Genomic DNA, 56130 nt, shown 5'->3' with positions numbered 1-56130 from the left:
GTCCGAACCCCGACGCGACAAGGAGACCCGGCATGGCGGGCATCACCACACACGTCCTCGACACCGATCGCGGCCGCCCCGTCGCGGGCGTCCGCATCGACTTCTCGGTCCTGGAGAACGGCCAGTGGCGCCTCGTGAAGAGCGTCGTCACCAACGCCGACGGCCGCACCGACGCGCCGATCCTCCCGGCCGACAAGGCCGAGACCGGCCAGTATCAGCTGGAATTCTTCGTCGACGCGTATTTCCAGACCCGCGCCGGCACGGCGGAGGCCGACATCTTCATCGACAACCCGGTCGTGCGGTTCGCCGTCTTCGACGCCAAGCAGCATTACCACGTGCCGATGCTGTGCGCCCCGTCGAGCTTCACCACCTACCGCGGAAGCTGAGCGGCATGATCGACCTCGACCGCCTCAACGCCCTCGATCGCGACGCCTTCGTCGAGCATCTCGGCGGCGTCTTCGAGCACGCGCCCTGGGTCGCTCGGGCCGCCCACGACGCGGCGCCCTTCGCCAGCCTCGCCGCACTCCACGGGGCGATGATGGCGGCCGTGCGCGCGGCGCCGCCGGAGGTGCGCCTGGCCTTCCTCAACGGCCATCCCGAACTCGCCGGCCCGGAGGCCCGGGCGCGGGCGATGACCGCCGAGTCCGCGCAGGAGCAGGGCAGCGCCGGCCTCGACCGGCTGACGGAGGCGGACGCGGCGGCCTTCGACCGGCTGAACGCCGCCTACCGGCACCGGTTCGGCTTCCCGTTCATCGTCGCCGTGCGCGGCCGCGACCTGCGCGAGATCCGCGTGCTGTTCGAGGAACGCCTCGCGCGCCCGGTCGCGGTCGAGGAAGCGACGGCTCTGGAGGAGATCGGCGCGATCACCCGGATGCGGCTCGACCGGCTGGTGCGGCCGGCCTAGGGCGACGCCCCGCGGCGATTTCGGTCTTGGCCGGCCGGTCGGCAGCGTCCATGCTGGGCGCGGTCTTGACCGCGATCCCGGTTCGGGGGCTGCATGAAGCGACTGGACGTGGCCGTCATCGGCGGTTCGATTGCCGGACTGACCGCGGCGTGCCTGCTCGCGCGGAGCGGTCACGCCGTCGCGGTGTTCGAGCGGTCGGCGGGCGCGCTCACGGGCCGCGGCGCGGGGATCGTCACGCATCCGGACCTCCGGGCGGTGCTGGCGCGCTGCGGTGCGCCGGCCGGCGCGCGCGATCTCGGCGTCATGGTCGAGGGCCGCCGGGTCCTCGACCGCGACGGGACCGTGATCGCCGAACGGAGCCTGCCGCAGGTGCTCGCGAGCTGGGGGCGGCTCTACGGCCTGCTCCTGGACGCCGTGCCCGCCGACGGCGTCCGCTTCGGCGCGGCGCTCGCCGCGGTCGAACACGACGGCGAGCGCGTCGTCGCGCTGTTCGAGGACGGCCGCCGCATCACGGCGGATCTCCTCGTCGGCGCCGACGGGCAGTTCTCCACCGTGCGGGCCCGGTACCTGAGCGCCGTCGCGCCGCGTTACGCGGGCTACGTGGCGTGGCGCGCGGTCGTCGACGCGGCGGCCCTCTCGCCGGCAACCCGCGAGGCGATCGCCGGCCATTTCGCGTTCTGCCTGCCGCCGGGCGAGCAGATCCTCGGCTATCCCGTCCCCGGGCGCGCGGACGGGACCGCGCGCTCCTTCAACGCGGTCTGGTACAGGCCGACCGAGGAGGCCGCGCTCGCCGCGCTGCTGACCGATGCCGGCGGCGTCCGCCACGCCCTCTCCATCCCGCCGGGCCGGATCAAGGCCGCGGTGCTGGCGGCGATGCGCGCCGACGCCGAGCGGATCCTCGCGCCGCCGTTCGCCGAGGTCATGCTGCGCGCCGATCAGCCGTTCCTGCAGGCGATCCTGGACATCGAGGTGCCGACCATGATCCCGGCGCGCGGTATCGCCCTGATCGGCGACGCCGCCTTCGTGGCCCGGCCCCATGTCGGGATGGGCGTGACCAAGGCCATGGAGGACGCCGCCGCCCTGGCGGAGGCGCTGGACGCGGCCGGCGGCGCCGTGGACGCCGCGCTGACGGCCTTCGACGCGCGCCGGCGGTCCTACGGCGCGGCGGTCGTGGCGCGGGGACGGGATCTCGGCGCGTACCTGCAGGCGCAGCAGCGCGGCGCGGCCGAGCGGGCGGCGGCGGAGCGGTTCCGCAGCCCCGAGGCGGTCATGGCCGGGACGGCGGTCCCGCCGGAGGTCCGCCTCCGTTAAGCCGCGCGGCAGGTCGCCTCGGCGCGCACGGCGGCCGGGAGGGCGAGGGGCGGATTCGCGCTGTCCAGAAACTCGACGGTGGTGAAGATCAGCTCCGTGTCGCCGATATTGGCGAGGTCGTGGGTCATCGACTCGCCCGGCCCGAACGACAGGTGCTGGATGTCGCCCGCGCGGTAATCGACCTCCGCGACCCGCCCGTCGCCGTAGTGCGAGCGGGCGCGCCCTGCCGTCACAGCGGTCCAGAAATAGTCGAGCACGTGCGTGTGGAAGCCGATCCGCGCGCCGGGCGCCAGGACGATGGTCCAGACCCGGCAGCGCGCGTCCTCCGAGAGCAGCCGGGTGCCGACGCAGCCGTTGTCCCGCGCCGCCGCGAAGTCCTGAGCCAAGTCGGGCGGCAGCGCCGCCGAGGCCGGTTCCGTTCCCTGGGTCATGGCGCTCCTCCGGCCCGTGAGGCTAACGCAGTTCCCGCGAAAGTCATCGCCGCGGCGGCACCTCTCGGTGACACGTCCGCGGCCGAGGTGGCGCGTCCCGCGATCTGGCCATCCCGGCACGGCCTCTAGATCGCGTCGGCCGGTCGCGCGGCCGTCACCACCCGGCGGTGGGTGGCGAGAAGCCCCGGCAGGGCCGCGTCGAGCATCGCGGCCCGGACCGCGTCGCGGTCCGCCGTGCCGTCGATGCCGTAGACCCGCGAGCGCAGGCCGACATAGACCAGTGCGCCGTGGATGCCGAACAGGAGCTCGAACTCGTCGTCGGCGAGCGGCTGCGCCTGCGGGTCCGGCAGGTTCGATTCCGCGCGCATCCCGGCGAGCAGCGGCGCGAAGATGCGCGCGCGGACCATGCCGAGGTAGCGGCTCGGCAGATCGAACCCCTTGAGGCCCGCCGAGACGAAGATCCGCAGCCACGCGTAGTCGTCGATCCGGCGCTGGTAGTCGATCTCGAAGCGCCGGAAGCGCTCGAGGACGGGGAGCGCGGGGTCGCGCACCGTCGCCTCCCAGGCGGGATCCCAGCGCTTGAGGTAGACCTCCGCGTAGATGCGCTCGATCAGCGCGGCCTTGGTCGGGAAGTAGCGGAACAGCAGCGGCTGCGTGATGCCCAGCCGGCGCGCGAGCTCCCGGGTGTGCCCGTCGAGGCCGACCTCGGCGAAGTAGGCGACCGCCCCCTCGACGATCTGGCGCTCGCGGGCCTCGGGCGCCAGCCGTCGGCCGGTCGGCACGCGACCGTCACTGCCCGCCGGCCTGCTTGACGCCATCTCGGTTTCGCCTTCTATTGAGCGAACGATAAATAGAGGCTTCCAGCCTGTCCCATCGGGGCGGTCATGGGCAAGCCCGTCGGGAGGAGACCAGGGCTTGAAGGCGCCCGACTTCGCCTACGCGCGTCCAGCCTCGCTCGAGGCGGCGCTCGCCCTGCTCGCCGAGCACGGGGACGATGCCGTTCCCCTCGCGGGCGGCCAGAGCCTCGTCACGGCCCTCAACATGCGCCTCTCGGCGCCCGGGCTGCTGGTCGACCTCAACGCGATCCCCGAACTCACCGGCGTCTCGGAGGCCGACGGCGTTGTGCGGATCGGTGCCATGACGCGCCACCGCGACGTCGGGACCACGGCGATCGTGCGCGATCGCCTGCCGCTGCTCGCCGCCGCCCTGCCGCACATCGCCCATCCGGCGATCCGCAATCGCGGCACGATCGGCGGCTCAGTGGCGCTGGCCGACCCGGCCACCGAGTGGCCCGCCTGCTGCCTCGCCGCCGGCGCCACGATCGTGGTGCGCGGCCCCGCGGCCGAGCGGCGCGTCCCGGCCGACGCGTTCTTCCGCGGCCTCTACACGACGGCCCTGGAGCCCGGCGAGATCGTCACGGCGATCGAGTTTCCCGTGCCGGGAGCCGACGCGGTCTGGGGGTTCGAGGAGTTGTCGCGCCGCCACGGCGACTACGCCCTCGTCGGCCTCGCGGCGACCGGGCGCCGGGCCGCGGGCGGCCTGTCGGACCTGCGCCTCGCCTTCTTCGGCGTGGCCGATCGGCCGGTCCTGGCGCGGACCGCCGCGGCGGCCCTGGAGGCCGGCGACCTCGCGGGTGCCCAGGCGGCGCTCGCCGGTGAGCTCGACCCGCCGGACGACCCGACGACCAAGGCCGCGACGCGGCTTCACCTCGCCCGCGTGATCCTCGGCCGCGTTGCGGCAGGGATGCGCGGCGGCGGAGCGCAGGAGGGAGACCCCGATGGCGTCTGAGAGCCCGGACCGCGCGCGCGCGGTCGCCTTCACGCTGAACGGCGAGGCCGTGCGGGCCCATGTCCCGGCCCGGATGCATCTCGGCGATCTGCTGCGCCAGTCCTTCGGCCTCACCGGCGTGCATCTCGGCTGCGAGCACGGCGTCTGCGGCGCCTGCACGATCCTGGTGGACGGCCGGGCGGTGCGCGCCTGCCTGATGCTCGGCGTGCAGGCCGACGGCGCCGCCGTCGAGACCGTCGAGGGCCTGACCGAGAGCGGGCGCATCCGCGACCTGCAGGACGCCTTCCACGCCCGCAACGCCCTGCAGTGCGGCTACTGTACCCCCGGCATGCTGGTGACGGCCGCCGAGCTCCTGGACGACGCCGACGCGGCGGCGTCGCGCGCGGCGATCCGCGCGGCGATCGCGGGCAATTACTGCCGCTGCACCGGCTACCACGCCATCGTCGACGCGATCGCGGCGACCGCCGAGGCGCGCCGGCAGGGTCGCCAGAATGCAGGCCGGGAGGCCGCCGAATGAGCGCGGATCCGGGCGGCCTCACCTTCCTCGACCGGCCGAACAGCTATATCGGCCGCTCGGTCCCGCGGCCGAACGCCCGGCGCCTCCTCGAGGGCCGAGGCGTCTACGTGGACGACGTGGCCGTCGCCCGCCTCGGCCACGTGGCCTTCCTGCGCAGCCCCCACGCCCACGCCCGCATCGTCGCGCTGGAGACCGCGGACGCCGCGGCAATGCCCGGCGTGATCGCGGTGGTGACCGGCGCCGAGCTGGCGGAGGTGTGCGCGCCCTGGGTCGGCGTGCTCGGCCACTTCAAGGGGCTGCGCTCGGCGCCTCAGCACGCGCTGGCGATCGACCGGGTGACCTGGGTCGGCGAGCCGTTCTGCGCCGTGGTCGCGCGCGGCCGGGCCGAGGCCGAGGACGCGCTGGCCGCCATCATGGTCGAGTTCGACCCGCTCCCCGCCGTCGTCGACATGGAGGCGGCGCTCGATCCCGCGACGCCGGCGATCCACGCCGAACTCGGCGACAACCTCGCCTTCGAGCGCGTCCTCGACGTCGGCGACGTCGACGCCGCCTTCCGCGACGCCGCCGTCGTGGTCGAGGAGACCTTCCAGTTCGGCCGGCACACGGGCGTGTGCCTGGAGCCGCGGGCGATCCTCGCGGACTGGGCGGCGGCGGACGGGATGCTCACCGTCCACCATTCCTTCCAGGCGCCGCACATGATGCAGGACATCCTGTGCAAGCACCTCGCTCTGCCCGAAGGGGCGGTGCGGGTGATCTGCAAGGATGTCGGCGGCTCCTTCGGGATCAAGGTCCACATCTACCCCGACGAGATGGCGACCTGCGCGCTGGCGCTGATGCTGAAGCGCCCGGTCAAGTTCGTCGCCGACCGGCTGGAGAGCTTCCAGAGCGACATCCACGCCCGCGACCACCGGGTCACCGCCCGGATGGCCTTCTCGGCCGAGGGCGACATCCTCGCCCTCGACATGGACGACCTCACGGGCATCGGGCCCTACTCGGTCTACCCGCGCACCAGCGCGGTCGAGGCCAACCAGGTCGTCAACCTGACCGGCGGTCCCTACCGGCACCGGCATTACCGGGCCCGGGCCCGGGTCGTGCTGCAGAACAAGGCGCCGACCTGCCAGTACCGGGCGGTGGGCCACCCGATCGCCACGATGGTCGCCGAGGGGCTCGTCGACCTGGGCGCCGCCCGGCTCGGGCTCGATCCCCTGGCCGTGCGCGAGCGGAACGTCATCCCCGACGACGCCTATCCCTGCGCGGGCGTCTCGGGGATCAAGCTGGAGAAGCTGTCCCACCAGGCGGCGCTCGCCAAGCTCAAGGCGATGATGGACTACGATGCCCTGCGGGCCGAGCAGGCGCGCCTGCGCGCGCGGGGGATCCACCGGGGCATCGGGCTCGCGGCCTTCATCGAGATCACCAACCCGTCGGCGGCCTTCTACGGGGTCGGCGGCGCGCGCATCTCCTCCCAGGACGGCTGCACGATCCGGCTCGATCCCCAGGGCGGTGTCGTCGCGGCGGTCAGCGTCACCGAGCAGGGCCAGGGCACCGAGGGCATCATCGCGCAGATCGTGGCGACCGCCACCGGCGTGCCGATGGACAAGGTCCGGGTGATCTCGGGCGACACGCAGGCGACCCCCTACGGCGGCGGGACCTGGGCCTCGCGCGGGGCCGGCATCGGCGGCGAGGCGGCGTGGCAGGCCGGCAAGGCGCTGCGCGGCAACGTCCTGGCGGTGGCGGGCGCGATCCTGCAGGCCGATCCCGGGAGCCTCGACGTGCGCGACGGCGCCGTGGTGGACGCCGCCACCGGGACCGAGCGCATGCCGCTCGCGGAGCTCGGCCGCATCGTCTACTTCCGCCCCGACACGCTGCCGCCGGGCGTGCAGCCGGAATTCGTGGCGACCCGCCACTACGTGCCGAAGGACTACCCCTTCGCCTTCACCAACGGCGTGCAGGCCTCCTACGTCGAGGTCGACACCGAGACGGGCTTCGTGCGGCTGCTGAAGCACTGGTGCGTCGAGGATTGCGGCACCGTGCTGAATCCGCTCCTCGTCGACGAGCAGATCCGCGGCGGCATCGTCCAGGGGATCGGCGGCGCCCTGTTCGAGCACTGCCTGTACGACAGCGAGGGCCAGCTCCTGAACGGGTCCATGGCCGACTACCTCGTGCCGATGGCCGGCGAGATGCCCGACATCGCGGTCGCTCACGTGGTCTCGGCCACCGCGTCGTCCGAGATCGGCGCCAAGGGCGCGGGCGAGGCCGGCACCGCCGGCGCGCCGGCCGCGGTCGTCAACGCCATCAACGACGCGCTCGCGCCGCTGAACGCCCGGGTCGCGCGCCAGCCGGTGACGCCCGAGGTCGTGCTGGAGGCGCTGGGACTGATCTGAACGGATATCGGGAACCGGTCCGCACGAACGAGACCGGTCCCGACGGGGAAACGCCGACGGAGGGACGAAGGGATGGGAACGGGCTTCGACAGGCGCCGGATGCTCCAGGGCGGCGCCGCCGCATCCGCGCTGGCGCTCGCCGCCCCGGCGCTCCTGCGCGCCGCGGCCGCGCAGGACGGTCCGATCCGCATCGGCTTCCCGGTACCGCTCACCGGCGCCTTCGGGGCCGAGGCGAACGATCAGGTCCGCGCCGCCCAGCTCGCCGTCAAGGAGTTCAACGAGTCCGGCGGCTTCCAGGGCCGCAACGCCGAGCTCCTGGTGCGCGACGACAAGCTCAATCCCGGCGAGGCCGCGACCCGGACCCTCGAGCTGATCGAGAAGGACAAGGTCAATGTCCTGGTCGGTGGCCTGTCGGCGGCGGTGACGCTCTCGATCAACAACGTCGCCCGCGAGCGGGGCGTGATCTACAACTCGATCAGCCAGTCCGACGCGATCAACGAGGCCAAGGATTTCGGCCGCACCACCTTCCACGAGGCCCTGAACCCGCACATGACCGCGGGTGCGGTCGGCCGCTACGTCTTCCCGAAATCGGGCAAGCGGGTCGCCTTCCTCAGCGCCGACTACGCCTACGGCCACGAGATGATGCGCGGGTTCAAGCGCGCCGGCGAGGCCTTCGGCATCGAGGTCGTCGCCGACATCCGCCACCCGATCGGCGCCTCCGACTACTCGGCCTTCCTGCCCCGCATCGCGGCGCTCAAGCCCGACGTGCTCTGCCTGTGCAATTTCGGCCGGGACCAGGTGGTCTCGATCCAGCAGGCCACCGAGTTCGGCCTGAAGCGCAGGACCAAGCTCGTCGCGCCGGTGCTCCTGTTCACCGCGCGCAAGGCCGGCGGCGACGCCTTCGACGGCGTGATCGGCGGCACCTCCTACTACTGGCGCCTGGAGGACAGCGTGCCCTCCGCCAAGGCGTTCAACGACCGGTTCCGGGCCGCCTACAACGGCGCCGTGCCCTCCGATTACGGGGCGCTGGGCTATGCCGGCGTCCGCTCGGTGCTGGAGGGGGTGAAGGCCGCCGGGTCGGTCGAGACCGACAAGGTCGTGGCCGCCATGGAGGCCCTGAAGGCCGATTTCTACAAGGGGCCCCAGAGCTTCCGGAAATGCGACCACCAGTCGGTGCAGTCGGTCCTGATCGTCGAGGCGAAGTCGAAGGACATGAAGACCCCGGACGACGTCTTCACGATCCTCGGCACGGAGGGGCCGGACGAGCGCTTCCTGCGCGGCTGCGACGAACTCGGCCACAAGGCGTGAGGCGCTCCGTGCGAACCCGCGGGAGGGCGCGGCCTTGAGCGACATCGCGATCGGCGGCTTCCCCCTCGATCTCCTCGCGCTCCAGCTCGTGACCGGCATCGCGCTCGGGGCGATCTACGTGCTCGTCGGCATCGGCCTGTCGCTGATCTTCGGGCTGATGAACGTGGTCAACTTCGCCCACGGCGCCTTCTTCATGGTCGGCGCCTATGTCGGGGTCTTCCTCTACGGCTACACCGGCAGCTTCTGGCTCAGCCTCGTCGCGGCGCCGCTGGCGATGGGGCTCCTCGGGCTCGCCGTGGAGCGCGTGCTCGTGCGCCCCCTCTACGGGCGCGGCATCGACGACCCGCTGCTCCTCACCTTCGGCCTGTCCTACGTCATGGTCGAGAGCGTGCGCATCGCCTTCGGGCTGACCGGGCTGCCCTTCGCGGCGCCGCCCGAGCTGCGCGGCGCCGTCGATCTCGGCATCGGCTACTTCCCGCTCTACCGCCTGTTCCTGATCGGCTTCGCGCTGGCGGTGGTGGGCGCCCTGTGGCTGTTCATCGAGCGCACGCCCTTCGGCCTCGTGATCCGCGCGGGCGCCCGCGACCCGCAGATCGTGCAGGTGCTCGGCATCGAGATCGCCAAGGTCTGGCTCGCGGTCTTCGCCCTGGGCTGCGCGCTTGCCGGGCTCGCCGGCATCCTCGCCGCGCCTCTCCAGGGCGTCACGCCCGAGATGGGGATCCCGGTTCTGGCCGAAGCCTTCGTGGTGACGGTGGTCGGCGGCATGGGCTCGCTGGCCGGCGCCGTGCTCGCCGGGCTGATCGTCGGCGTGGTGGTGGCGATGACGTCGCTCGTCGCCCCCGACATGACCAAGATGGCGATCTTCGCCCTCATGGCCCTGGTGCTGCTCGTGCGCCCCCGCGGCCTCCTCGGGCGGGCCGGAGCCCTCGGATGAGCGCCCGCGCCCCTGCCCCCGCCGTCACGAAGGCCGGAGCCCGGCCGACGGCCCGGCCGGGCTCCGGCCGGACCGGCCGACGGCTCGCGTGGTGCGGCCGGCACCGCGTCGCCCTGACGCTCGCCTTCCTCGTCGTGTTCCCCTGGATCGCGCCCTATCAGGCGCTCGCCGTGAACATCCTGGTGCTCGGCCTCTACGCCCTCGGGTTCAACCTGCTGTTCGGCTATACCGGGCTCCTGTCCTTCGGCCACGCCGCCTTCCTGGGCGGCGGCGCCTACGGCTGCGGCATCGCCATCGTGCGGTACGGGCTGCACCCGGTCCTGGGCCTCGCCGCCGGCACGCTGCTCGCCACCGGGATCGCCGCCGCCATGGGCGTGCTCGCGATCCGCACCCGCGGCATCTACTTCGCGATGACGACGCTGGCGCTGTCGATGTGCGTCTACTACGCCTTCTACCAGGCGGAAGCCTTCACCGGCGGCGAGAACGGCCTGCGCGGCATCAACGTGCCGGCGCTGGCCCTCCCGGGCTTCAGCCTCAATCTCCTCGACCCGGTGGTGAAGTACTACGCCGCGCTGGCGGTGGTCGGGGTCGCGGTCTGGCTGTTCTCGCGCCTCCTGTCCTCGCCGTTCGGGGCCGCCCTCGAGGCGATCCGCGAGAACGAGGGCCGGGCGCAGGCCTGCGGCTACGACGTGCGCCGCATGAAGCTCGTGGCCTTCGTGATCTCCGGGGCCCTGTGCGGTCTCGCGGGCGGTCTCCAGGCGATCCACCTCTCGATCGTACCGATCGAGACGATGCACTATTCGACCTCCGGGCAGGCGGTGATGATGGCGCTGCTCGGCGGCATGGGGACCTTCTTCGGTCCGTTCGTGGGGGCCGCGACCTACGCGCTCCTGCAGGACGGGCTCGCCACGGTCACGAGCCACTGGCAGCTCTTCGTCGGCGCCATCTTCATCGCCTTCGTGCTGTTCCTGCCGCTCGGTATCTGGGGCGAGGTGCTGGCGCGCCTGAGGAGGGCCGGATGGTGAGCGCCGCCCCGGCCGTCGCCGCGCCCGGTGCGGCGACGGGTGCGGCGCCCAGTGCGGCGCCGCCGATCCTCGCCGCGGAGAGGCTCGGCAAACGGTTCGGGCATTTCCGTGCCCTGTCCGACGTGACCGTCGCGTTCCCGGAGGGTGGCATCACGGCGATCATCGGGCCGAACGGTGCGGGCAAGTCGACCTTCTTCAACCTGATCTCCGGCGCCGTCCCGCCGAGCGAGGGCCGCGTGCTGTTCCGCGGGCGCGACATCACCGGCGCGGCCCCGCACGCCTTCGCCCGGATGGGCATCGCCAAGTCGTTCCAGATCACCAACGTCTTCCCGCACCTCACGGTGCGCGAGAACGTGCGGGTGGCCGCCCAGGCGCGGCGCGTCCGCTTCGCGTTCTTCCGCGACCGCGCGGCCTACCCCGAGCTGACGGAGCGGGCCGAGGCGCTGCTGGGCGAGGTCGGGCTCGGCGCCCGGATGGACCGCCTCGCCCGGGAACTCGCCCACGGCGAGCAGCGGGCCCTGGAGATCGCGGTGGCGCTCGCCGCCGAGCCGCGCCTCCTCCTGCTCGACGAGCCGACCGCCGGGATGAGCCCCGAGGAGACGCGGGAGATGATGGACCTCGTGCAGCGCCTCGCCGAGACCCGGACCCTGATCCTCGTCGAGCACAAGATGAAGCTCGTCATGGGCCTGTGCCGCCGCCTCGTCGTCCTGCATCAGGGCCAACTCCTGGCCGAGGGCAGCCCCGACGACATCCGCGCGCATCCCGAGGTGCGCCGCGTCTACCTGGGCAACACGGCGGGCAAGACCGCATGAGCGCCGCCCCGCAGCGCGACGCCGCCCAGCCGCTCCTGGCGGTCGAGAACCTGCGGGCGTGGTACGGCCATTCCCACATTCTCCAGGGCCTCTCGCTGGAGGTGCGTCCCGGCGAGATCGTCACGCTGGTCGGCCGCAACGGCGCCGGTAAGACCACCACGCTGAAGGCGATCATGGGTCTCGTGGCGAAGCGCGCGGGCCGCGTCACCTTCGCGGGGGCCGAGATCCTCGACCGGCCGCCCCACGAGCGCTTCCACCGGGGCCTCGCCTACGTGCCGGAGGAGCGGCGCATCGTGCCGGGGCTGACCGTGGAGGAGAACCTGCGCCTCGGCATCCTGGCCGCCAGAGGCGCGCGCGCGACGCGCCGCGACGAGGCGCGGCGGATCGAGGTCATCGCCGAGACCTTCCCGCGGCTCAAGCAGCGCCTGAAGCAGGAGGCGGTCACGATGTCGGGCGGCGAGCAGCAGATGCTCGCCATCGCCCGGGCGCTCATGGCCGAGCCCGTGATGGTGCTCCTCGACGAGCCCTCCGAGGGGATCATGCCGATCCTCGTCGAGGAGATGTTCGCGCAGTTCGTCGCGATGAAGCGGGCCGGCACCACGATCCTGCTCGTGGAGCAGAACGTCGAGCTCGCCCTCGACGTCTCCGACCGCGTCTACATCGTCGACGGCGGCGCCGTCGTCTACCACGCCCCCGCGGCCGCTCTGCGGGACGATCCCGAGATCCAGGCGCGCTACTGCGCGGTCTGAGCGCCCGCGCCGGCCGAGCGGGCACTGCATCAGGAGGAGACCAGGATGGACATCGCTGGCGCGTATCGGATCCCGGTCGCGCGGGAGGCCGTCTGGGCGGCGCTGAACGATCCGGACGTGCTCGCCCGCTGCATCCCGGGCTGCAAGGAGCTGGTGCAGGTCTCCCCGGAGGAGATGACCGCCAGGGTCGCCCTGAAGATCGGGCCGGTCTCGGCGACCTTCACGGGCACGGTCCGCCTGGAGGACTTGCGTCCCCCCGAGGGCTACAGCCTCGTCGGCCAGGGCAACGGCGGCATGGCGGGCTTCGCCAAGGGCCGCGCCGCGGTCAGCCTCGCGGCCGAGGGCGGCGAGACGCTCCTGAGCTACACCGCCAAGGCCGAGGTCGGCGGCAAGATCGCGACGCTGGGCGGCCGGCTCATGCAGGCGACCGCGCGCAAGCTCGCCGACGAGTTCTTCGGCAAGTTCGCCGCCGAACTCGGGGCGGCCGGCGACCCGGCCGCATCGAGGGCGGCCGAGGCCTAGGCCCGCCGTCGCGCCTCAACCGCGGCGGCTGGGGCGGTCGCGCGCGGGGCCGGCTCGCCGAATTCCGGTCATCGCTGCGTTCCGATCTGCAGCACATTGAACCCGCGCTGCCTGTACGTCTCGATGAACGCTGCGAACGGGGGCTTCGCGCCCTGTGCCTGAGCGACGCGAAGGACGGCGGCACAGCCGCGCCGCGGGCTCTCGACCGTGCGGCCGTCGAGCGAGGCCGCGGGCGCCATGCCGGCTTGCCACCGCGCCTTCAGCGCCGTGACGGCCCTGCCGGCCGTCCGGCAATCGGGATAGGCAAGGGACACGAGGAGCGCCGGGCCCGCCTTGCCCTGGTAGTCGGCCACGAGACCGCCGGCATAGGCCGGGACGCCGTCCGGATCTTGTTCGCGCCGGTCGTCGATCGCCTTCGCCTTGGCGGCCATCTCGGTCGGGGCCGACAGGACGGCGGCAGGATCGCCGGGGGGCGTGCCCATCAGCGGCGTGACGACGGCCGCTTGGACGATCGCGCCCGGGTCGCGGTCATCCGCGGTGGCCATGCCCGCCAGCGCCGTGGCGACCGCCCCGTGATCCGCCGCGCTCCGTCCGACCCCGGTGAGGTTCTCCAGATCCGCGGCCGCGGACGCCTGGGCGACGACCCGATCGATCGCCAGCACCGCGCTGGTCTCGCCCATGGGTCCGGACCAGGGATTGGTCGGCTGCCGATTCCTCAGACTCACGGCGCGCGGCTCACCGTTGGCGAGAATGCGCGGTGCGGTCGTGACCGGTCGGAAGGTCCTGTCCTGCAGCTTGCCGATCAGGTTGTCTGCCGCCGCCTTCGTCGCCAGTCCCCAGTAGCTCACGCGCGCCGGAGGCTGGCCGAAGGCTGCGAAATAGGAAATGTCGTCGAACGGGATGCCGGCGGTCTCGGTCCATGTCCGCGCGCCGCCATAGCTGAGCACGTTCAGCGGGCGAATGCTCTCGTGGAAGGCCATGCGCCGCAGGGCGGCATCGCTCAACGCGCCGCCGGCCGCCTCGGACAGCGCTCGGACGTCCAGGAAGACGATCGGCATCGGATCGGACGTCGCGAGGGCGGAATCCGGTACCGTGCGGAGAGCCGCCTCCAGATTGCCGGCCGCCCGCGCCGCCGGCACGATCATCAGGGCCGAGACCGAGACGGCGACGAGGCGCGATGAAACTGTGTGCCGGAGCGTTCGGGTCAAGATGAATCCCATGCCTTCGGGTCCCTCGGATGCGCCGCGCGTTTATCGGCCAAGTCGACGATCGCGACGGGCAAGAAGAGGTGTCTGCCGTGTTCGCCTGATCGTCCCTGTACAGGGTCTCTGCCGTGTCGATCTCTCGAGTCTAGCAGGGCGGCTCTCGGCCTCCACTAGGGAGGGTGACCTATTGACCGTGCCGCCCGGATCGCGCCCATCGGATGCCCGGCTCCCTCGCGGCGAGCGACGATCGACGAAGGCGGTTCGGGGAGAGCCGTGACGGGCGTGCCCGCCGGATGGGCTCCGGGCACGCAGCCGCAACGTCGGGCTCGTCGACCGGGCGCGGCTGCACGAGGCCGGAGATCTGTCGGAGGACCGCGGTCGGATCGTCTCGGTCAGATGCGATCCGCCACCTCCGGGTGCCGGGGATCGACCGTCGTCGGGCGCGGGCGGACACGCACGACCGGACCGTGACGTGGGCCGCAGCGCCTCGTCCCGAGTCCGTGCCGGACATCATCTCACGCGAGCGATTCTCCGGTCCGATCGCGCATCGTCAGGATCGCTGCGAGCGAGATGGCCGACAGCACGGCCACGTAGAGACCCGGCCCCGTAGGCCATGCCAGGTGGTGGACGATCCAGGTCGCGGCCATCGGGGCGGTGCCCCCGACCAGCGCCATCGAGGCGTTGAAGCTGATCGCCAGCGCCGTGCAGCGCGAGCGGTGCTGGAACATCTCGACGAACGCGGTCGGCACCACGGCGGCGTTGCCGGCGATCAGGATCGCGAACGCGACCTGGCTCAGGACGATCAGGAGCGTGTCGCCGGTGGTCAGCAGCATGAACAGCGGCCACGACAGGATCGTCAGGCCCGCCCCGGTCAGGACCAGAACGCGCTTGCGTCCGAAGCGGTCGGACAGGGCTCCGGCGATCGGGATGCACGCGGCTTGAACCACCATGGCGAGGGTGTTGATGAGAAACGCCGTGTGTTGCGGGAGACCCGACACGGTATGCAGGAAGGTCACGAGGTAGACGAACACCACGTAGAAGCCGCAGGCCAGGCCGAGATTCATCGCGAAGGCGCGCAGCATGGCGGCGCCGTCGATCTCGACGGCCAAGCGCAGCGGTGAGCGCCGGTCCGCCGGCGCCTGATCTTCGCGCAACACGGTCTCGGCGTGCGCGTCGTCGATGTGCCGGCGCAGGGCGAAGATGAAGACGCCGAGCACGATCCCGAACAGGAACGGCAGGCGCCAGCCCCACAGATGCACGTCCTCGGGGGTGAGCAGCCCGGTGACGAGCGTCCCGGAAATGGAGCCGAGCAGGATCCCGCCGGCGGCCCCGATGCAGGCGAGGCTGCCGGTCAGCCCGCGGCGCGCGGGGGCCGCGGTCTCGGACAGGAAGATGGCCGAGGAGGTGTACTCGCCGCCCACCGAGAGGCCCTGGCCGAGGCGCAGCAGCACGAGCAGGACCGGCGCGAGGAGCCCGGCGGACGCGTAGGTCGGCAGGCAGCCCATCAGGAAGGTCGAGACCGCCATGAGGCCCGCCGACAGCAGGAGTGCCCTCTTCCGCCCGTAGCGGTCGCCGATGTGACCGAACACGATGCCGCCGATCGGACGCATGAAGAAGGCCGCGGCGAAGACCGCGAAGGCCGAGAGCAGCGACGTCGTGGGACTAGCGGACGGGAAGAAGTTCCGGCCGATGACGGCGCTGAAGTACCCGTAGGTGGCGAAATCGTACCATTCGAGCGCGTTGCCGATGGCGCCGGCGACCACGGAGCGACGCCGCGCCGTGCTGGGGGTTTTCGGGCCGTCGCCGATCGCCCCGGAACTGATCGGCACAGGCGGCTCACCGTACGGAGGGGTGAAATGCATGATCCGCCCGCCCTTCCGCCGAAATCAGTCTTGAAGCTAGACTGAAACGCCGATCTTGGCGAGACAATAGATAAAGAGGGATAACGCCCCGCGGACCGACAGGGAAAATGCTGGCGGCGAACAGGCGATCGGCGCCCGCGCCGCGGAAGGCCCGTTCGCCGAACCGGGCTCTGATGCGCCTATCCCGGCCAGACCGCGATCGGGACAGCCTCGGCCGTCACGATGGCCCGGGGCCGGCGGGCAGGTCCGCAGCGTCGGCCGCCGCCGCGAACGCGCGACGGGACCGCTCGATCTCGGCGTGGTGCGTCTCGGCCCAGATCCACACGCCGCAGAACGCGGCTCCCAAGCTCCGGCCGAGCGGGGTCAGCGCGTAGTCCACGCGCGGCGGGATCACCGGGTGGACCGTCCGCCGGACGAGACCGTCCCGCTCCATCTGCCGGACGGTCTGCGTCAGCATCTTCTGGCTGATCCGACCGACGGCCTTGCCGAGCTGCGTGAACCGGAGGGTGCCGTGCTCCTCCAGGGCTTCGAGGATCAGCATGGTCCACTTGTCGGCCACCTGACCGATGATGTCGTTCACCAGGGCCTCAATCGCCGGATCGGCGTCCTGCGGGACCGGGCCGCGCCGCTTCGCCTCGATCGCGGGGTCAGGATTGGACCGGCGCATCCGACACTCTCCTTTCGGTAAGTACAAATCTTTTCGGTGCCTACTTCAGGCTGGAGAGTGTGGGCCATACCCTCTGCGGCGGCAACAACGAGGGTCGCCACCATGAAGACTTCAGGCAACACGGTTCTCATCACCGGCGGCGGATCCGGGATCGGAGCGGCGCTGGCGCAGCGCTTCCACGACCTGGGCAACACTGTCATCGTCGCCGGTCGTCGGGTCGAGGCCCTGGACCGGGTCACGGCCGGCCGGCCGGGCATGCACGCGATGCCGCTCGACATCGCGGAGGCCGGCGACATCGCGGCGTTCGCCGAGCGGATCATCGCCGAGCACCCGACCCTGAACGTGGTGATCAACAACGCCGGGATCATGCGCCTCGAGGCGCTGGATCGGGCCCGCGACCTCTCCGATGCGGAGGCGACGATCACCACCAACCTGCTCGGCCCGATCCGCCTGACGGACGCGCTCGTCGCGCATCTGGTCACGCGCCCGGACGCGGCGCTGATCAACGTGTCGTCCGGGCTGGCCTTCGTGCCCCTGACGACGACGCCGACCTACTCGGCGACGAAGGCGGCGATCCACAGCTACACGGTCTCGCTGCGCGAGGTTCTGAAGGGCAAGGTCGAGGTGATCGAGCTCGTGCCCCCGGCGGTGCAGACGGATCTGACGCCCGGCCAGGCCACGCGCGCGGGCTACCTGCCGCTGGCCGACTTCATCGACGAGGTCATGGTCCTGTTCCAGCAGCAGCCCACGCCGCGCGAGATCCTGGTGCAGCGCGTCGCCTTCCAGCGCAACGCCGAGGCCGAACACCGCTTCGACGCGGCCGTCGCGACCTTGAACGAGGCCGCCCGCGCGGCCCGCGCAGCGCAGCGGTGAGGCCCGCGCCGTCGCGCGGGCGCGGTCAGTGTTCCGTCGATTCAACCTGGAGAAGATCGATGCCGTTCGCCAATTTCAAGATCCCGCAGGGCATGATGACCGGTGCGCAGAAGGCGGATCTGGTTCACCGCGCGACGGATCTGCTGGTCTCCTACTTCGGAGAGGCCGCGCGACCGCACACCATGGTCCTGGTCGATGAGGTCGTCGACGGCGGCTACGGTCGCGCGGACGCGGTGTTCGACCTCGCGGCCCTGCGACGCCTGCAGGCGCAGCAGGAGCCGGGTTCACGCTGACGGATCCGAGCCTCGGCGCGAGTGAGATCTTCGCGCGTCAAGACGGCCCGGGTCCGGTCGGCGGCGCCCCGGGTCAGGCGGAGAGCGAGGCGTCTCCAGCAGCGTCGCGGCTCGGCGGCCGCGCGAGCCCGAGATGGTCGCGCAGGGTCGCGCCCGCGTAGTCGCGCCGGAACAGGCCGCGGCGCTGGAGGATCGGAACGACCGCGTCCACGAAGGTCTCCAGCCCGTCGGGCAGGACGTCCGGCATCAGGTTGAAGCCGTCGGCGGCGCCCGCCCGGAACCACGCCTCGATGTCGTCGGCGATCGCCTCCGGCGTCCCAGCGACGATGCGGTGGCCGACGCCGCCGCCCAGCGCCCGCAGCAGCTGGCGCACGGTCAGCCCGTCCCGCCGGGCGAGCGCCACGGTGCCCAGGAACATCGTGTGGTTGGCGTCGGGCGGGAGCGGCAGCGGGTCCGGCAGCGGCCGGTCGAGGTCGAGCCGCGCGGGATCGATCCGCAGCGTCCCGGCGAGCCGCGCGAGGCTGTACTCGACCGGCACGAGGTTCCAGAGCGCGTCCTGGCGTCGCCGCGCCTCGGCCTCCGTGGAGCCGATCACCGTGGCGAGGCCGGGCAGGATGACCAGCGCGTCCGGGGCGCGGCCGTAGCGCGCCGCGCGGGCGCGCAGGTCCCGCGCATAGGCCGCCCCGTCCGCGACGGTCTGGGCCAGGGAGAACACCGCGTCGGCGGTGGCGGCGGCGAGCTCGCGCCCGTCCTCCGAGCCGCCCGCCTGGAAGGTCACCGGGCGCCCCTGCGGGCTGCGCGGCACCGTGAGCGGTCCCTCGACCGCGTAGTGGGCGCCCCGGTGGCGGATTGCGTGGACCTTCCCGGTGTCGACGAACCGCCCGCCCGCCTTGTCGCCGACGAACGCGTCGTCCTCCCAGCTGTCCCACAGGGCGTGGACCAGCTCGGTGAACTCCCGCGCCCGGGCGTAGCGCGCCCCGTGCTCGGACGCGCCCGCGAAGCCGAAATTGCGGCCCGCGGCGGCATCGGCGGTGGTCACCACGTTCCAGCCGGCGCGGCCGCGGCTGACCATGTCCAGGCTCGCGAAGCGGCGGGCGAGATTGTACGGCTCGTTGTAGGTCGTCGAGGCGGTGGCGACGAGGCCGACATGGCTGGTCGCCGCCGCGACGCTCGCCAGCACCACGGTGGGTTCGAGGGCGTTGAACGGCCGGTAGTCGATCCGGTCGTTGATCGCCGGCGTGTCGGCCAGGAAGATCGCGTCGAGCTTGCCCCGCTCCGCGACGCGGGCGACGCGCACGAAGTGGTCGATGTCGACGAAGGCGTCCGGCCGGCTGTCCGGCAGCCGCCACGCGGACGGGTAGACGCCCGAGTGCAGCAGGTTGACGTTGAGATGCAGCGTGCGTCCGCTCATCGAACTCTCCGGATCAACGAACGCGCGGCAGAACCTGCTCGGCGAAGCGGCGCATCTCCGCCTCGAACGGCTGGAACTGCAGCATGAACAGGTCGATGCCGGCCGCGTGGAACGCCCGGATCCGCTCCGCCACGGTGGCGTAGCTGCCCACCAGCCCGGCGGCCGTGCCGCCGTTGGTGCCGACGTGGCGGGCGGCGGCCGCGTCGGTCTTGGCGAACATCACGCTGGCCGTGTCGGTCCGGGCGCGGGTGTCGGCGCGCAGGTCGGCGTCGCGCTGCGCCAGGGCGAGGAGCCGCGCGTGCTCGGCCTCCGCCGCCGCGTCGGTGTCCCGCGCGATCACGAAGGCCGAGAGGCCGTAGCGCAGCGGGCCGTTGGCGGCGGGCCGGCGGGCGACGTCGGCGATCAGGGCGGCGACGTCCTCCAGCGGCTGGCCGTTGATGAACCAGACATCCGCGTGGTCGGCCGCCAGCGCCCGGGCGGGCTCCGACTCGCCGCCGAGATAGATGGTCGGCCGCTTCCGGAACGTGCCGGCGGGGCGGAGCTGGTAATCCTCCACGCGGAAATGCGCCCCCGCGAACGTGACCCGCTCGCCGCGCATCAGCCGGTCCACGAGGCCGATCCACTCGCGGCCGTAGGCGTAGCGGTCGTCGTGCGCGGGGAACGGCAGGCCGGCCCGCTCGAACTCGGCCCGGTTCCAGGCATTCACGAGGTTCAGCGCGAAGCGGCCGCCGCTGATGTGCTCGATCTGGAGTGCCATCTTGGCGAGCACGACCGGGTGGTAGAGCCCGGGCTTGATCGCCGCGATGATCTCGATGTGCCGGGTGAGCGCCGCGAGGGCCGCCGCCCCCGTCCAGGCCTCGAGCTGGTCGCGGTCCCCGTCGTAGGGGTTCATCGTGTGCTGGGCGACCAGCACGGAATCGTAGCCCAGGGTCTCCGCCTCCAGGACCAGGGCGCGGTTGCGCTCCCAGCTGGCGTCGTCCGGCTCGTCGGGGTCGTGGTGGGAGGCCCGGGAGCCGTGAACGGCCGCCCAGATGCCGAAGCGGGGTGCGTCGGTCGGTCCGGCCACGGCCTCAGCCCCGACCCACGGGCGCCTGCCAGATCGGCACGTCGGTGGCGTCGATCCGGCGCGGGATGAGCTTGGCCTCGTAGAACACGTCGGCGATGGCCTGCTGCTCGCCGAGCTGGGCGCGGTCCACCGGCTCGACCGCGTAGGTGCGGCGGCTGTTGGCGGCGGCCACCACCGCGGGCGGCAGGTCGCCCCAGATCGGCGCGAGGAGCGCCACCGCCTCCTGCGGGTTCGCCCGCATCCAGGCGCCGGCCTCGACCAGCGCCCGGTAAACCGTGGCGACGACCTCCGGCTGCGCGGCGACGAAGCTGTCGTTGACGAGGTAGTAGCGGTGATAGCTCGTCAGACCGGTGGCGTCGGCGACGACCCGCACCGGGCGCTTGGCCTGCGCGAAGGCGAGGAACGGGTCCCAGATCGACCACGCGTCGAGGCTGCCCTGCTCGAAGGCGGCCGCGCCCTCCGGTGCCTGGAGGTAGGCCGGCTTGATGTCGGAAAAACTCAGGCCGGCGCGCTTCAGGGCGGCGGCGAGCACGTAGTGGCTGCCCGAGCCCCGGGAGACGCCGACCGTGCGGCCCTTGAGATCCGCGACCGTGCGGATCGGCGAGTCCGCCGGGACGATGATCGCCTCGGCGGCCGGCGCGCCGCGCTCGCGGGCGTAGAAGGTCAGCGGCGCCCTGGCCGACTGCGTGAAGATCGGCACCGCGTCGGCGACGTCGGCGTGGATGTCCACCGCGCCGGCCGACATGGGCTCGATCACGCTGGTGAACAGGTGCCAGCTCGGGGTGAAGCCCAGCGGCGCGAGGCGCTCGGCGAGCGTCCCCTTCACCTTCAGCACGGTGAACAGCACCGAGGAGCGCTGCATGCTGATCTTCACCTCGCGGGGACCGGCCAGCACCGCGGGCGTGCCGAGCGCCAGGGTGGCGGCCGCGCCGAGGCCAGTGCGCAGCACCGATCGGCGGGACGGGGCGATCCGGCTCAACGTGTCGTCGGTCATCGAGATCTCGCGGATCGGACGGTGTGGTCGAAGGCAAGGCCGGATAGGCGCGGCGGTCCGGATAGTCCGCGACGGTCCGCGCCACATCCGGCTGCATACTATTGAAGACCGGCGCCGATGACCGGATCAATGGAATAGGATTTCTATTTACTCGCGGAGTAGGAAAGCGCGTCCTCCCGATGGCGGTGCGCGCAGCAAGGCCGTCTTCCGAACGCATCGGAGGGCCCGTCTCATGGTGCGGGCGGCCTCGGCCGGCCCGATGGCCGGGCCGGATCCGGCGCCGCAGAGGATCTCCGAGACGCGCGCGCCGGGCGAAGAAAGGTATTTCCTCGGAGGTTCGACTTGTAAATCAAACCTATTTCTGAAGAGGATCTGCCGAGATGTTGGTTCCAAATGCCTGGCCGGCGTCCGGATTCGGCTTGAGTGCGGAGATCATCTCACCGATTCCATGGCCGTGCGCCCGGAGGCGCGGGTCGGAATCGGGAACAGGAAGCCATGTCGCAGACGGGAGCGGGGTGGGGTGCGGGTCCGAGCGCGCGCTACGAGGCGCTGGCGGATCGGTTTCGCCCGGTCTTCGCCGAGATCCGCGCCACCGCGGTCGAGCGGGACCGCACGCGTCGCCTGCCCCATGCCGAGATCGGCTGGCTGCGGGAGGCGAACTTCACCACCCTGCGTCTCGCCCTCGAGGAGGGCGGACACGGCGCCAGCCTTCCGGAGCTGTTCGCGCTGCTGATCGAGCTGTCCCAGGCGGATTCCAACGTCACCAACGCCCTGCGCGCCCATTTCGGCTTCACCGAGGACGCGCTGTGCTCCGCGTCGGCCGCGTGGCGCACCGCCTGGATCGCCCGGATCGGCGCCGGCGAGACGATCGGCAGCGGCGTCTCGGAGACGGGGCCCGCCAAGGTCGGCGCCTTCGACACGGTGGTCCGGCGCCGCGACGGGACCCCCGTCGTCGACGGCCGGAAATTCTACACCACGGGCTCGCTGTTCGCGGATTACATCCACCTCTCGGCCGAGGACGAGGCGGGCGGCGCCGTGACCGCCGCGGTGCCGGTGCGCGCGCCGGGCGTGACCATCGTGGACGACTGGGACGGGTTCGGGCAGGCGCTCACCGCCAGCGGCACCGCGACCTTCGCGGACGTCGCGCTCGAGCCGGCGCTCATCAAGCCGGATCCGGCGCGCTTCCCCTACGCCATGGCGTTCTTCCAGCTGGTGCATCTCGCCACGCTCGCCGGGATCGGCCGGGCCGCGGCCGAGGACGTGGCGCGGCTCGTGGCCGAGCGTTCCCGGGTCTACAGCCACGGCAATGCCGGGCGCGCGGTGGACGACCCGCAGATCCAGGCGGTGGTGGGGCGCGTCCGGGGGAACGCCTACGCGGCCGGCGCCGTGGTGCTGAAGGCCGCCGAATCCCTCCAGCGGGCCTACGACGCGCATCGGGCCGGCGACGGCGCCGCGGCGGACCGGGCGGCGACGCTCGCCGATGTCGAGGTCAACCAGGCGGTGAGCGTGGTGACCGATCTCGTGCTCCAGGCCACGACGAGTCTGTTCGACGCGCTGGGCGCCTCGGCGGTGAAGGCGGGCCTCGGACTCGACCGCTACTGGCGCAACGCCCGCACCATCGCGTCCCACAACCCGCGGATCTACCGGGACCGGATCGTCGGGGCCTTCGCGATCACGGGCGCGCCGCCGCCGCGGCAGTACCGCGTCGGATCGGCGTGAGGCGACCGTGCCGCGCCGCCGCGACCGCCCGCGCCTGGGCGCCTGCCTGGACCCAGGCGGGCACCACGTCGCCGCGTGGCGGCACCCGTCCGCGCAGGCGGATGCCGGGAGCAACGCCGCCCATGACCGGCAGATCGCCCGGACCGCGGAGGCCGCGAAGTTCGACCCGGTTTTCCTCGCCGACGGGGTCAGCATCCGGGGCGACGACCTCGACGCCCTGAGCCGGACGGCGAACCGCTACGCCGGCCCGGTCGAGCCGCCGACCCTGCCGGGGGACCGCGACGGTTTCGCCGCGCGCGTCGTCCCCGAACGGCAGCGCCGGGGCCTGTTCCGAGAGGACTATGAGGGACCGACGTTGCGTGAGAATCTCGGCCTGCCCCGGCCGGTGGGGCGAGGCAGCGTGCCAGACGATGAGCCGTGACGATGAGCCGTGACGATAAACCCCCGCCGGCGCGCCGGCGCTTCCTCGCTCAGGGCGCGGCGGCGGCCGCGGCCGCGCTCGCCGGCGGGCCGGCCCGGGCGGAGGAGGCGGCGCCCCCGGCCGTTCCCGAATGGATGAAGATCCCGGGCGCCGATGTCGGCAGCCAGACCTACGGCCGGCCCTCGCGCTTCGAGGACGGCGTCATCCGCAACGTCCCGCAGGGTCTGAAGCAGTATATCTCGGCGTCGAGCCGCACGCCGCTGCAGGATCTCGACGGCATCCTGACGCCCAACGGCCTGTTCTACGAGCGCCACCACGGCGGCATCCCGGACATCGATCCCGCCCGGCACCGGCTGATGATCCACGGGCTCGTCGAGACACCGCTGATCCTCACCATGGAGGACATCCGCCGCTTCCCGTCGGAATCGCACATCTACTTCCTCGAATGCTCGGGCAACCCGGGCTTCGAGGCGATCAAGGGGCGGACAGCGTCGGATCTCGTCGGTCTCGTCAGCTGCGCCGAATGGACGGGCGTGCGCCTCGCGACCGTGCTGGCGGAGGCCGGGCTCAAGCCGGACGCGCGGTGGATCGTGGCCGAGGGCGCGGACGCGGCCGCGCTGACCCGCAGCATCCCGATCGCCAAGTGCCTCGACGACGCCCTGCTGGTCTACAGCCAGAACGGGGAGCGGCTGCGCCCGCAGCAGGGCTACCCGCTCCGGTTGCTCCTGCCCGGCTACGAGGGCAACATGAGCGTGAAGTGGCTGCGCCGGCTCAACGTCACGGCGGAGCCGGCCTATTCGCGCGAGGAGACGTCGAAGTACACCGACCTGATGCCCGACGGCACGGCCCGGCAATTCACCTTCGTCATGGAGGCCAAGTCGATCATCACGCGGCCCTCGGGCACCCAGCGGATCGCCCCCGGCTTCCGCGAGATCACCGGCCTCGCCTGGAGCGGGCGCGGGCGGATCCGCGGCGTGCAGGTCTCGACCGACGGGGGCGCGAGCTGGCGGGACGCGGTGCTGCAGGAGCCGGTGCTCAACCGGGCGCTGACGCGCTTCCGCCTGCCCTGGCACTGGGACGGCACGCCGACCACCATCGCGAGCCGGGCGATCGACGAGACCGGGTACGTCCAGCCGAGCTTCGACGCGCTGACGGCGGTGCGCGGCCTCAAATCCTTCTACCACAACAACGCGGTCGTGCCCTGGCGCATCGGGCCGGACGGCGAGGTGACCAATGGCTATGCGTGAAGCGAGCGCCGCCGTCGGCATGGCCCTGGTGCTCGCCTGCGCGGGGTCGGCGCCGGCGAGCGAGCGCCTCGGGATCGGGCGCCCGGCCTCGGAGGCCGAGATCGCCGCCTGGAACATCGATATCGACCGCGACGGGCGGAAGCTGCCGCCGGGACACGGCAGCGTCGCCCAGGGGCGCGCGGTCTTCGACGCGCAGTGCGCGTCCTGCCACGGCGGCCGGGGCGAGGGCGGGACCGGCGAGCGGCTCGTCGGCGGGCGGGGCACGCTCGCCTCGGCGAAGCCGCTCAAGACCGTCGGCAGCTTCTGGCCCTACGCGCCGACCCTGTTCGACTACATCCGGCGGGCGATGCCGATGAACGCACCGCAATCGCTCAGCGCCGACGAGGTCTACGCGGTCTCGGGCTACGTGCTGTACCTGAACGGGCTCGTCCCGGAGAGCGCCGTGCTCGACGCCGCCACCCTGGCCGCCGTCCGCATGCCGAACCGCGACGGGTTCGTTCCCGATCCCAGGCCCGACGTGAGACCCTGACGGGAGCGGCGTACCCGATGAGACCGCCCCGGCCCCGCCCGCCGCCGTGCCGCGACGGCGCTGTGGCCGTTCCGCCACTGTCGTCGCAACATTATTACATTCGGTTGTCAGGGCGTTGACCCGGCCGGTCACCGCGGCAAGTATCCTCCGGCCAAGGTTCTCCGGGCACGGCTCGGAGCCGGAACGGGACGCCGGCGCGCTCTTCGCGCCGCATCCGGATCTGCCCCGCACCTGTGGACGGGGCGTTCCCGCCCTGCGCGGCCGCCGGTGCCGCGCGCCGGGACGGTCCGGCGGCGGCGATGACCCGCGTCACGGGAGGCGTCCTTCGGCGCGATGACGTTCCTCGGGCGCGGTGCCCCAGCGGAGCGCGCGGTGACGCCCCTCCGGGCGGGACGCCGCTCGCCGCCGCGTGGCCGCGCGCCGGCAGCAGCGAGTGTGTGGTGGCGAGTTCTGGACGACCGTCCTTCCGCGAAAGTCCCAGGCCGCGCCGGGGATACGCCGGCCCTGCACGGGCGCGACGCGGCAGCCCGCGTCTGGCACTCGCGGCCCTGCTGTCCGCCGGCGCGCCGGTCGGCGAGGTCCGCGCGCAGGAGAGCGTGACCCTGGAGGAGTTGTCGGTCGAGCATGTCGGCGAGGGTGCCGGTCGCACGACGGCGTCCGGGCGCGGGACCATCGGCCTGATCGGCCCGACACCGGGCTACGGCGCGGGCGCGGCCGTAAGCGCGACGCGCACGGCGACGCCGCAGATCGACGTGCCCGTGGCCGTGTCGGTGGCGCCGCGCGAGACGATCACCGACATCGCCGCCACCCGCGTGGACCGGGTCTTCGACTACCTGCCCGGCGTCGCCCGGCAGAACAATTTCGGTGGGCTGTCGATCTTCAGCTACGCCATCCGCGGCGTCACGACCTCCGAGATCTACAAGAACGGCTTTCCCCTCAATCGCGGGACGCCGCCGCCGCCGGATGCCCAGAACATCGAGCGCATCGAGGTGCTCAAGGGCCCGGGCGCGGCCCTGTTCGGGCGCAGCGATCCCGGCGGCCTCGTCAACCTGATCACCAAGCAGCCGACCGCCGAACGGTTCGTCGAGTTCGGCAACCAAATCGACTCGTTCGGCCTGACCCGGGGCACGATCGATGCCGGCGGCGCGCTGAGCGCGGACGGCACGGTCCTCTACCGCTTCAATCTCGCCGCGCAGGGCGCGGGCAGCTTCCGCGATTTCGTGGACAGCGACCGGCTCCTCGTCGCGCCGGTGGTGAGCTGGCAGGTCACCCCGGACACGCGGATCACGGTCGAGACCGAGTTCGTGCGGAACCGGATCGTCTTCGACCGGGGCGTCATCGCGCTGAACCGGCAACTCGGATTCCTGCCCGTCTCCCGCTTCCTCGGCGAGCCCGGGCAGAGCACCTATCAGAACAACAACAGCCTGCAAGTCCGCGTCGACCATCGGTTCGACGAGAACTGGCAGCTTCGCCTGGCGACCTACTTCAACACGGGCGATCTCGCGGGCGAGTCGGCGGAGATCCGCGCCATCGCCGCCGACAACCGCACGGTCTCGCGCGACCGCAACGTGCGCGACTACCGCTGGGACGTGGCCGTCGGCCAAGCCGACCTCGTCGGGCGCTTCGATACCGCCGGCATCGGCCACACGCTTCTTCTCGGGATGGACCGGGAGAGCACCGACAGCCGCACGCAGTACCTGCGCTCGAACTTCCGCACGAGCCCGTTCGCCCTGGACATCTACGCCCCGGTCTACGGCCAGGCGCTGCCGCCGATCACCGTCCCGCGCAACAACCTGGAGCGGATCACCAACACCGGCCTCTACGCGCAGGACGAGATCGTCCTGAGCCCCGAATGGCGGGCGCTCGTCGGTGTGCGCCTCGACATCTTCGAGCAGAGCTTCCGCGAGCGCGCCGTTCGCAGCCAGGTCGACCAGTCGCGGGTCGCCGCGTCCCCGCGGGCCGGCCTCGTCTACCGGCCGATCCCGGAACTCGCCCTCTACACCAACGTCGGCACGAGCTTCCGGCCGAATACCGGTCCGGACGCCGCCGCCGTCACCCGCGGCACGGCCCTGCCGCCCGAGACCGGCCTCGGCTACGAGGTCGGCGCCAAATCCGAGCTGTTCGGCGGCACCCTGCTCCTCACCGCCGCGGCCTTCCGGGTGGAGCGGGAGAACGTGCTGACGCCCGACCCCGCGAATACCGGCTTCTCCCTCGCCGCCGGGGCCGTCCGCAGCCAGGGATTCGAGCTGACGGCCCAGGGGCAGATCACGCCGGAACTGAAGCTCCTGGCCGGCTACGTCTACGCCGATGCCCGGGTGACCAAGGACAACGTGCTGCCGGTCGGGGCCCCGCTCATCAACGTGCCGCGCCATTCGGGCAGCCTGCTCGCGGTCTACGAGCCGGAGGGTGCGTGGCGCGGCTTCGGTGTCGGCGGCGGCGTCCGGGGCGTGGGCGCGCGCGCGGGCGACGCGGCCGGCTCGGGCTTCACGCTGCCGGCCTACGTCGCGGTCGATGCGCTGGCCTACTACCGCTTCGACAATGCCCGGATCGCGCTCAACGTCGAGAACATCTTCGACACCGCGTACTACGAGAGTTCGCTCAACGCGTTCAGGGTCTATCCGGGCTCGCCCCGGCGGTTCACGGGCTCCGTGACGGTGCGGTTCTGATGGCGAGCTCCGGGGCCGCCCCGGGGCGAGGGAGCGCCCGGATGCGCCCGGGCGACTCGACGCGTCGCGGCCGCCGTGAGACTGCCGCGCTCGCGGTACTCCGCGGCTTCGCCGGTTCTGCGCTATGTCGGATCGCGCGCGGCGGCGCGGGGCCGGGCGGCGGCGGCGAGGGGACGATGGTCGGGTGGGTAAGGGTTTGATGGAAGCGATCGTCCCGTCCGATGGCACGGCGCCGCGCGTCGTGCGACGCCGTATCGGTCTGCTCTACCTCGTCCTGATCGCGGCCAACATCGCGGCCTGGATATGGGCCTACAGCCTGTTCGCCGGCCAGCCGGCCCTGCTCTCGACCGCGCTGCTGGCCTACGTCTTCGGGCTGCGCCACGCGGTCGATCCCGACCACATCGCCGCCATCGACAACGTCACCCGCAAGCTGATGCAGGCGGGCCAGCGGCCGGTCTCGGTGGGCTTCTGGTTCGCGCTCGGCCACTCCACCGTGGTGGTGGTGGCCGCGGCCGCGGTGGCGCTGGCCGCGACCAGCCTGATCACGGCCTCGGAGGGCTACCGGGAGCTCGGCGGCCTGATCGGCACCGGCGTCTCGGCCGCCTTCCTGATCCTCATCGGCCTCGTCAACCTCGTCGTCCTCGCGGGCGTCTGGCGCGCGTTCCGGCAAGTGCGGCGCACCGGCCGCTACGTCGAGGCCGACTTCGACATGCTGCTCGCCAACCAGGGCGTTCTCGCCCGGATCCTGCGGCCCCTGTTCCGCCTCGTGACGCGCTCCTGGCACATGTACCCGCTGGGCCTGCTCTTCGCCCTCGGCTTCGACACCGCCACGGAGGTGAGCCTCTTCGGGCTGTCGGCCGCCCAGGCGAGCCAGGGCACCGACCTGTGGACGATCCTGGTCTTCCCGGCGCTGTTCACCGCCGGGATGACGCTGGTCGACGCGACCGACGGCGTGCTGATGCTCGGGGCCTACAGCTGGGCCTATGTTCAGCCCATGCGGAAGCTGTTCTACAACCTCACCATCACCCTGGTGTCGGTGGCGGTCGCGCTGGTGATCGGCACGCTGGAGGCGCTGAACCTCCTGGCGGACAAGCTCAACCTGCAGGGCTGGCTCTGGCAGCGGATCGCCGCGATCAACGACCATTTCGGCGTGCTCGGCTTCGGCATCGTCGGGCTCTTCGCGGCGGCGTGGCTCCTGTCGTTCCTCATCTACCGCCTCGGCCGGTTCGACCGGATCGCGGTCGAACCGGCCGATATGCCCTGACCGGCGCCGGCCGTGCCCGCGCGCGGATCGTCCAGGCCCGGTGAGCCGGGCCGACGTCGAGGCGCGCCGGATGCGCGACGCGGGCTGAACCTACTCGGCCGCCTCGCTCAGCCTCAGGCCGGTGAAAGTCAGCGTCGCCGTGTAGATCGGAGCGCCCGCCGCATCCCGGACAATCACCGTGTAGGATTGCCTGTCCCCGTCGTTCGGGATCTCCCATCGCGCGACGTCCGGGAGGGAGATCATCGCCTCTCTGCGAGCGGCGTCGAAGTCGGCGCACTCGGTCCCGTCCTCGTCCCCTTGCAACTGGCCGTCGTGGATATCGAAGAAATAGCGTGGCACCCACGCCTCCGTGACTGGCTCCCCCCTCACGAACGCTAACCGGGGTCAGAAGCGTCGGTTCTCGGCGCGCGGCGCCCGGTCCGCGCCGCCCGCCCCGGCGGCCCGCGCGGATCCGGCGCGGAACTCCCGGTCGCGCGCTTCCAGCGAGAGGCCCGGCGGCGACCCGGGAGGGTATCGCGCGGGCCTCGGCCGTCGCCGCCTCAGGCGGCCCGCACGGTGGTCAGGAAGCGGCGCACCTCCTCCGACAGTCGCTCGGATTGCTGTGACAGCTCGGACGCCGACGTCAGGACATGGGCGGCTGCCGCGCCCGTCTCCTCGGACGCCCGGGCCACGCCCGCGATGTTGCCGGTCACCTCGGACGTGCCGTTCGAGGCCTGCGCCACGTTGCGCACGATCTCCTGCGTGGCGGCGCTCTGCTGCTCGACAGCCGCGGCGATGCCGGCCGCCACCTCGTTGATCTCGCGGATCCGTCCCGTGATCCCGCCGATCGCCGCGACGGCCTGATCGGTCACGCCCTGGACCTGGCCGATGCGCTGGCCGATCTCCTGGGTGGCGCGCGCCGTCTGGTTGGCCAACGCCTTGACCTCGGCCGCCACGACCGCGAAGCCGCGCCCGGCCTCGCCCGCGCGCGCCGCCTCGATCGTCGCGTTGAGCGCCAGAAGGTTCGTCTGGCCCGCGATGTTCGAGATCAAGCCGACCATCGCGCCGATCTGCTCGGCCGCCTGGCTGAGCTCCTGCACGAGGCGCGTGGTCTGGTCAGCCTCCGCGACAGCCGCCTGAGCGAGCCCGGCCGAGCCGGCCACCTGCCGCCCGATCTCCTGCACGGACGTGCCCAGCTCCTCGGCAGCCACCGCGACCGTCCCGACATTCGCCGCCGCCTCTTCGGCCGCCGCCGCCACCGTGCTCGATCGCGCGGCCGTCTGGCTGGCGTTGGCGGTCATCTGCTCGGCCGTGGCCTGCAGCTCGGTGGAGGACGAGGACACCAGGCCGACGATCCCCCCGACCGCCCGCTCGAAGCTGTCGGCCATCTCGACCATCGTGCGCCGGCGCTCCGCCGCGGCGGCCGCGTCGGCGATCTGGCGACGCTCGGCCTCCTCGGCCGCCTTGCGGGCGACCATGCTCTTGATGGTGTCGACGGCGCGGCCGAGTGCGCCGATCTCGTCGCCGCGCCGGCGCTCGGCGATCTCGGCGTCGATCTCGCCGGCAGCCATGCGCTCCAGAACGGCGACGAGGCGGGTGATCGGGCGCTGGATGTTGAGCATCAGCAGCATCGCCGCCCCGAGCAGGCTCAGCAGCATCGCGGCGCCCGCGACCAGACCGAAACGCGTCGCGGCGCTGACTTGCTCGGCGGTGGTCTGCATGGCGCTGTCGGTGAAGCCGCGCGCGTTGGCGACCGCCTGGTTGATCATCCCCTCCGCCCGGGCGATCTGGTCCGTGATGGACCGTCGCGCCGCACTGGCCGCCTCGGAATCGGCCGCGCCGCCGCGCAGGTCGCCCCGCCCGGCTCCGGCATAGCTGCCGATCGCGGTGGCCAAGTCCTGGAGAGCCTTCCCGCTGTCGCGCAGGATCTGCGGCTTGAGCGCGATGGCGATGGGACGCTCCAGCCCCCGCATCGCCTGATCGGCCTCCCGCGCGGCGGCGGAGACGGCCGCGTCGGCCTCGGGACCAGTCCGCGCGAGATCGACGGCCTTGAAGCTCAGCTGGATGCGATTCAGGGCGACCTGTGCCTGGGAGATCCCGGACAGGATTGCCTGCTCGCGGACGACCGCATCGGTCGCCTCGGCGATCCGGCGATCGCTGTTCCACTGGTTGTAGATGACGCCGACAGCGAACGCGGCCGTGACAGCAGAGGAAAGGATGAGCTTACGTCCGATGGTCAGTCTGAGCATGTCGGCAGCCAGTATCCGCAGTCGTTAGACGAGATTTCTGGCCTTGAATACGATAGGCGATCTAAAAGAGTCTTAAGCTATCGATGATTTGTCTTGACGTCATCAATTTCAACTTTTGATGATCCTGGCCACAGCTCTGGCGTGTGCCACGTGGCTGGACCAGATCTGGACCCGGCGCCGAACGCGCGGCCGTCGCGGAAGTTCCCGGGGCAGCCGCCAGGATACCCTCCGTTCCCGAGGCCGACCGTGCCCCGCCGCGCCGTCCGCGTGCTGGCGGCGAAGCGCGCCCCTGCGCTCCTGCTGCTTGCCGACGGCGCGATGCCCCCGTCGGTCCCACCGAGGGTCGTCATCGCGACCGCGTCCGGTCCGGCCGGCGAGGCTGCGACGCTCGCGCGCCATCTCCACGTCGGCGGCGGCGATGCCGACGCGTGAGTCCTGATCCGCGTCCGCGACGCGGACCGGCGCCCCATATAGCCTCGCGGAAGCGCGGGCCTCCGGGACGTCGTCCGTGACGGCTCGGGGATCCTCCGGAGCACCGGGTTGACGCGGTGCTTCCCGATCGGAGGCGCGCGAGGCCAGGGGACGAGGATGACCGAGACGCTGCGCGACAATATCGAGCAAAGCCGGTTCGAGCTGCAGGTCGGCGACGACGTCGCCTTCGCGACCTACCGGCGCGAACCCGGCCGGCTCGTCATCGGCTACGTCTACGCGCCGCCGGTCCTGCGCGGCACCGGGGCGGCCGCGCGGCTCATGGAAGGGGTCGCGGCGCACGCGCGCGCCGCGGGGGATCGGATCGTACCCCTGTGCGGCTACGCCCGGGCATGGCTGCGCGGTCACCGGGCGCATCGCGACCTGCTCGCGTGAGACCGCGATCGGGCGCGCTCGCCGGGCCCGGACCGGGATCGGCCGCCGACGGGCCGGGCGCCCGGATCGCCTGGACTACGACGTCCGTCGCGCCGCACGCCGCCGGCGCTGGACGGCCTCGCGGACATGGGTGACGAGCAGGGCGACGAGGCGGATCTCGATGCTCTCCGTCCGCCGGTGGGCCTCGATCCGGATCGTCTCCGCCGCGAGCGCGTCGGCCTCCCGTTCCAGCTGATCGAGCTCGACCGGGTCGGCACTCGAGACGGACAGCCAGATCTCCAGGAGGCGCATGACCCGGGTGGGCGGCTGCCGCGGCCGGAAGCGCCGATACAGGCCGATGCCCGCCGCGCCGAGCGAGGCCGCCGCGCTGATCATGAGCCCGACCCAGTAGGCCGCGTTCTGCGCCTGATCGCTCAGGCTGGGCTGGTTCCCGGTCAGGTACGCCGTGGCACCCGGATGGATCGGCAGCGCCTGGACCTTGTCGTCGGTGTCGGGGGCCTCGATGCCGGCCAGATCGTCGTCGAGCGCGACGAGCCGCGGCTTGCCGGTGAGAACCTCGCGCGTGATCTCGCCCGCGAGCCAGTCCGGCATGGCGCCGCGGGCCACGAGCCGGTGGCTGACGGACAGCGTGGTGATGTCGTCGCCCGGCTCCGGCAGCGAGCCGAGGAAGGCGCCCTTGGGCACGTCGATCGTGTCGAGCACGGGGTGCTCCTTGGCGATCGCCGCCGCCTCGTCGACCTCGAACAGCTTCACCGCCCCGGAGCCTTTGCGCAGCGCCGTGAACAGCGGCAGCCACAGCGCGCTGCCGACCGGGGCGACCACGAACACCGAACCGATCTGGCGGCCGCGGGCGGCCTCTGTCAGCTGGTCGATCGTCAGGATCCTGCGATGCACGCTGCTCGGCGGGATGCCGAAATGCGTCAGGATCAGGTCGAGCAGGCGCGGGTCGAGCTTCCGCCCGTCGAGGAGCCCGACTGTGCTGCCCCGCAGCTTGGCCACGCTGTCGACGGCGCTGCCCCCGGGCGCGAGGAAGACCACCGCGTCGCGGCGCAGGATGACCAGGGTCTGCCCATCCTTCGGTGCGGCGTCGCTGCGCACCAGGGCGAGCTGGGTCTCGCCCCTGTCCAGGGCCGCCGACGCCCCGAGGCGATCCGGCTCGAAGATCGTCCGGATGCGCAGCCGCGGATGCTGCGTCTCGAAGAGCTGCGTCAGGGCCTGTGCGGCCTCCCGGTCCTCGGTGCTGGTCTTGGCGACCGCGATCTCCAGGGAGAGCAGGCCGAGGAGGAGATGGACGAGCAGGGCGACGATGGCGGCCCCGGCCATGACCCCGAGGACGATGACAGTCGTTCTGGAACGCCGGATCATCCGTGCCGCGCTGATCTGCAGATCCGCCAGCATAGCGCGATCGCGCGGCCCGGTCTCCCGCCCACCGACAGCATCCGGCGACGTCCCGCCCCGCGATGACTCGGGCGACGGCGCATCGCGATCAGTTCATGTGGCGGTGCCGGTCCCGAACCTCCTGGAGGGCGAGCTTGCGGCCCAGCGTCCTCAGCAGCGCTTCGGCCTGCACCTTCAACTCCGGGTCCCGCAGCGCGCTGATCGCGTACATCGCCGCGATGGCGTGATCTGCCGCCACTTCGAGGGGCGACGTCTCCAGCAGCGGCGCCGCCGCGTCGGCCAGGTCCTCGAACATCCGCATCCGCGTGATGTCCAGGAGGATGCCGCTGCCGCTCCGAGGCCGTCCGGCATGATCGCCGATGAAGCGGCCGCGCACCAGCACCCAGCGCGTCTCACCGTCCGCCGAGGTCACCCGATGCTCGGCGAGGTACGGTGTCCCCTCGCGCGCGCTGCGCCTTATCAGATCCTCGATCCGCGCGCGGTCGTCCGCGTGGATGCTGTCGAAGTAGCGGCCGAGCGGGACACCCTCCTCGGCCTCGATCGGATCGACGTTGTGCACCAGGGCGACGGAGGCGTCGGCGCGCACCCGATCGAGGCCCGCGTCCCATTCCCAGCGGCCGACCACGTCGAGCGCATCGCGTGCGGACTGGAAGGTTTCCGAGGTTGTTTGCCCGTCCAGGGGCTTAAAAGCTGCCACCCGAGCACCCGTCTTCTGTGATCCGTAACATAGGTTGGTCCGAAAACTCTGCAACCGCAAGGGGCATATAGCGTCTATCAATCAACTGTGGCGTGCCAGACACTGTGAGCCCGCCGCACCGTCGGGAGGTGTGTCGGGTATCGCCCCGTCCCGGCGCCCAGAGACCCGGCACCCAGAGACCCGGCGGGTCGCCGGGGTGGCACCCTCCGCGCCGGCGGCGCGCGCGACGCCCTTGCCGATCCTGCCCCAAGCCCCCATTATGACCACAGTGGTCACGGAGGTTGCCATGCAGGAGATCCAGCTTCGCGACGCCAAGGCGACGCTGTCGGCCGTCATCGATCAGGCCAAGCAGGGCGCGCCCTCGATCATCACGCGCCACGGCCGGCCCGAGGCGGTGCTGCTCAGCTTCGAGGAGTGGCAGCGGCTGTCCCGCGTCCCGTCGTTCGGCCGCCTGCTCATGGCCGCGCCCGTCGCGGCGGACGACCTCCCCTCCCCGTCCGGCGGGCTCAGAAGCGCCGAGCTGTGACGCCGTGTACCTCGTCGACACCAATGTCCTCTCGGCCGGCGCGCCGACCAAGGCCGTCCCGGCCGTCGACCTGATCGACTGGATGGACCGGAACAGCGCCGGGCTCCACCTCTCCGTCGTCACGATCGCCGAGATCGAGGACGGCATCGCGAAGAGCCGCAGGGAGGGTGCCGCGCGCAAGGCCGAGCGCCTCGCGGCGTGGCTGGAGACCCTGCTGCACCTGTACGCCGCCAAGGTTCTCCCGATCGACCTCGCCGTCGCGCGGCACATCGGCGGATTGTCCGATCTGGCGCGCGGTCAGGGGCACGCGCCCGGCTTCGCGGATCTCGCGATCGCCGCCACGGCGCGCTGCAACGGCTGGATGATCCTCACTCGGAATGTGCGGCACTTCGCGCCGCTGGGCGTTCCCGCGTGCGATCCCTTCGTGGCGCTGCCGGCCGATGGGCCGTGACTGCCCCGCGCGCGTCACCGCGGGGCGGCGCCGATCGAGCGCGCGCTAACGGGACGGCGCGCAGAACTCGGCCGCAAGGCCGGCGAAGGCGGCCCGCAGGAAGGCGTCCACCGGCCGGTCCCCGCCCGCCTGGATCCAGGCCTCGATCGCCAGGCGCATCGCACCGAGCGACGCCATGGCGACGAGGCGCAGCGAGGCGCTGCGGGCCGGATCCCCCCAGCGCTCGATCAGTGCGGCGTGCAGGGCCTGCTCGTGCAGGCCGTAGGCCGCCTGCTTGCGGGCCTTCAGGGTCTCGCTGGATCGCATGACCCGGTCGATGCTGATGAACTCCTGGGTCCGGAATCCCGTCGACAGCGTCAGCAGGGCGTCGCGGACGACCTCGACCGGAGCCTTGCCCTCCGGCTGGGCCAGGACGGCCCTGCGCAGGGCCGCGCCGAAGCCCCGCATCTGCCAATCCAGCAGAATCTCTTCTTTCGACTTGAAGTAGTAGAAGAAGGTTCGACGCGAGATGCCGGCGGCCTCGGCGATCGCGTCCAGAGTCGTGGCCTCGTAGCCGTGCTGGCTGAACAACCGCAGGCCGGTCTCGGCGATCCGTTCCAGTGTCTCCTGCCGCTTTCGCGCGCGCAGGCTGCCGGGCTTCGGTGGCGGGATCCCCATGCCGGCGTTGTCGCATGCGATTCCGCACTTGCAAAGTTGCACGCAGTGCAATTATATTTTCGCACCGAGTGCAAATTTCTGGAACGGTATCGGGACGTGGTGCCGGTTTCCGGTCGCGTGCTCGCCCGCCCGCCGAGTCCGGCAGGCTCGGTCGCCGTCGGGACGCGCGTCCCGACGGCCGAACTCTCGCCGGCGCGCCCAGCGGCGGGCGCGCGTCGTGGTCGCGCTGTGACCGGCGACGCGCAGCGCCGCGGGTCGTCCCGTCCCGCCTCCTCTCGCGAAAGCCCTGCCCCATGCTCGATTGCTCCAGTCCGACAGCGGCGCGGCCGACGCCCAGCCGGCGGCAGGTCGGCGCCCTGCTGCTGGGAACCCTGGCCGCGGGACTGACGCGCCCGGCCGCGGCGCAGCCTATCGTGGAGGACGTCCGGATCGCCGATTTCGACTGGGTCGACGGCGCGCGTCAGCGGCCCGTGCCGGCACGCCTCTACTGGCCGAACACGTCGTCGCTCCGGCGGCGCGTTCCGCTCGTCGTGTTCTCGCACGGTCTCGGGCAGTCCCGGACCGGCTACAGCTATCTCGGTCAACACTGGGCGTCCCACGGGGTCGCGAGCCTGCACCTGCAGCACGTCGGCAGCGACACGTCCGTCTGGACCGGCAATCCCCTGGCGCTGCTCGACCGGATCGAGCGGGCGGCGCAGGAACAGGAGGCGATCGCGCGGGCGCGCGACCTGCGCTTCGCCCTGGACCGCATCCTCGTTCAGGACGGGGGCGCTTTCGGAGACCGGATCGACCCGCGCCGGATCGTTGCGGCCGGCCATTCCTACGGTGCCAACACGACGCTGATCGCGGCGGGCGCGCGCGTCATCCGCGACGGACGCCCCCTTCAGGCGCGGGACCCGCGGATCGCGGCCGGCATCGTGATCTCGGCGCCGCCCTTCTACGGCGAGCGCGACCTGCGGGCCGTCCTGGGCGCGGTGGAGATCCCGACCCTGCACGTCACGGCGACCGAGGACGTCATCCAGCTGCCCGGGCGCACCTCGCCGTTCAGCGATCGCCTCGCCGTGTACGAGGCGATCGCGACGCCCCGGAAGGCGCTGGCGGTCTTCCGGGGCGGCTCGCACAGCATCTTCACCGACCGTCCCCTGACCGGCGGTCTGAACCTGAACCCGCAGGTGAAGGAGGCGACCGCCACCGGGGCGCTGGCCTTCCTCGACCTCGCGTTCGGCGGCGATCCGGAGCCGCTGCGCGCGTGGTCCTCGACCTGGAAGCCGATCCTCGCCGTCGCGCCCGCGGGCTTCGCGCGCGCGTCGCTGGCGCAACCCTCCGTGTCGTCCCGCGAGAGGGACCGAGCGCGCGCGCACCCGGTGCAACCGCTCTGACACGCCGGTCATCGCGCCCCATCGGAGCCGAACCTGCGAGCCCGGTCTCACCGTCGATGTCGGTGCTCCGGGTCAGGTCGCTTCGCGCGACGTGAGGGTGCGCTCGACCAGTGCGCGGATCCGCTCCCGGTTCGGCGCGGTCCCGAACAGGATCCGGTAGAGGATCGGCGAGACGACCCCGTCCAGCACCGCCTCGGGATCCGGGAAGGCCTCGCCGCGGGCCAGGGCCCGATCCGCGATGATCGCGATCTGATCGCGCGTGAAGCTGCAGCATCGCTGGGCACAGTTCGCGTCCGACGCCGCCAGAACGTCCCGGATCATCGCCCGCCCCGGCGCGGACGACATCTCGTCCGCGTACTGTTCCGCCCAGGCCTCGAGATCGGTCCGGCCGTTGCCGGTATCGGCCGGCTCGGCGTCGGGACGCAGCCGCTCGACTGCGACGTCGGCGAAGAGTTCGGCGAGCGTGCCCCACCGCCGGTAGATCGTCGACGGCGTCACGCCCGCCGCGGCGGCCACCAGGGGCACCGTGATCTCCGAACGGTCCGTCCGGGTCAGGAGTTCGCGCACGGCCGCCTGAACCGAGGTCTGCACCCGCGCGCTGCGCCCGCCCGGACGCGGCCCTTGCCTCGTCGTCATCCTGCACTCTGCCGTCGGCGGCGCCACAAACGCAAAAGAGTTGCGTTTGTGGCGCGGAGGGACTACGCATCAAACGCAACGGATTAGCCTTTAGGGTCGTCAATGACCAGGGTCGGCAACCTGAAAGTTGTGGCTGTCGCGGGCGGCGGCACGCTGTTCTTCCACGCGGCGGTGCTCGGCACCTTCCTCGCCGCGTCCGCCGCACCGACGCCGCTGTACCGTTTCTATCAGGAGACCTACGCGCTCTCCCCCGTGCTCACGACCGCGGTGTTCGCGGTCTACGCGCTGGCCCTCCTCAAGGCGCTTCTCGTCGCCGGGTCGATCTCGGACCACCTGGGTCGACGGCCGGTGATCTGCGGCGCGCTGCTCCTCGAACTCGTGGCGATGGTCCTGTTCACGACGGCCCACGGGGCGTGGGGTCTCATCGCGGCGCGCTTCGTCCAGGGCGTGGCCACCGGCATCGCGGCGAGTTCCCTGGGCGCCGCGCTGGTCGACGTCGACCGGGGGCGGGCCCAGCTCGTGAACGCGATCATGCCGCTGATCGGGATGGCGGTGGGCGCGCTCGGGACCAGCGCGCTCGTGCAGTACGGCCCGCATCCGCTCCGTCTCGTCTACGCGATCCTGGGGGCGGTGTTCGTCGCGCAGGCCGCCCTCCTCTGGCTGACGCCCGAGACCGGGGAGCGCCGCACGGGAGCGCTGCGGGCCCTGAGGCCCCGCGTCGTGGTCCCGCCGCAGGCCAGACGGCCGCTGGCCGCGATCACGCCGACCAACATCGCGACCTGGATGCTCGGGGGCTTCTACCTCTCCATCGTCCCCTCGCTGGTGGTCGCCGCGACGGGCAGCCGGACACCGTTGACGAGCGGCGTCATGGTCGCGGCCCTGATGGTCGCGGGCGCCTGCGCGGTCGTCCAGCGGCGCGGCGGGGACGCGGCAGCCAACCTGACGATCGGGACGCTGGCCATGACGACCGGTCTCGTCATCGTGCTCGCCGGCATGCACGGCGGGAGCGTGCCGGTCCTGATCGGCGGGACGTTGGTCGGCGGCGCTGGCTTCGGGACGAGTTTCCTCGGTGCCCTCGGGACGATCGTTCCGCTGGCGAAGCCGGGCGAGCGGGCGGGGCTTCTCTCGACCTACTATGTCGAGAGCTACCTGGCCTTCAGCCTGCCGGTGATCTGTGCCGGATATCTCGTGCGCCGGATCGGCTACGTGACCACCGCCGACATCTACGCGGCCGCCATCGTCGCCATGAGCGCGGCCGGGTTCCTGGCACGGCGGGCGATGGCGGCGCGGCGCGTCCTGCCCGGCTGATGCACGGTGCCGTGGCCGAGACGGTCCCCGGCCGCATTCCGCGCCCGCTTCAACGGCTGCCCGACACGCGCGAGCGCCGAGGGCGGCGCCGCGCGGGCAGCGGTTGTCGTGCCGACGGAGGCGATACCGGCGGGACGGTCTCGGTCCAGCCGCGTTGAGGCAGGTCAGCGGCGCGCGTGGGACAGCTGGCTTCCGCGCGCTCCCGGGACGCGGATCCGAGCGGAGGCATGCATGCGAGACTTCACGGTCGTCTGGGACGCGGCGCGGCTGGCCTGGGTGCGGGAGCGCGTGCGGGCCTACCGCATGCCGCGCCTGCCGACGGGGGCCGGCTGGCGCTACGGCTGCGATCCGGACGTCCTGGCCGCCCTGTGCGCTCACTGGCTCGACGGCTTCGACGAGGCCGCCGCCGCGGCCGAGCTCAACCGCTTCCCGCAGATCCTGGCCCGCGTCGAGGATCTCGACCTGCACGCGGTCCACGTCGTCGGTGAAGCGGAGGGCCGGCGCCCGCTGCTGCTGATCCACGGCTGGCCGGGCTCGATCTACGAGTTCTGGTCGGTGATCGAGCCCCTGGCCTTCCCGTCGCGCCACGGCGGGCGGCCGGAGGACGCGTTCGACCTCGTGATCCCGGCGCTGCCCGGCTACGGCTTCTCGGGCAAACCCGCCGCGCCGATCGGGGCGCGCACCGCGGCGCGGCTGTTCGACCGCCTGATGCGCGAGGCGTTGGGCTACCCGCGCTACCGGGTGCAGGGCGGCGACTGGGGCGCCGGGGTCGCGGCCTGGCTCGGCCTCGACCACGCCGACGCGCTGGAGGCGATCCACCTGAACTACCTGCTGGTGCAGCCCGACGCCGAGCCGGAGAGCGCGGTGGAGCGGGCCTGGCAGAAGCAGGCCGCGGCCACCCAGCAGGCCCTCGGGGCCTACGCGCAGCTCCAGGGCACCAAGCCCCTGTCCCTGGGCTACGCCATGGCGGACGAGCCGGTGGCGCAGCTGGCCTGGCTGGTCGAGCGCTTCCACGACTGGGCCGACCTGCGGGAGCGGCCCTTCGCGCAGGTGTTCTCGAACGATCAGCTCCTGACCAACGCCCTGCTCTACATCCTGACCGATTCCTTCGCGACGGCGACGTGGTTCTACGCCGGCGCGCAGCTTGAGGGCGTGCGCCGGATGCCGCCGGGCCGGCGCGTCACGGTGCCGACGGCCTTCGCGGCCTACCCGGATCCGCGCACGCCCGCGCCGCCGCGGGACTGGCTCGAGCGCGGCTACGCGGTCTCGCGCTGGCGGACGATGCCGCGCGGCGGGCACTTCGCCGCCATGGAGGCTCCGGACCTGTTCGTCCAGGACCTGCGGGACTGGGGCCGCGGCTGACGGAGTCATCCCGCCGCACCCCGGACCCGGCCGCGCCCTGGGGCGTTGGCCCGGGATATCCCCCATCCTCGTGGAGTGCGCGCTATGAAGCTTGCAGGAGGCGTTCGCGCCGGGCTGGCCGTGTCGTTGATGTCCGGCGCGGCCGTGCTGGCAGGTCCCGCCGCGGCTCAGGACGCGAAGCCCGCGCCCGCGGCACTCACGAAGGTGGCGGGCTTCGCCCATCAGGTCACGGGCATCACCGTCAGCCGCGACGGGCGCATGTTCGTCAACTTCCCCCGCTGGAGCGAGGACGCGCCCGTCTCCGTGGCCGAGGTGAAGGACGGCACGCCTGTCCCCTATCCGGACGCGGAGTGGAATAGCTGGCGCAACGCCAAGAAGGACGAGGTCGACCCGAAGACCCACTTCGTCTGCGTGCAGAGCGTCGTGGCCGACGGTCAGGACCGTCTCTGGGTGGTCGACGCGGCCGCGCCCGCCATGGCGCACGTGGTCAAGGACGGCCCCAAGCTCGTCGGCATCGACCTGAAGACCAACCGGGTCGTGAAGACCATCCCGTTCGACACCAGCACGGTGCTGCAGGCCTCCTACATCAACGACGTGCGGATCGCGCCCGACGGCAAGACCGCCTACCTGACCGATTCCGGCGCCGAGGGGGCGCTGATCGTGGTGGATCTCGACAGCGGGTCCGCCAAGCGCGTGCTGTCCGGCCATGCCTCGACCATGCCGGACAAGAGCGTGACCGTGCAGTACGACGGCAAGCCGCTGCGCCGCCCGGACGGCCGCGGCGTCGAGTTCTCGGCCGACGGCATCGCCCTCTCGCCGGACGGGAAGACCCTGTACTGGCAGGCCATCAAGGGCAAGACGCTCTACAGCCTGCCGACCGACGCCCTCGCCGGCTGGGCGACCGCCTCCTTCGTGCCCGAGACGCTCAGCGACAGGACGCTGGAATCGAAGATCGTGACGGTCGGCGAGAACGGCCCCGCCGACGGCCTGCTGATCGCCCGCAAGGACGGCCGGATGTACGTGACCTCGCCGCAGGACAACGCCGTGAAGGTCCGCGACCTGACCGGCAAGGGGAGCGGCCTCACGACCCTGGTGCAGGACCCGCAGCTGCGGTGGCCGGACACGTTCAGCGAGGGACCGGACGGCACGATCTACGTGACGACGTCGCACATCCAGGACTCGGCCGACTACAAGCCGGGCGCGCCGATCAGCCTTCCCACGGAACTCTGGGCGATCCGGTCGGGACCGGGCGACGTCACCGGGTCCACGGCGCCCGGGACGGCTCGCTGAGGGCCGCTGCGGCCGCGCCCCGTCGTCCCGACGCGGGCCCCCCTCGCCCGGTCAGGTCGGCGGAGGCCGTGCTCGTGCTGCCGGGGGCATCGGCGTCGCCCGAGCCCCCGCGACGCGCCGGGCGGGGCCCGACCCGCCATCGCGCCCGCTGCGGCGCGGCCCGGGACCTCTAGACCAGCGCGTATCCGGCATCGGTCCGCTCGATCCGCCCGCGGGCGGCGAGATGCATCCCGGTCACGCTCAGGCCCTCCGTCGCCGCGCGATCGAGGACGCGCCGGCGGGTCGCGATCGCCTCCGCCGGGTCGGTGTCCCAGATCACCGTCCAATCCGGGTGCGGCATCTGCAGGAGCCGCGAGTGGACGATGTCGCCCCAGATCAGCAACCGGTCCGCGCCGTCCGCGATCAGCACGCCCATGTGCCCCGGCGTATGGCCGGGTAGCGGCAGCGCGTGGATGCCGGGCGCGAGTTCCGCCTCGCCCGAGACGTGGCGGGTCCGAGCGCGGTAGGCGGCGAGCACGGCCTGCGCCGTCTCGAACATCGGGCGCAGGGCGGCGGGCGCGGAGGCCCGGGCCCCGGCATCGGTCCAGTAGGCGACCTCGCGCGCCTGCACCACGAGCTCGGCGTTCGCGAACCGCGCCAGGCGTTCCGGCGTCAGGAGACCGCCCACGTGGTCGGCGTGGAGGTGGCTCAGCCAGATGGTCTCGACCTGATCGGGCCGCACGCCCTCCGCCGCGAGCGCGGCGGTCACGCGGTCGAAGCCCGGTCCGAAGACGGTGCCGCAGCCCGCATCCAGCAGCCAGTGGCGCGCGCCGCGCCGGATCAGGAAGGCGTTGACCGGCTCCGGCGACGGACCGTCCGCGCTGAGACCGGCACCCTGCAACAGCGCCCGTCCGGCCGGGCTCTCGGCCGCCGGCATCATGCGCGGCTCCAGCGGAAACAGCCCGTCGCGCAGCGGCGTCACGGTGAGCGCGCCGACCCGATAGGGTCCAGGCGCGGCCGCGGCGGGCTCGCGCAGGCCGAGCGGCAGCAGGGCGGAGGCGGCGAGCAGCCTGCGGCGGGAGAGATGAATTGCCATGGCGGGCTCTGCGGGAGACGGGACGCCGCCATCCTGCGGTGCGTGTCGGCCTCGGGCCAGGGACGGCCTCCCGCCCGCGACCGGGCATTCTTCCCGCGCTGACCGGCACAGCTTGCGCGCAGGCCCGGTCCCGGTGCCAAATCGGCGCGTCGTCTCGAGCCCGGCCGTTTCGCCCCCATGAGCCTGCCCGCGCATCTCGGCTTACGCCTCCTCGCGGTCGCCATCCTGTGCTTGGCCGGCGCCGTCGCCTGGACCGGCTGCGCGGCACAGGCGAGCCTGCGGCGGGAGGCCGCGATCTCGGCGGACCGGATCGCCGCGCAGCTCGCGCGTCAGCCGGGCCTCGGCAGCGCCGGCCCGGTCGCGATGGCCGCCGCGCCGCCGCAGCCCGCACCGGCGATCCTCACGCTCCTTCCGGGGATCTGCGCCGACATCCAGCTCGGCGTCGAACCGCCCCGGCGGGTCTGCGGCGACTGGGATGGCCTCGATGCCGCGCCCGGGTGGTTTCGGGCGGCGGACGCCGCGGTCGAGCCGACGATCCGCGCCGTCGTCTATCGGGAGCGCGCGATCGGCAGCGTCACGTCCTGGCCCGACCCGACCGCCGCGGCGGCCCGTGTCTGGCAGCGGGTTCGCCTCGCCGGCGGGCTCGCGCTCGCTCTGACGGCGGCGACACTGCTTCTCAACTGGCTCGCCGTCACGCGCCTCGTCGCGCCGGCCCGGCAGATCGTGCACGGGCTGGCGAACGTCGACGCGGCCCGCGCCCGGTCGCCGCTGCCGCGCTTCGCAGCCGCCGAGTTCGACCGGATCGCCCGCGCCTGCGACGATCTCGCCGACCGTCTCGTCCGCGCCGAGGCCGCGCGCGCGGAGCTGATGCAGCGGCTCGTCACGGTGCAGGAAGAGGAGCGGCAGGCGCTCGCGCGGGACCTGCACGACGCCTTCGGCCAGTGCCTCGCAGCCGCGGGCGCGCGGGCGGCCGCGATCGAACTCGCCGCGCCCCACGATCGCGAGGATCTCCGCGCGGACGCGCGCGGCATCGAGGCCGTGATCGCCAGCATGCGGGAGAGCCTGCGCGGGGCGTTGGCGCGCCTCGAACTGCCCGATCTCGCCGAGACCGGGCTGGAGGACGCGCTGCGGGGCCTCGTGGCGGATTGGCGGGGGCAGCTCAGGTCCGGCCCGGCCCTCCATCTCGACGTGGCCGGCGACCTCGCCGACATGCCGGTGACCGTCGCGGCGAGTCTCTACCGCGTCGCGCAGGAGCTCCTGACCAACGCCCTCCGCCACGGGCGTCCGAGCCGGATCTTCCTGCGGGTCGTCCGGGCGGAGACCGGAGCGCGACCGGTGACGCTCACCCTGGACGACGACGGCAGGGGCGATGTGTCCCGCACGGCGTCCGGGACGGGCCGCGGGCTCGTCGGCATCCGCGCGCGCCTCGCCGCCCTCGGGGGCACCCTCGCGCTGACCGGCACCGGCAACGGGATCCGCGCCTGCGCGACCGTCCCGACCGCGGGCTGAGGCGCCATGGCCGCGTCCATCCTCCTCGTCGACGACCATCCGGTCGTGCGCGAGGGCTACCGCCGCCTGATCGAGCGCCAGCCGGGACTCGCCGTGACGGCGGAGGCGGCGAGCGCGGCGGAGGCCTACCGCCAGTACAAGGCGCACGGGCCGGATCTCGTGATCCTCGACCTGTCGCTTCCGGGACCGAGCGGCATCGAGGCCATCCGGCACATCCGCCAGTGGGACAAAACGGCCCGCATCCTCGTCTTCAGCATGCGCACCGGGGCCGTCGTCGCGCGCCAAGCTTTCGCCGCCGGGGCGTGTGGCTATGTCAGCAAGGCGAGCCCGCCGCGCGAGTTGCTGGCGGCGGTGGCCGCCGTGCTGCGCGGCGAGCGGGCGATGAGCGCCGACATCGCGCGCGCGATCGCCCAGGACGACGTTGCGGGCGGGCGCGCGGCGGTCGACGCGCTGAGCCCGCGGGAAGTCGAAATCCTGAGCCTGACCGCGGCGGGAATGACCGCGCAGGCCGTGGCCGAGGCCCTCTGCGTGAGCCTGAAGACCGTGCACAACAACCTGTCGGGGATCCGCGCCAAGCTCGGTGCCCGCACCGATGCACACCTCGTCTGGATCGCCCTGGGCGCCGGGCTCGTGTCCCCGCCCGAGGCGCCGGCCGGCAGGACGTGACGGGGACCGCGCGCGCGCGCGAACTCCGATCGAGGCCCGCCGCGCCGCAACCGTCGCGGCGCTCGGCGTCGGCGCGCCCTGCGGGCCGGCCTGTCGCTCGACGCCCTGCCCCGCTCCGGTTCCTGAGGTCAGCGGCGCCAGCCGCGTGACCGCGCGTGCATTGATCTGACTGAGGGCTGATCCTTCCCGACATCCGTCAGCGGGCGGCGCGCCGCGTTTAATCCGCGCCGATGCGTGCGTGGGGGCACTCCGCGATTGCATGTCGTCGCCTACATTGCCATCGCGGCGGAAAATTATGGCTCCATTCAAGGCTCGTGATTTTGCCGAGACTGCGGATTAAACGACGATTACATGCGAACGGCGTCGCTGCTCTTGGCTGGCGCGGAGCGGGCGCACCCGATGCCCGGGTTGTCGCTCGCGGATCTCCTGCCGGTCGTCGGTTCTCGCCGCGAGGACGGGCGCGTCCCGCCGCGCAGGCACATCAGAGCGGAGATTGAATCGGGAGGCTCGCCATGACTGTCGGAACAACACTGACGCGCGGAGCGGTCATCGGCCTCGTCGCGCCGTTCATCGGCATCCATGCGGCGCTGGCAGCCCCGTTCACGGGGACGGGCGGCGGCCCTGAGACCACGATCAACGCGCCGTACCGCTCGTCGGTGGGGCAGACGGTGCCGCCCGGCGCGGGGGCCGCGCCGCTGCACGATCCGCGCGAGCGGACGCGCCGGCAGAAGGACCTCGACGCAGTCCTCGGCAGCGTCTGCGACGGGTGCTGACACCGTCGCGACAGGTCCGCCTCACTCATCGACTGGCACGAACGGGAACGAGCAGTTGCGTCCTCCACACGACATCCGAATCCTCAGCCAGGTGCGCTGCCACCTCGGCGAAGGGCCGAGCTACGATCCGCGTACCGGGACGGCGTGGTGGGTCGATATCCTGGAAGCGCGCCTGTTCGAGAAGCCGATCGCCAGCGCCCAGAAGGCGCTGGTCCACGTCCTGCCCGTCCAGGTCAGCGACGTCGCGGCGATCGACGGCGCCCACCAGCTGCTCTCGGCGGAGGACGGTCTCTATGTCCGGTCGATCCGGGACGGGGACATCCGGATGCTCTGCCCCCTCGAGGAGGATCTGCTCGACAACCGCTCCAACGACGGCCGCGTCCATCCGAGCGGGGCCCTGTGGATCGGCACGATGGATCGCGACGCCACCAAGGGGCGTGGATCGATCTATCACGTGGCCGGCACGAAGGTGCACCGCCTCTTCGGTGGCCTGACGATCCCCAACGGCATCAGCTTCTCGCCGGACGGCGCCACCGGCTACTTCGTCGATACCGACGTCGGCGTGCTTCACCGCGTGCCGCTCGACCCGAGGACCGGGCTGCCGCGGGGGCCGGTCGCGATCCACTTCGACCATCGCGGCGGCGAGGGCGCGATCGACGGGGCCGCCGTCGATGCCGAGGGCCTGATCTGGACGGCGCGCTTCGGCGCCGGCTGCCTCGACGCCTACAGCCCCGCGGGCGAGCGGGTCCGCACCGTCTCGGTGCCGATGCGGCAACCGACCTGCCCGACCTTCGCGGGCCGCGACCTCGACCGCCTGCTGGTCACGTCCGCCTACGAGGGCATGGACGCGGCGGACCGCGCCGAGGATCCGGAGCACGGCCGAACCATCCTGATCGACGTGGGCGCGCGGGGGCTGCTGGAGCCGGCCTTCCGGCTCTGCGCCTGACCCAGCGGATCCGGCCGGAACCCGTTCCTCGCGCGCCCTCGGCCCGGGCGTCGGAGCCCGACCCTCAGGAGATTCCATGACCGACGCGGGCGAGCGCCCCTATCAGCCCATCGAAGCCTACGCCCTCCTCAGCAACTGCGAGGGGTGCGCGCTCGTCGCCCGCGACGGGTCGATCGACTGGGCCTGCCTGGAGCGCTTCGACGCCGACCCGGCCTTCTCCCGGCTGCTCGACCGCCGGCGCGGCGGCCATTTCTCCATCCGCCCCGAGGGGCGGTACGAGACGACGCGGCAGTACCTGAGCCGCAGCAACATCCTGGAGACCACCTTCACCACGCCGGACGGCTTCGTGACCCTGCACGACTTCATGGTCGGGCCGGAGGGCGGCCCGGACCGGCCCCGGTTGGTCCGGCACGTCAGCGGCGTGTCGGGCCGCGTCCCGATGGCGGTCGCCTACCGGCCGCTGGCGGGCTTCGCCGAGGCCGTCGCGCCGCCGGAGATCGCGGACGGGCGGGTGACGGCACCGGGATGCCCGGGCCTCGTCGCGGATGTCGAGTTCGTGCGGGACGGGACCGGCGCCGCGGCGCGGTTCGTCCTGGAGGGCGGGCAGGCGCGGAGCTTCAGCCTCTACGGCGATGCCCTGCCGGCCGCGCCGCCGGCCGCGCGCGCCCTGATGGAGCGGACGCGCAGCGCCTGGGTGCTGTGGACGCAGGACGCCGCCTATACCGGGCCGCTCGCGGACGAGCTGATCCGGTCGGCGCTCGTGCTCAAGGCGCTGACCTACGCGCCGACCGGCGCGATGGTGGCGGCGGCCACGACCTCGCTGCCGGAGGAGATCGGCGGGATCCGCAACTGGGATTACCGGTTCTGCTGGATCCGCGACGCGTGCCTGTCCTTCTACGTCCTGAAGAAGTTCGGCATGCTGCGCGAAGCCGAGGCCTTCTTCGGGTTCGTGGCCGAACTCTGCGCGCGGGCGAAGGGGCGGCTGCGGCCGCTCTACAGCGTCTCGGGCGAGGCCGATCTCACCGAGGCCACGATCGCGCATTTCGAGGGCTGGCGGGGCAGCGCGCCGGTTCGGGCGGGCAACGAGGCCGCCGAGCAGCATCAGGCCGACGCGTACGGACAGGTGCTCGACCTGCTCTACCTCTACACACGCCTGGGCGGCACGCTCCCGGACGCGATGCACGGGCACGGCGCCCGGCTGGCCGACATCTCCGCCGCGCACTGGCACCGGCCCGACGCGGGCCTCTGGGAGCCGCGCAAGCCCGAGCAGCGCTACCTCCACGCGGCGATCATGAACTGGGTCGCCCTGGACCGGGCGATCCGCCTGTTCGGCCCGCGCGAGACCTGGTGCCGGGAGCGCGACCGGATCGTCGCGTGCGTGAACGGCCCGGGGATCCACCGGGACGGCTACTACCCGCAATACCTCGGCGGGGACGACGTCGATGCCGCCCTGCTGATGGCGCCCATGGTCGGCTTCCCGGTCGACGAGGCCGCCTTCGCCCGGACCGTGGACGTCGTCATCGAGCGCCTCGGGCACGGCCACCTCGTCTACCGCTACCGCAACGGCGACGGCCTGCCCGGCCACGAGGGCACGTTCCTGCTCTGCGCCTTCTGGCTGGTCGACGCGCTGCTCTGGCTCGGCCGGGACGCGGAGGCGCGGCTGCGCTTCAACGCCCTGCGCGCCCTCCAGAACGACGTCGGGCTCTACGCCGAGGAGGTCGCGCCGGACGGCGCGTTCCTGGGGAACTTCCCGCAGGCGTTCAGCCATCTCGGCTTCATCCACAGCGCCCTGATGCTCGACCTGTTCGACCACGGCGGCCGCGCGGCGGTGCAGGGCACCTACGCCGACCGGTCCCTGCGCGAGACGGCGCTGCGCCGGAGCCCGACCCTGGGCGGGCCCGCCTGACCGCCGCGCGTTCCGCCCTGCCCGCCTCGCCACCCGCGTCGCTACCTGGAGTGCCCATGTCCCGATCGAGCCGTCACGAAGCCCGTCTCCTGAGCGTCGACGAGGCCGATCTCGTCGCGCGCTCGCATCATCCCAGGCTCGCCGAGGCCGATGACGGCGGCTTGGCGGAGCTGGTCGCGCGTCTTCGGGAAAGCCGTGACCGCGCGCGGCATATCTCCCGCCGGCAGCGCCGCGAGCTGCGCGGCAAGGCCGACCCGTCCGGCGCGCGGGCCGCGACGGACAACACCGGGACACGCCGGAAGGCCGCGGTGCTGGCGGCCGCGGTGAAGCGCGCCAGCAAGGAGAGCGAGCGCAGGCGCAACGCCCGGGCGCGCGGTCGCCTGGTCACGAGCTCCCGCAGGGCGCTGGCAATGAAGCAGGCCGCCGGCGATCCCGGTCCCGCGCGGCCGTCCACGCGCGAAGCGCACGATGGCATGCGGCCCGTGCCCAACGACGGCCTCGCACCGTCGGGCGCCCTCGACAGTGCGGGCCATGAGATCGCGCGGCGGCGCGGCGGCGGACCGCGGTAGCGCCGGACCCGGCCGGCCCGAGCGGGCGCTCCGGGCCTAGCCCTGCTCCCCCCCGGCGTCCGCCTCCGCGGCATCTCACCGGGAGCGGACGGGCCGGAGCGGATCTCGCGAGGTCCCGCTCCAGGCTCCCTGTCGAAGAGCGCGACCGCGCCCAAGGACGGAGCGACAGGGGTCGTCAGTCCTGGCAGGGTGGGATCCGTTCGCGGCCCTGGGCCGATGCAGAGCGCGCACCGACAGGTGCGGGCACGAGGATGTCGTCGATGCGGGGCGCCGCGCTGGTTTTCGGAACACTTCTCGTCATCGCGACCTTCGTGTGGTTCATGTACTTCGTCCCTCTGGGATGCGCGATGAACACGACGGGATGCCGGGAGACGTTCACCGTCTGGAGCGGCGGCGGCCTGGTCCATTTCTGGGCCCCGCTCCTTGTCGCAGCCTCGGCGATCGTCTTCGGATTGTCGGGCTCCAGGTAGATTGGCGGTGTCATCGTCCCTCGATGGATGCGCACCGATCTCGACAGTCGTCGACGGATCTGTTCGGGAGCGATGAGGCGATCGTCGATGTCGTGGCGGGCGATGCGGCCGGGATCATCGCGATGGCCGGGCAGACGTTCCGGTGATCTTGCTCGCGGGTCACAGCCCGGCGTGGCGGCGCGAGCGGCCGATATCGGCGGTGGCAACCTGGTCCACCGGACGGTGTTGGGTCCCCCGGAGGTCGTTTCGGTATGGCGCGTCGCATCCTGGTCACCGGCGCCAGCATCGCCGGCAACACGGCGGCCTGGTGGCTCGGCCGCAGCGGCTTCGACGTGACCGTGGTCGAGCGCGCGCCCGCCTTCCGGGATGGTGGGCAGAACGTCGACGTGCGCGGCGTCGGTCGCACGGTGCTGCGCCGGATGGGCCTGGAGCGGGCCGCCCTCGACAGCGGTACCGGCGAGGAGGGGACGGCCTGGATCGACGGTCAGGGGCGGGTCGCCGCGCGATTCGACGTCGCCGGGTCCGCGGGCGATGGCCCGACCGCCGAGATGGAGATCCTGCGCGGCGACCTGGCCCGCCTTCTCTACGAGCCGGCCCGGGAGCGGGCCCGCTACCGCTTCGGCGACCGCGTGGCCCGCGTCGCGGAGGACGAGGACGCGGTCGCCGTCACCTTCGCGAACGGCGCGACGGAACGCTACGACGCGGTGATCGTGGCCGAGGGCGTCGGCTCATCGACCCGCGAGCTCGTCTTTCCCGGGGAGAATGCGCCGCGCTGGATGGATCTGACCATCGCCTACTTCACCATTCCCCGAACCCCCGACGACGACCGGATGTGGCGCTGGTTCAACGCGAGGGGCGGCCGCAGTATCTCGCTGCGGCCGGACCAGCACGGCACCACGCGCGCGATGCTGACGCTCCGTCAACCGCCCGGCGGCGAGCAGGAATGGGATATCGCCCGGCAGAAGGCGTTCCTGCGGGCGCGTTTCGAGGGCGCCGGGTGGCAAGCCGAGCGCGTCGTGGCTGGTCTGGACGGGGCGGACGATTTCTACCTCGACGTCCTGCGCCAGGTGCGGATGAAGCGCTGGTCGTCCGGCCGCGTCGCGCTGACCGGCGACGCGGCTTGGTGCGCGACGCCGCTCGCGGGAATCGGAACGACGCTGGCGGTCACCGGCGCCTGCGTGCTGGCCGGCGAGCTGGCCCGCGCCGACACGGTCGGGGCCGCGTTCGCGGCGTACGAACGGGCGATGCGCCCGTATGTCGAGCGGGCGCAGAGTGTTCCCAAGCTCGCGCCGAAGCTCATGAACCCGCGGACGCGGACCGGCATCCGTCTCCTCCACGCGGCCCTGAACGTCGCGAGTCGGCCCGTGGTTCGCCGCGTCACCGCGAAGCTGTTCGACGGGCGATCCGAGGAGCCCGATCTCTCCGCTTATCTCGGTCGATCGGCTTGAGCCGACAGCGCGGCACCCGCGCGCCGCACGGTTTTACCGCGAGCGCTCGGATCTCCGCGGCCCGGCGCGCTGCGGGCTCTGACCCGGGGCTGGTGCGCGACACCGTCTGTTGTCGGCGCCGCCCGTGCCGGCACGCAGGTCAGTGCCGGCACGCGACAATCCTATCCATCCCCGTGAGATCAATGCCCGGTCTTTCGTGAAGCGGATCCCTGCCGGGTCCCGACGCGCGCGAGCATGTCGAGGGCGTCACCGATCGCCGCGAACGCCGCGGTGTTGTCGAAGATGCACCACGCGCGACGGCCGAGGGCCTCGTGCTCTTCGAGGCGCTCGGCGATCCGGGACAGGACGCGCGGCTCGTACGCCGAGTGGTACATCCGCGGCGAGCCGTGGAGCCGGTAGTAGACGAGGTCCGGCCAGCCGCCGGGCACGGCGGCGTTCCGGACCGGCGCGGGGTCGGCCGCGACGCGGGCGATCGCGAGGCCGACGAGCAGGCGATCGACATCCTGGGTGAACCACGTGGCGTGGCGCGGCTCACAGACGATGTCGCCCGGGAAGCGCCGCCGGAATTCCGTCAGGAAGGACGCCGCGGACGGGCTGTCGAAGGCCAGACTCGGCGGGAGCTGGAGCAGCAGCGGCCCGAGCCTCGTCCCGAGACCTGCGACCTCACCGAGGAAGCGCGCGAGGGGCTCGTCCGCTCCGATGAGGCGCCGCTCGTGCGTGACCGATCGCGGCACCTTCACGGCGAAGCGGAACCCGTCCGGCACCGCCGCGGCCCATTTCGCGTACGTCGTCACCCGATGGGGCCGATAGAAGGAGGAGTTGATCTCGACGGCGGGAAAGCGCTGTCCGTACCGCTCCAGGTGGCTGCCCGCCTCTGGAAATCGCGGCGCGTAGGTCTTGGGCAGGCTCCAGCCCGCGGTACCGACGGCGATGGTGTCTGATGGATGCATGGAATACCGCTCGTGGCCGAAGCCATGCCGGCCCGACCGGCGATCGGTAGACCGGGACCTGCGCGCATGCGAGCGCTCGACGAGGTGTTCGACCGTCTCCCGCACTCCGCGTTCCGTCGACGATTCCGGCTGGCGCCCGCCGATCGCGCTTATCTCCGGGCGAAGGGGCTCCCGACGGTCCTGGACCATGCGCGGGACTTCGTGCGGCGACGCCTCGCGCCCGCCGAGCCCAGGAACGATGGCAAGCAGACGCCCTTCCGCGGCCACCCCGTCTTCACAGCGCAGCACGCGACGGCAACCTGCTGCCGCGGCTGTCTGGCCAAGTGGCACGCGATCCCCGCGGGCCGGGAATTGACCGCGGCCGAGCAGGCCCACGCGGTCGCGGCGATCGCGCGCTGGCTGCGCTCCCAGGACGTCGAGGCCTGAGGCGCGCCCGAGCCCGGGCGCTGCCGCCGGGCGCCGCGATTCCCGACACGCCCGCCGAAGCGGTTCAGGCCCGGCGGCGTGCCGTCGCTGGTCGCGGCGTCCGGGCCGACCGGCCCCGCCGCTTCTCCCGCTCCGCGGATTTCTTGCCCTTCGTCCCTCCGGCACTCGCCTCGCCCCTCCCCTGCCGCGGCGGCGCGGCGTGCGCGTCGAGGAAGCGGCGGCACGCGTCGAAGTCGGTCTCCGCCTCCGGAGGGCACGGGACGCCGCGCTGCTGGGCGAGGCTGCGCGCGTAGCCGAGCATCGCCGCGCTCGGGATCCGCTGGCCGCCGGCGTGGTCCGCCTGCGCGGCGCGCGGTCCGGCATGGGTGTCGAGGAACGCGCGGCAGACGCTGATGCTGCTCCTGCAGCCGCGCGGCAGCGTCACGCCCTTCCGCTCGGAGAGGCTCACCGCGAACGCCATCATGGCCGGCGTCGGTGGCCGCTGGTCGCCCTGACCGGCTGGGATCAGGCTCGGATCGAGGCTGACCGCCGGCGCCTGCGCGATCGCGGCGATCAGGTCGTCGAGACGGGCGCGGGTGCGCTGCCGGAAGGCGTTCGCGCGCGCGACGGCCTCGGCCCGCGTGGCCGCCCGTCCGATCTCGGCGAGCTCCGCCTCGAACATGGCGCGCCCGACCGGATCCCCGTAGGCCGGGAACACCCCGCGCACCGCGCGGATGAAGGTCCGGCCGACCTCGGTGACCTCGATGGCCGGATCCTTTCCCGTCGACAGCGTGATGTAGCGGCTCTTCAGGAGCTTGGGCAGGATCGTGTCCCGGGTCGCGGCGGTCCCGAGCCCCTTCGGCTCGTTCGGGTTGGCCGGGTTCTCCAGGGCGCGCTTGGCGGCCGGATCGTCCACCTGGTCGATCAGCCGACCCATCACCACCGGCAACTCGCCCCGGGTGATCCGCCGCGGCGGCTCGGTCATCGCGGTGGCGACGTCCGCCGTCGCGGCGGAGGCGGCCTCGCCGTCGGTCACGAGCGGCAGGCGGGTGGCGGTGGCTTCCGCCTCGCGCTTGGCCTTGCCGGGCACGACGTCCGCCTCGGCCTCGGCCTCGCTGCCGTAGATCGCGCGCCAACCGGGCGCGCGCACGACGCTGCCGGAGACGGCGAACCGCTTCACGCCGAGCGGTGTCTCGACCTCCGCCGTGACGCTCGTGCGCGCGTCGACACCGTCGGGAAGGTGCGCGGCGAGGTAGGCCTTCGCCACGAGCTCCCACAATCGGAACTGATCGGCGCCGAGACGGCCGCGCTCGGGCGCCTTGCGCAGGGGCACGATGGCGTGGTGCTCGCCCGGATCCGCGACGTAGTGGCCCTTGAGACCGCGACGGATCAGCGGCGCAGCGTCTCGCGGAACCACCGCGTTCAGATCGGTCAGGACGGTCGTGACGGCCGCGATGACCGCGGCGGCATCGCCGGCCTGGCCCTCCGGCAGGTGCTCGGACTCCGTGCGCGGGTAGCTGAGGTACCCCTGATCGTAGAGGTCCTGGGCGACGCCGGCCGTGTGCTGCGGGTCCCAGCCGAACCGCTTGGCGCAGCGCCGCGCCAGGGTATCCTTCGAGAACAGCCGGGGCGGTGCGCGCCGGACATCCTTGTGCGCGACCGCCAGAGGGCCCGACCACGTCGCCGCGGCGGACCGGATCGTCTCGGCGATCGCCGCGTCGAAGATCCGCTCCTTCGGGGCGTGCCAGAGGGTGAGTTCCGCGCCCGAGCGGGTGGCCAGGTGCACCGCGACCTTGAAGAAGTCCTGCGGCACGAAGGACCGGATCCGCTCCTCCAAATCCGTCAGGATGGCGAGGGTGGGCGTCTGCACGCCGCCGAAGCGCCACGGCTCCCGGAAGGCGGGCGGGCGCAGGCGCAGCGAGATCGCCCGCGTGCCGTTCAGGCCGAGATGATAGTCCTCGTACTGCCGGCAGAGCGCCTCGAGGTAGGCGGCGTAGTCCCGCTCGCCCGAGTCGGGATCCTTGGCCAGGGCCGCGAAGGCGCGTCGGATCGACACTTCGTCGAGCGCGCCGAGCTTGAGCCGGTCGACACGCCCGTGCCAGCCGAGATGCTCGAGCACTTCCCAGGCGATCATCGAGCCCTCACGACCGGGATCGGTGGCGATGATCACGCGCTCGACGCCGGTCAGCGCCTGCCGGATCGCGGCGATCTTCGACTCGTGCGACTGGCCGGACCGGTTCGTCCCGTAGCCGACCGGGATCGTGGCGAGGACGATCGGGAGGACGTCGAAGCGCCAGGGCTTCCACTCGGGCCGGATGCTGCCCGGCTCCTCGGCCGACAGCAGGTGTCCCTCCGCGGCCACGCAGACCGTGCTCGGCGAGCGGAAGAAGCGCTGCAACTGGCGCATCGCCGAGGGCTTCTCGAAGAAGAACAGCGTGCGACCGGAGCTCGGAGGTGGCATGTCGCTGACCGATAGGACTGTCGCCGCACCGGGCGGTGGTTCCCATTTTGTTCCAGACGGGTGCCGCTTGCAACCGGCGCCATCGATCGAGGGTTAGCCGAGGCCGCGGCACCGCGGGGGCGCCTGCGGCGCCGGTCACGAGAGCTCCGTTCGCCGAGCCGACGCATCGGATCGGTCGAGACCGTCGCGGACGCCTGGAGGCTCTGCCTTCGCAGCCCGTCGGACGGAGGAGCGTGGCGCGCGGTGGCTCCCTCCGGGCGCGGTCGTGTCCGAGCCGGGCGAGGCCGCCGGGTGCACCGGGCATGCCGTGTCGCCGGATCTTCGCCTGCGTGCGCCGCGCCATCGACGGCCGGGCGTTCGGCGCCCCGAAGGCTCCGAACGCCCGGCTGCGCGACACGGTCTTCCCGCCCCTAAGACCTGCCGGGACGGGCCGGCATCCTGCTGGCGTGGAACCGAGACCCGGTCGCCCACTAGCCGGCGCCGTGCGCCGAGACGGTCTTGTTGCCGTGAATGAGCTCCCGGCCGGCATAGAGCCCGCCGACGACCTGAAGATCGAGACGCTCCGCGTCGCGGCGCCGGACCTCTTCCATGATCGCGCTGGCCGCTTCCGGGTCGGCGCCGGTCGTCAGGAGGGCCTGCTCGCCGAGGAGCAGGGCCGAGGCGACAGTCTCCCGGATCTGGTAGGCCACGCCGGCCTGGATCAGTTCGACAGCGTGTTCCCGATCGCGGGCGCGCGCCAGCACGGGTACCAGGGGGAATTCCGCCTTGGCGATCTCCGCGACGCGCCTGGCCATGGCGGTGTCGTCGACGCAGATCAGGATCGCCCGCGCCGTCGCGGCACCGGCCGCGTGGAGGATGTCGAGGCGCGTGCCGTCGCCGTAATAGACCTTGAAGCCGAAGCCCTCGGCGAGACGGATGTTGCCCGGGTTCGTGTCGATGATCGAGACGGAGCAGCCCTGAGCGATCAGCGGCTGACTGGCGATCTGACCGAAGCGACCGAACCCGACGATGAGGGCGCTGCCCACGAGATCCTCGGGCGCCTCGACGCCGTCGGTGGACAGGGCGGCCTTGGGGCCGAGACGGTCGAAGGCGACGACCATCAGCGGCGTGATCGCCATCGACAGGATGATGGTGGCGGTCAGGACGGCGTTGGTCGTGCCGTCGATGATGCCGGCGCTCGCGGCGGCCGCGTACAGCACGAAGGCGAACTCGCCGCCCTGCGCCATGAGGGCCGCGCGCTCCAGCGACTCGGCATGG

General features: G+C 72.5%; 55 protein-coding genes (1 of these 55 cut by a window edge). 36 read left to right on the top strand and 19 right to left on the bottom strand.

Going from position 1 to position 56130, the window contains the following annotated elements:
• Positions 1–32: 32 nt before the first annotated feature.
• From uraH to J3A75_RS34060, 3 genes are all read left to right on the top strand, one after another.
• A complete protein-coding gene (gene uraH, locus J3A75_RS34070) occupies positions 33–386 on the top strand; it encodes a hydroxyisourate hydrolase (protein WP_012329585.1) in 354 nt (117 codons plus the stop codon).
• A 5-nt stretch (positions 387–391) separates the two neighbouring features.
• Entirely contained in the window at positions 392–904 is a 513-nt protein-coding gene (gene uraD / locus J3A75_RS34065; RefSeq protein WP_209651235.1) for a 2-oxo-4-hydroxy-4-carboxy-5-ureidoimidazoline decarboxylase, read from the top strand.
• Between the two features lie 93 nt (positions 905–997).
• Positions 998–2215 (top strand): FAD-dependent monooxygenase, encoded by a 1218-nt coding sequence (locus J3A75_RS34060; RefSeq protein ID WP_209651234.1) that lies wholly within the window; start codon positions 998–1000, stop codon positions 2213–2215.
• On the opposite strand, the gene J3A75_RS34055 is transcribed toward J3A75_RS34060, so the two are convergent.
• Complete coding sequence (locus J3A75_RS34055) at positions 2212–2646, bottom strand: hypothetical protein (protein ID WP_012329588.1); 435 nt, start codon at positions 2644–2646, stop codon at positions 2212–2214. The two genes, J3A75_RS34060 and J3A75_RS34055, sit on opposite strands and share 4 nt — an antisense overlap.
• Before the next feature lie 125 nt (positions 2647–2771).
• Positions 2772–3428 (bottom strand): TetR/AcrR family transcriptional regulator, encoded by a 657-nt coding sequence (locus J3A75_RS34050; RefSeq protein ID WP_244633154.1) that lies wholly within the window; start codon positions 3426–3428, stop codon positions 2772–2774.
• A gap of 133 nt (positions 3429–3561) precedes the next feature.
• Between J3A75_RS34050 and J3A75_RS34045 the strand changes: the two genes are divergently transcribed.
• The 9 genes from J3A75_RS34045 (at position 3562) to J3A75_RS34005 (ending at position 12682) form a co-directional block, all read left to right on the top strand.
• Positions 3562–4434 carry a xanthine dehydrogenase family protein subunit M gene (locus tag J3A75_RS34045; RefSeq protein WP_209651233.1) on the top strand — a complete coding sequence of 291 codons (873 nt, stop codon included), beginning with the start codon at positions 3562–3564 and terminating at the stop codon, positions 4432–4434.
• Positions 4424–4951: a (2Fe-2S)-binding protein gene (locus J3A75_RS34040; RefSeq protein ID WP_043074732.1), complete on the top strand. Its 528-nt coding sequence runs from the start codon at positions 4424–4426 to the stop codon at positions 4949–4951. Before J3A75_RS34045 ends, J3A75_RS34040 begins: the two co-directional genes overlap by 11 nt.
• Positions 4948–7332: a xanthine dehydrogenase family protein molybdopterin-binding subunit gene (locus J3A75_RS34035; RefSeq protein ID WP_024827355.1), complete on the top strand. Its 2385-nt coding sequence runs from the start codon at positions 4948–4950 to the stop codon at positions 7330–7332. The genes J3A75_RS34040 and J3A75_RS34035 overlap by 4 nt, the downstream gene beginning before the upstream one ends.
• Positions 7333–7404: 72 nt before the next feature.
• Complete coding sequence (locus J3A75_RS34030; protein ID WP_043074734.1) at positions 7405–8640, top strand: ABC transporter substrate-binding protein; 1236 nt, start codon at positions 7405–7407, stop codon at positions 8638–8640.
• A gap of 34 nt (positions 8641–8674) precedes the next feature.
• Positions 8675–9574: a branched-chain amino acid ABC transporter permease gene (locus J3A75_RS34025; RefSeq protein WP_012329594.1), complete on the top strand. Its 900-nt coding sequence runs from the start codon at positions 8675–8677 to the stop codon at positions 9572–9574.
• On the top strand, positions 9571–10599 hold the full coding sequence (locus J3A75_RS34020) for a branched-chain amino acid ABC transporter permease (protein WP_012329595.1): 1029 nt from the start codon (positions 9571–9573) through the stop codon (positions 10597–10599). Before J3A75_RS34025 ends, J3A75_RS34020 begins: the two co-directional genes overlap by 4 nt.
• Positions 10593–11411, top strand: coding sequence for an ABC transporter ATP-binding protein (locus J3A75_RS34015; protein WP_245365035.1), 819 nt, complete (start codon positions 10593–10595; stop codon positions 11409–11411). Before J3A75_RS34020 ends, J3A75_RS34015 begins: the two co-directional genes overlap by 7 nt.
• Positions 11408–12160, top strand: a complete 753-nt coding sequence (locus tag J3A75_RS34010) for an ABC transporter ATP-binding protein (RefSeq protein WP_012329597.1) — start codon at positions 11408–11410, stop codon at positions 12158–12160. Before J3A75_RS34015 ends, J3A75_RS34010 begins: the two co-directional genes overlap by 4 nt.
• A 45-nt stretch (positions 12161–12205) precedes the next feature.
• Entirely contained in the window at positions 12206–12682 is a 477-nt protein-coding gene (locus J3A75_RS34005) for an SRPBCC family protein (RefSeq protein ID WP_024827351.1), read from the top strand.
• A 68-nt stretch (positions 12683–12750) separates the two neighbouring features.
• On the opposite strand, the gene J3A75_RS34000 is transcribed toward J3A75_RS34005, so the two are convergent.
• The 3 genes from J3A75_RS34000 to J3A75_RS33990 form a co-directional block, all read right to left on the bottom strand.
• Positions 12751–13890 (bottom strand): hypothetical protein, encoded by a 1140-nt coding sequence (locus J3A75_RS34000; protein ID WP_245337867.1) that lies wholly within the window; start codon positions 13888–13890, stop codon positions 12751–12753.
• Positions 13891–14402: 512 nt separating this feature from the next.
• Positions 14403–15716, bottom strand: coding sequence for an MFS transporter (locus J3A75_RS37155; protein ID WP_312892948.1), 1314 nt, complete (start codon positions 15714–15716; stop codon positions 14403–14405).
• 250 nt (positions 15717–15966) lie between these two features.
• Positions 15967–16416, bottom strand: a complete 450-nt coding sequence (locus tag J3A75_RS33990; RefSeq protein WP_012329601.1) for a winged helix-turn-helix transcriptional regulator — start codon at positions 16414–16416, stop codon at positions 15967–15969.
• A gap of 102 nt (positions 16417–16518) precedes the next feature.
• Here J3A75_RS33990 and J3A75_RS33985 point away from each other — a divergent pair, with 102 nt between their 5' ends.
• Positions 16519–17289 carry an SDR family oxidoreductase gene (locus tag J3A75_RS33985; protein ID WP_012329602.1) on the top strand — a complete coding sequence of 257 codons (771 nt, stop codon included), beginning with the start codon at positions 16519–16521 and terminating at the stop codon, positions 17287–17289.
• 59 nt (positions 17290–17348) lie between these two features.
• Complete coding sequence (locus tag J3A75_RS33980) at positions 17349–17582, top strand: tautomerase family protein (RefSeq protein ID WP_209651232.1); 234 nt, start codon at positions 17349–17351, stop codon at positions 17580–17582.
• Positions 17583–17655: 73 nt separating this feature from the next.
• Here J3A75_RS33980 and J3A75_RS33975 read toward each other — a convergent pair whose 3' ends face one another.
• The 3 genes from J3A75_RS33975 to J3A75_RS33965 are packed head-to-tail and all read right to left on the bottom strand — an operon-like array spanning position 17656 to position 21053.
• Positions 17656–18993 carry an LLM class flavin-dependent oxidoreductase gene (locus J3A75_RS33975; protein WP_012329604.1) on the bottom strand — a complete coding sequence of 446 codons (1338 nt, stop codon included), beginning with the start codon at positions 18991–18993 and terminating at the stop codon, positions 17656–17658.
• A gap of 13 nt (positions 18994–19006) precedes the next feature.
• Positions 19007–20059, bottom strand: a complete 1053-nt coding sequence (locus J3A75_RS33970; protein WP_043074737.1) for an LLM class flavin-dependent oxidoreductase — start codon at positions 20057–20059, stop codon at positions 19007–19009.
• Between the two features lie 4 nt (positions 20060–20063).
• Positions 20064–21053 carry an aliphatic sulfonate ABC transporter substrate-binding protein gene (locus J3A75_RS33965; protein ID WP_012329606.1) on the bottom strand — a complete coding sequence of 330 codons (990 nt, stop codon included), beginning with the start codon at positions 21051–21053 and terminating at the stop codon, positions 20064–20066.
• Between the two features lie 495 nt (positions 21054–21548).
• Between J3A75_RS33965 and J3A75_RS33960 the strand changes: the two genes are divergently transcribed.
• From J3A75_RS33960 to J3A75_RS33935, 6 genes are all read left to right on the top strand, one after another.
• Positions 21549–22772 (top strand): monooxygenase, encoded by a 1224-nt coding sequence (locus tag J3A75_RS33960; protein ID WP_024827346.1) that lies wholly within the window; start codon positions 21549–21551, stop codon positions 22770–22772.
• Positions 22773–22779: 7 nt separating this feature from the next.
• Complete coding sequence (locus J3A75_RS37315) at positions 22780–23193, top strand: hypothetical protein (protein ID WP_209651231.1); 414 nt, start codon at positions 22780–22782, stop codon at positions 23191–23193.
• 2 nt (positions 23194–23195) lie between these two features.
• The gene (soxC, locus tag J3A75_RS33950) at positions 23196–24440 is read left to right on the top strand and encodes a sulfite dehydrogenase (protein WP_209651230.1); all 1245 of its coding nucleotides are present in this window, start codon (positions 23196–23198) and stop codon (positions 24438–24440) included.
• The gene (locus J3A75_RS33945) at positions 24427–24969 is read left to right on the top strand and encodes a c-type cytochrome (protein ID WP_209651229.1); all 543 of its coding nucleotides are present in this window, start codon (positions 24427–24429) and stop codon (positions 24967–24969) included. The genes soxC and J3A75_RS33945 overlap by 14 nt, the downstream gene beginning before the upstream one ends.
• A gap of 548 nt (positions 24970–25517) precedes the next feature.
• Positions 25518–27635, top strand: coding sequence for a TonB-dependent siderophore receptor (locus J3A75_RS33940; RefSeq protein WP_245365115.1), 2118 nt, complete (start codon positions 25518–25520; stop codon positions 27633–27635).
• A gap of 199 nt (positions 27636–27834) precedes the next feature.
• The gene (locus J3A75_RS33935) at positions 27835–28899 is read left to right on the top strand and encodes a HoxN/HupN/NixA family nickel/cobalt transporter (protein WP_012329612.1); all 1065 of its coding nucleotides are present in this window, start codon (positions 27835–27837) and stop codon (positions 28897–28899) included.
• Between the two features lie 90 nt (positions 28900–28989).
• On the opposite strand, the gene J3A75_RS33930 is transcribed toward J3A75_RS33935, so the two are convergent.
• Together J3A75_RS33930 and J3A75_RS33925 are read right to left on the bottom strand one after the other, a co-directional pair.
• A complete protein-coding gene (locus J3A75_RS33930; protein WP_209651228.1) occupies positions 28990–29238 on the bottom strand; it encodes a DUF6894 family protein in 249 nt (82 codons plus the stop codon).
• A gap of 200 nt (positions 29239–29438) precedes the next feature.
• Positions 29439–31127: a methyl-accepting chemotaxis protein gene (locus tag J3A75_RS33925; RefSeq protein ID WP_116656602.1), complete on the bottom strand. Its 1689-nt coding sequence runs from the start codon at positions 31125–31127 to the stop codon at positions 29439–29441.
• A 246-nt stretch (positions 31128–31373) separates the two neighbouring features.
• Here J3A75_RS33925 and J3A75_RS33920 point away from each other — a divergent pair, with 246 nt between their 5' ends.
• Together J3A75_RS33920 and J3A75_RS33915 are read left to right on the top strand one after the other, a co-directional pair.
• Positions 31374–31559, top strand: coding sequence for a hypothetical protein (locus J3A75_RS33920; protein ID WP_127993145.1), 186 nt, complete (start codon positions 31374–31376; stop codon positions 31557–31559).
• Positions 31560–31715: 156 nt separating this feature from the next.
• Positions 31716–31991, top strand: coding sequence for a GNAT family N-acetyltransferase (locus J3A75_RS33915; protein WP_024827340.1), 276 nt, complete (start codon positions 31716–31718; stop codon positions 31989–31991).
• 75 nt (positions 31992–32066) lie between these two features.
• On the opposite strand, the gene J3A75_RS33910 is transcribed toward J3A75_RS33915, so the two are convergent.
• Positions 32067–33389, bottom strand: a complete 1323-nt coding sequence (locus J3A75_RS33910; RefSeq protein ID WP_029358087.1) for a TAXI family TRAP transporter solute-binding subunit — start codon at positions 33387–33389, stop codon at positions 32067–32069.
• An 88-nt stretch (positions 33390–33477) separates the two neighbouring features.
• The gene (locus J3A75_RS33905; protein WP_245365037.1) at positions 33478–34146 is read right to left on the bottom strand and encodes a PAS domain-containing protein; all 669 of its coding nucleotides are present in this window, start codon (positions 34144–34146) and stop codon (positions 33478–33480) included.
• Between the two features lie 226 nt (positions 34147–34372).
• Here J3A75_RS33905 and J3A75_RS33900 point away from each other — a divergent pair, with 226 nt between their 5' ends.
• Positions 34373–34612 (top strand): type II toxin-antitoxin system Phd/YefM family antitoxin, encoded by a 240-nt coding sequence (locus J3A75_RS33900; RefSeq protein ID WP_012329619.1) that lies wholly within the window; start codon positions 34373–34375, stop codon positions 34610–34612.
• A 4-nt stretch (positions 34613–34616) separates the two neighbouring features.
• Positions 34617–35063: a type II toxin-antitoxin system VapC family toxin gene (locus J3A75_RS33895; RefSeq protein WP_043074741.1), complete on the top strand. Its 447-nt coding sequence runs from the start codon at positions 34617–34619 to the stop codon at positions 35061–35063.
• A 45-nt stretch (positions 35064–35108) separates the two neighbouring features.
• Here the strand turns inward: J3A75_RS33895 and J3A75_RS33890 are convergent, their stop codons facing one another.
• A complete protein-coding gene (locus tag J3A75_RS33890) occupies positions 35109–35720 on the bottom strand; it encodes a TetR/AcrR family transcriptional regulator (RefSeq protein ID WP_043074742.1) in 612 nt (203 codons plus the stop codon).
• A 293-nt stretch (positions 35721–36013) separates the two neighbouring features.
• Here J3A75_RS33890 and J3A75_RS33885 point away from each other — a divergent pair, with 293 nt between their 5' ends.
• Positions 36014–37099 (top strand): acetylhydrolase, encoded by a 1086-nt coding sequence (locus J3A75_RS33885; protein WP_209651227.1) that lies wholly within the window; start codon positions 36014–36016, stop codon positions 37097–37099.
• Between the two features lie 72 nt (positions 37100–37171).
• Here J3A75_RS33885 and J3A75_RS33880 read toward each other — a convergent pair whose 3' ends face one another.
• The gene (locus J3A75_RS33880) at positions 37172–37735 is read right to left on the bottom strand and encodes a TetR/AcrR family transcriptional regulator (protein ID WP_012329623.1); all 564 of its coding nucleotides are present in this window, start codon (positions 37733–37735) and stop codon (positions 37172–37174) included.
• A gap of 102 nt (positions 37736–37837) precedes the next feature.
• Here J3A75_RS33880 and J3A75_RS33875 point away from each other — a divergent pair, with 102 nt between their 5' ends.
• The 3 genes from J3A75_RS33875 to J3A75_RS33865 all read left to right on the top strand — a co-directional run bounded on the left by J3A75_RS33875 (position 37838) and on the right by J3A75_RS33865 (position 41695).
• Positions 37838–39043: an MFS transporter gene (locus J3A75_RS33875; RefSeq protein WP_012329624.1), complete on the top strand. Its 1206-nt coding sequence runs from the start codon at positions 37838–37840 to the stop codon at positions 39041–39043.
• 231 nt (positions 39044–39274) lie between these two features.
• Complete coding sequence (locus J3A75_RS33870) at positions 39275–40405, top strand: epoxide hydrolase family protein (protein WP_024827334.1); 1131 nt, start codon at positions 39275–39277, stop codon at positions 40403–40405.
• Positions 40406–40489: 84 nt separating this feature from the next.
• A complete protein-coding gene (locus J3A75_RS33865; protein ID WP_209651226.1) occupies positions 40490–41695 on the top strand; it encodes an L-dopachrome tautomerase-related protein in 1206 nt (401 codons plus the stop codon).
• A 169-nt stretch (positions 41696–41864) separates the two neighbouring features.
• Here the strand turns inward: J3A75_RS33865 and J3A75_RS33860 are convergent, their stop codons facing one another.
• Positions 41865–42770 carry an MBL fold metallo-hydrolase gene (locus J3A75_RS33860; protein ID WP_012329627.1) on the bottom strand — a complete coding sequence of 302 codons (906 nt, stop codon included), beginning with the start codon at positions 42768–42770 and terminating at the stop codon, positions 41865–41867.
• A 177-nt stretch (positions 42771–42947) separates the two neighbouring features.
• On the opposite strand from J3A75_RS33860, the gene J3A75_RS33855 reads away from it, so the two are divergent.
• The 6 genes from J3A75_RS33855 (at position 42948) to J3A75_RS33830 (ending at position 49139) form a co-directional block, all read left to right on the top strand.
• Positions 42948–44279 (top strand): sensor histidine kinase, encoded by a 1332-nt coding sequence (locus J3A75_RS33855; protein ID WP_053620995.1) that lies wholly within the window; start codon positions 42948–42950, stop codon positions 44277–44279.
• 6 nt (positions 44280–44285) lie between these two features.
• On the top strand, positions 44286–44945 hold the full coding sequence (locus J3A75_RS33850; RefSeq protein ID WP_012329629.1) for a response regulator transcription factor: 660 nt from the start codon (positions 44286–44288) through the stop codon (positions 44943–44945).
• A gap of 512 nt (positions 44946–45457) precedes the next feature.
• The gene (locus J3A75_RS33845; protein WP_012329630.1) at positions 45458–45718 is read left to right on the top strand and encodes a hypothetical protein; all 261 of its coding nucleotides are present in this window, start codon (positions 45458–45460) and stop codon (positions 45716–45718) included.
• Between the two features lie 55 nt (positions 45719–45773).
• Positions 45774–46664 carry an SMP-30/gluconolactonase/LRE family protein gene (locus J3A75_RS33840; RefSeq protein WP_012329631.1) on the top strand — a complete coding sequence of 297 codons (891 nt, stop codon included), beginning with the start codon at positions 45774–45776 and terminating at the stop codon, positions 46662–46664.
• 76 nt (positions 46665–46740) lie between these two features.
• A complete protein-coding gene (locus tag J3A75_RS33835) occupies positions 46741–48570 on the top strand; it encodes a glycoside hydrolase family 15 protein (protein WP_209651225.1) in 1830 nt (609 codons plus the stop codon).
• 56 nt (positions 48571–48626) lie between these two features.
• On the top strand, positions 48627–49139 hold the full coding sequence (locus J3A75_RS33830; RefSeq protein WP_058607724.1) for a hypothetical protein: 513 nt from the start codon (positions 48627–48629) through the stop codon (positions 49137–49139).
• Positions 49140–49314: 175 nt separating this feature from the next.
• On the opposite strand, the gene J3A75_RS33825 is transcribed toward J3A75_RS33830, so the two are convergent.
• Positions 49315–49815, bottom strand: a complete 501-nt coding sequence (locus J3A75_RS33825) for a hypothetical protein (protein WP_209651224.1) — start codon at positions 49813–49815, stop codon at positions 49315–49317.
• Positions 49816–49860: 45 nt separating this feature from the next.
• Here J3A75_RS33825 and J3A75_RS33820 point away from each other — a divergent pair, with 45 nt between their 5' ends.
• On the top strand, positions 49861–51057 hold the full coding sequence (locus J3A75_RS33820) for an FAD-dependent monooxygenase (RefSeq protein ID WP_209651223.1): 1197 nt from the start codon (positions 49861–49863) through the stop codon (positions 51055–51057).
• A 179-nt stretch (positions 51058–51236) separates the two neighbouring features.
• On the opposite strand, the gene J3A75_RS33815 is transcribed toward J3A75_RS33820, so the two are convergent.
• Positions 51237–52007 carry a DUF72 domain-containing protein gene (locus J3A75_RS33815; protein WP_209651222.1) on the bottom strand — a complete coding sequence of 257 codons (771 nt, stop codon included), beginning with the start codon at positions 52005–52007 and terminating at the stop codon, positions 51237–51239.
• Positions 52008–52073: 66 nt separating this feature from the next.
• On the opposite strand from J3A75_RS33815, the gene J3A75_RS33810 reads away from it, so the two are divergent.
• On the top strand, positions 52074–52433 hold the full coding sequence (locus tag J3A75_RS33810) for a DUF4186 domain-containing protein (protein WP_029358067.1): 360 nt from the start codon (positions 52074–52076) through the stop codon (positions 52431–52433).
• 64 nt (positions 52434–52497) lie between these two features.
• Here the strand turns inward: J3A75_RS33810 and J3A75_RS33805 are convergent, their stop codons facing one another.
• Both J3A75_RS33805 and J3A75_RS33800 read right to left on the bottom strand, forming a co-directional pair.
• Positions 52498–54873, bottom strand: a complete 2376-nt coding sequence (locus J3A75_RS33805) for a type IA DNA topoisomerase (RefSeq protein WP_209651221.1) — start codon at positions 54871–54873, stop codon at positions 52498–52500.
• A gap of 470 nt (positions 54874–55343) precedes the next feature.
• Positions 55344–56130, bottom strand: the final stretch of a protein-coding gene (locus J3A75_RS33800; protein ID WP_012329639.1) for a monovalent cation:proton antiporter-2 (CPA2) family protein. 980 nt of this gene lie beyond the right edge of the window; 787 of the gene's 1767 nt are visible here — the last part of the coding sequence; its start codon lies beyond the right edge, outside the window; it ends in the stop codon at positions 55344–55346.

Origin of the sequence: Methylobacterium sp. PvP105, from assembly GCF_017876975.1 — a bacterium.
Lineage (GTDB): Bacteria > Pseudomonadota > Alphaproteobacteria > Rhizobiales > Beijerinckiaceae > Methylobacterium > Methylobacterium radiotolerans.
This window is presented reverse-complemented; position numbering and strand designations above follow the sequence as displayed.

Bases quoted from the DNA above. Each gene is read 5' to 3' on its own strand.
- J3A75_RS34035 (WP_024827355.1), top strand. From the start codon at position 4,948: ATGAGCGCGGATCCGGGCGGCCTCACCTTCCTCGACCGGCCGAACAGC.
- J3A75_RS34060 (WP_209651234.1), top strand. From the start codon at position 998: ATGAAGCGACTGGACGTGGCCGTCATCGGCGGTTCGATTGCCGGACTG.
- J3A75_RS33910 (WP_029358087.1), bottom strand. From the start codon at position 33,389: ATGCTGGCGGATCTGCAGATCAGCGCGGCACGGATGATCCGGCGTTCC.
- J3A75_RS34020 (WP_012329595.1), top strand. From the start codon at position 9,571: ATGAGCGCCCGCGCCCCTGCCCCCGCCGTCACGAAGGCCGGAGCCCGG.
- J3A75_RS33985 (WP_012329602.1), top strand. From the start codon at position 16,519: ATGAAGACTTCAGGCAACACGGTTCTCATCACCGGCGGCGGATCCGGG.
- J3A75_RS33975 (WP_012329604.1), bottom strand. From the start codon at position 18,993: ATGAGCGGACGCACGCTGCATCTCAACGTCAACCTGCTGCACTCGGGC.
- J3A75_RS33830 (WP_058607724.1), top strand. From the start codon at position 48,627: ATGTCCCGATCGAGCCGTCACGAAGCCCGTCTCCTGAGCGTCGACGAG.
- J3A75_RS33865 (WP_209651226.1), top strand. From the start codon at position 40,490: ATGAAGCTTGCAGGAGGCGTTCGCGCCGGGCTGGCCGTGTCGTTGATG.
- J3A75_RS33960 (WP_024827346.1), top strand. From the start codon at position 21,549: ATGTCGCAGACGGGAGCGGGGTGGGGTGCGGGTCCGAGCGCGCGCTAC.
- J3A75_RS33855 (WP_053620995.1), top strand. From the start codon at position 42,948: ATGAGCCTGCCCGCGCATCTCGGCTTACGCCTCCTCGCGGTCGCCATC.
- J3A75_RS33980 (WP_209651232.1), top strand. From the start codon at position 17,349: ATGCCGTTCGCCAATTTCAAGATCCCGCAGGGCATGATGACCGGTGCG.
- J3A75_RS33890 (WP_043074742.1), bottom strand. From the start codon at position 35,720: ATGGGGATCCCGCCACCGAAGCCCGGCAGCCTGCGCGCGCGAAAGCGG.
- J3A75_RS33870 (WP_024827334.1), top strand. From the start codon at position 39,275: ATGCGAGACTTCACGGTCGTCTGGGACGCGGCGCGGCTGGCCTGGGTG.
- J3A75_RS33935 (WP_012329612.1), top strand. From the start codon at position 27,835: ATGGAAGCGATCGTCCCGTCCGATGGCACGGCGCCGCGCGTCGTGCGA.
- J3A75_RS33880 (WP_012329623.1), bottom strand. From the start codon at position 37,735: ATGACGACGAGGCAAGGGCCGCGTCCGGGCGGGCGCAGCGCGCGGGTG.
- J3A75_RS33835 (WP_209651225.1), top strand. From the start codon at position 46,741: ATGACCGACGCGGGCGAGCGCCCCTATCAGCCCATCGAAGCCTACGCC.
- J3A75_RS34005 (WP_024827351.1), top strand. From the start codon at position 12,206: ATGGACATCGCTGGCGCGTATCGGATCCCGGTCGCGCGGGAGGCCGTC.
- J3A75_RS33820 (WP_209651223.1), top strand. From the start codon at position 49,861: ATGGCGCGTCGCATCCTGGTCACCGGCGCCAGCATCGCCGGCAACACG.
- J3A75_RS33915 (WP_024827340.1), top strand. From the start codon at position 31,716: ATGACCGAGACGCTGCGCGACAATATCGAGCAAAGCCGGTTCGAGCTG.
- uraD (WP_209651235.1), top strand. From the start codon at position 392: ATGATCGACCTCGACCGCCTCAACGCCCTCGATCGCGACGCCTTCGTC.
- uraH (WP_012329585.1), top strand. From the start codon at position 33: ATGGCGGGCATCACCACACACGTCCTCGACACCGATCGCGGCCGCCCC.
- J3A75_RS33900 (WP_012329619.1), top strand. From the start codon at position 34,373: ATGCAGGAGATCCAGCTTCGCGACGCCAAGGCGACGCTGTCGGCCGTC.
- soxC (WP_209651230.1), top strand. From the start codon at position 23,196: ATGAGCCGTGACGATAAACCCCCGCCGGCGCGCCGGCGCTTCCTCGCT.
- J3A75_RS33845 (WP_012329630.1), top strand. From the start codon at position 45,458: ATGACTGTCGGAACAACACTGACGCGCGGAGCGGTCATCGGCCTCGTC.
- J3A75_RS33925 (WP_116656602.1), bottom strand. From the start codon at position 31,127: ATGCTCAGACTGACCATCGGACGTAAGCTCATCCTTTCCTCTGCTGTC.
- J3A75_RS33805 (WP_209651221.1), bottom strand. From the start codon at position 54,873: ATGCCACCTCCGAGCTCCGGTCGCACGCTGTTCTTCTTCGAGAAGCCC.
- J3A75_RS33885 (WP_209651227.1), top strand. From the start codon at position 36,014: ATGCTCGATTGCTCCAGTCCGACAGCGGCGCGGCCGACGCCCAGCCGG.
- J3A75_RS33815 (WP_209651222.1), bottom strand. From the start codon at position 52,007: ATGCATCCATCAGACACCATCGCCGTCGGTACCGCGGGCTGGAGCCTG.
- J3A75_RS33945 (WP_209651229.1), top strand. From the start codon at position 24,427: ATGGCTATGCGTGAAGCGAGCGCCGCCGTCGGCATGGCCCTGGTGCTC.
- J3A75_RS33990 (WP_012329601.1), bottom strand. From the start codon at position 16,416: ATGCGCCGGTCCAATCCTGACCCCGCGATCGAGGCGAAGCGGCGCGGC.
- J3A75_RS33875 (WP_012329624.1), top strand. From the start codon at position 37,838: ATGACCAGGGTCGGCAACCTGAAAGTTGTGGCTGTCGCGGGCGGCGGC.
- J3A75_RS34030 (WP_043074734.1), top strand. From the start codon at position 7,405: ATGGGAACGGGCTTCGACAGGCGCCGGATGCTCCAGGGCGGCGCCGCC.
- J3A75_RS34015 (WP_245365035.1), top strand. From the start codon at position 10,593: ATGGTGAGCGCCGCCCCGGCCGTCGCCGCGCCCGGTGCGGCGACGGGT.
- J3A75_RS33810 (WP_029358067.1), top strand. From the start codon at position 52,074: ATGCGAGCGCTCGACGAGGTGTTCGACCGTCTCCCGCACTCCGCGTTC.
- J3A75_RS33850 (WP_012329629.1), top strand. From the start codon at position 44,286: ATGGCCGCGTCCATCCTCCTCGTCGACGACCATCCGGTCGTGCGCGAG.
- J3A75_RS33860 (WP_012329627.1), bottom strand. From the start codon at position 42,770: ATGGCAATTCATCTCTCCCGCCGCAGGCTGCTCGCCGCCTCCGCCCTG.
- J3A75_RS34010 (WP_012329597.1), top strand. From the start codon at position 11,408: ATGAGCGCCGCCCCGCAGCGCGACGCCGCCCAGCCGCTCCTGGCGGTC.
- J3A75_RS34055 (WP_012329588.1), bottom strand. From the start codon at position 2,646: ATGACCCAGGGAACGGAACCGGCCTCGGCGGCGCTGCCGCCCGACTTG.
- J3A75_RS34040 (WP_043074732.1), top strand. From the start codon at position 4,424: ATGGCGTCTGAGAGCCCGGACCGCGCGCGCGCGGTCGCCTTCACGCTG.
- J3A75_RS33965 (WP_012329606.1), bottom strand. From the start codon at position 21,053: ATGACCGACGACACGTTGAGCCGGATCGCCCCGTCCCGCCGATCGGTG.